This is a genomic window from Streptomyces sp. NPDC104096 (genome assembly GCF_055584385.1).
In genome coordinates this window covers 54,551-111,660 of record NZ_JBVJMD010000019.1, presented here as the reverse complement: position 1 = coordinate 111,660, position 57,110 = coordinate 54,551, and the positions used below count along the sequence as shown (strand labels likewise).

Sequence of the window (57,110 nt, the reverse complement as noted above, 5' to 3'; positions counted from 1 at the left end):
CACCGGTCTCGCCGTTGACCACTGCCGCAGCGGCGGCGGGGGTCTCGCTCCCCGTGAAACTGGCGAACAACTCCGGCCACGACACCGTCTACGCCTACATATCCGGCACCGACAGCAGCGGCTGGCCGGTCTTCGTCTCGGCGAACGGCGCCCTGAACCGACTGCCCAACCCGTCGTCCGCGGTGACCCCCATCGCCGACTACTCCATCGCGCTGGGCGCCTCCGGTTCGGCCGCCACCACCGTCAACCTGACCAATTACGTCATCAGCGGCCGCATCTATTTCTCGGTCGGCAAGAAGCTCCAGTTCTTCGTCAACCCGGGCACCGTGCCCGGTGTGGTGCAGCCCGCCCTGACCAGTGCCGACCCCAACTGGTCGACCAACTGGACGTTCTGCGAGTTCACCTTCAACAGCGCCAACCTCTACGCCAACATCTCCTACGTCGACATGGTCGCGCTGCCCATCTCGATGGCCAGCACCGGCAGCGGAGGCAACCAGTCGGTCAGCCCGCTGCCCGCCGGCGCCCTCGCCTCCATAGCGTCCGGCCTCCAGACGCAGCACGCCTCCGACGGAGCTCCCTGGGACAGGCTGGTGGTCACCGACTCCTCCGGCGCGGTGCTGCGCGTCATGGCGCCCGTGCACTCGCCGGTGGACTTCGGCGGCTACTGGAACGACTACCTCAACCGGGTCTGGAGCCACTACGCCACCACCCCGCTGACCATCAACGGCCAGGGCGGCATCGGCTCCTACACCGGAACCGTCTCCGGCAACGCGATCGTCTTCTCCGGTCTCAACACCAATGGCGTGCCGTTCACCAAGCCCAGCGCCGTCGACATCTTCGGCTGCGCGTCCGGTCCGCTCTACAACTCCGGCGGGGACGCCCGCGGGGCGATCGCCGCCCGGCTCGCCGCCGCGATCAACCGCAGCTCGCTGCTGGTCCCGGGCGGGAACAACAACCCCGACGGCGTGACACCCTCGCAGTACTACACGGACCCGATCACCAACCACTACGCACGGCTGGTCCACAAGTACGCCAGCATCGGCTACGCCTTCCCCTACGACGACGTCGGCCCCACCGGCGCGGCCCCCGTCGACGGGCACATCCAGGACGGGGCGCCCACCTCGTGGAGCATCACGCTGGGCGCGGGCAGCGGTTCCGGAGGAGGCTCGGGCGGCGGCTCGGGCGCCGTCAGCGCCTACAGCACCATCCAGGCCGAGTCCTTCTCGGCGCAGAACGGGACCACCACCGAGAGCTGCTCCGACACCGGCGGCGGCAGCGACGTGGGCTACATCGCGAACGGCGACTGGCTGAAGTTCTCCTCCGTCGACTTCGGTTCGGCCTCCCCGACCCAGTTCAAGGCCCGGCTGGCGTCGGGCGCGGCGGCCGGGGTCAGCGGAGCCGTCCAGGTGCGGCTCGACAGCACCACCGGCACGAAGATCGCCGAGATCAACTTCGCCAACAGCGGCGGCTGGCAGACCTGGCAGACCGTTCCGGCGAACATCGTCGCCTCCGCCACCGGAGTCCACGACGTCTACCTGGTCTTCTCGTCGGGCAGCGGTGCGGACTTCACCAACATCAACTGGTTCACCTTCACCAGCTGACCTCGGGTGCCGGCGGTGGCGCAGCCACCCCGTCGGGGCGGTTGCGCCACCGCCGGCCCGCAGGTCTTCACCGGCGCGTACACACCCCCGCAGAACCGATGGCGACTCGTTCCGGCAGACTCGGGCCGGGATCCAGAGGATGCCGCGCGACAGACCGGTGACTGCTCATACACTCACCGTCACGCGACCGACCGACCGTGACGGGGGACCGGATGGTGCCGAACAGCATCGTCGAACAGGGGGACGCTGCCGCAGCGAGGCCGACGCTGGACAGACTGCTGTCGGTCATGGGCGCCGGTGCGCTGGAGCCGTACACGGCCCGGCACGGCCTGGGGGCCGCGGTCGACGGAGTCATGATGCTCGACCCGTTGGAGCCGGGGCAGCCGCGCGGACAGGTGCTGCTGGCCGTGGGCGTCGATCCGCGGTCGGCCGCCGCGGTCGACGTCGTACGGGATGCCGCCGGATCCGGAGCGGCCGCGGTGGTCTTCGGACAGGGCAGGTCGGGGCGGCCCTCGGCCGCGCTGTGGGCGGCCGCGGAGGAGGCCGGCCTGGCGGTGCTGCTGCGTACGGCGTGGTGCGGCTGGACCGAACTGGTCGGCGCGCTGCGGGCCGGACTCGTCCTGTGCGGAGTGCCCGCCGACCCGACGGTGGCGCCGGGTGACCTGAACGGGCTGGCCGACGCGGTCGCGGTCCTCGTCGGCGGCGCGGTGACGATCGAGGACGTGGAGTCCCGGGTGCTGGCGTACTCGTCCACGAAGGAGGACGTCGACGAGATGCGGCGGCTGACGATCCTCGGCCGTCGGGTGCCGCAGTGGCGCGTGGCCGCCATGTCGGAAGCCGGGTTCTTCCGGGCGTTGTGGGGTTCGGGGGACGTCATCCACCGGCCGGCCCACGGGGACAACCCCGAACGGCTGGTCGTGGCGGTGCGGGCCGGCGGCGAGATCCTGGGCTCGATCTGGGTGGCGGCCGCGGGCGGAGACCTCCCTTCGCACGCCTCCGACACGCTGCGATCGGCGGCGCGGGCGGCCGCCGGGCATCTGCTCCACCACCGGTCGCACCGTACCCACGCCCGACTGGTCGAGGACGCGGCCCGCGCGCTGCTCGACGGACGCGGATCGGCCGACGCGCTGAGCGAACTCACCGGGATCGCGGCGCACGGGCACTGCGCCGTCCTGGCGGTGCGTCCCGGAGACACCGCGAGCAAGGGGGAGGAAGCCGGAAGACTGTGCGCCCTGCTGACGGTGTGCTGCGGCGCGAACGACCTCACACCGGTGGTGATACCGGTCGACCAGGGGGCCCTGGTCCTGGTGGGCGCGCTGCACCAGGACCCGCGGCGGGCCGCCGAACAGGTCGCGCGGCTGGGGAAGTCCCTCGTCCGGCAGGTGGCCGATGCGTTCGGTCCGCAGGCGCGCATCGGTCTGGGCACGGTCGTCGACTCCCTGGCGGACCTGCCCGCGTCCCGCCGGTCGGCGGACCTGGCGCTACGGGCCCTGCTCTCGCCGGGGGAGCACCGTACCGTCGCCCGCGCCGACGAGGTCGCCGAGACGATCGCCCTGGACCAGATGCTGGACAGACTGACGGGATCGGCCCTGGCACCGGAGACACCGGTGGCACGCCTGGTCGCGTACGACGCCGGCCAGGGCGGGGACACCATGGTGCGGACCCTGCGGGCCTACCTCGACCACTTCGGTCATGTACCGGAGACCGCCCGGGCGCTCGGGGTGCACGCGAACAGCCTGCGCCACCGGATCGGCAGGATCACCGAGGTGTCCGGGCTCGACCTGCGCAGCCCGGACGCCCGCCTGCTCGCCCAACTGCAACTGCGCCTACTCGACCGCGGCGGCCGGGAAACCTGAGCGCCCGGTGGTCCGCCACGAAGAACGGACGGTTCCTTCGTGCGCGCGCACAACGGAGGCGGCCCCGGGCTCGGGATTTCGCTCCACGGTGAGAACCACCCGGCGGAACGCCGGAACCTGGGACGAAGACGCCGGCACCGCCGCGACGGGACGCTGGTGGTCCGCCCCACGGCAGCCGGGGGCGGTCAGACCTCGACCCAGGGAGGGTGCGGCGTGAGTGGTCACGACAGGGCCGACCGGCGTGAGCGGATTCTGCGGGCAGCGGTACAGGAGGGACTCCTGGAACCCGAGACGGCCGTGCTGGCGGGGTTCGTCGATCTCGACGGCGTCAACGAGACCGTCGCGTCCCTGCACAGGGCGTTCCCCGACTCCGTGCGGGTCCTGCACGCGTTCGCGGCCAAGGCGAACTGCCTGGTGCCCGTGCTCGAGGAACTGCGCCGCAGCGGCATGGGCTGCGAGGTCGCCAGCGCCGGGGAGCTCGCCCAGGCGCTGGACGCGGGCTTCGACCCCGCTCACATCGTGTTCGACTCCCCGGCCAAGACCCGGCAGGAACTCGCCTGGGCACTGGACCTGGGAGTCGCGGTGAACGCGGACAGCTTCCAGGAACTCTCCCGACTGGACGAGATCCTGGCGACCCGCTCCACCGACTCGCGGCTCGGCGTGCGCATCAACCCCCAGATCGGAGCCGGCTCGATCACCGCCATGAGCACGGCCACCGCGACCTCGAAGTTCGGCATCCCGCTGGCGGACGAGGGCAACCGGCGACGACTGCTCCAGGCGTACCGGGACCGCCCCTGGCTGACCTGGCTGCACACGCACGTCGGCTCGCAGGGCTGCCCCCCGGACCTGATCGCCCGGGGCGTCGCGACGGCGGTCGAGTTCGCCGAGGAGATCAACACCCACCTCGGCCGTCGACAGGTCACCGGCATCGACGTCGGGGGCGGACTGTCCGTCAACTTCGACAGCGACGAGACGACGCCCGGCTTCGACACCTATGTGGACCACCTGCGCGCGCAGGCACCGGCGCTGTTCTCGGGCCGGTACGAGATCGTCACCGAGTTCGGCCGTTCCGTGCTGGCCAAGAACGGGTTCATGGCCGCGTACGTCGAATACACCAAGACCGTCGGCGGGCGTCCCATCGCCATCACCCACGCGGGCGCGCAGGTCGCCACGCGGACGGCGTTCGCCCCCGACGCGTGGCCCCTGCGCGTCGAGGCCCACGATCCCCGCGGCCGGGCCAAGCACGGCCGGCCCGTGCGCCAGGACGTCGCGGGCCCGTGCTGCTTCGCCGGCGATCTGCTGGCACGTGACCGTGCGCTGCCCCTCCTCGGCGTCGGCGACCTCGTCGTCGTCCCGGACACCGGCGCGTACTACTTCTCCACGCCCTTCCACTACAACAGCCTGCCCGAGCCCGCCGTGCACGGTGCCCGCGTCGACGCCGACGGCCGGGTCACCTTCCGGCTGCTCCGTCCCGCACAAGCAGGCCACCCGATCCCGGCCCGGGCCGGCCGGTGACCCCCACCCGCGGAAAGCAGGTGCAATCGCCATGAAAGTACGGTTCGCCCGGTCAGGGTTCCCCAAGGAAAAAGCGACACCCTCGGGCCGGCGGGAGGCCGCCGGACGATGGCTGTCCACCGCGGGAGCGTACGGCGGCCGCGTGACGTGTGACGTCGTGCGGTGGGTCTTACGACGCCGACGCGTCGCGGCCGGCCAGTTCCTCCGGGGCGCGTGCTACGGGGCGGGCACGGCCGTGGTGGGTCTGCTGGCGGTGTGGGTGCAGACGCGCTGACAGCCGTGGCCGTCCCGGCCCCGGCGACGGGCCGGAACCCGTCGTCGGGAAAGACGCTGGATCGACGGGCGCATCCCGTCCTACGGTGGCGCCATGAGCGATCACCCGGAAGCGCCTGTCGAGCCCGTCGAGGCCTATGAACCTCCCTACTACGCGGCTGTCTTCACCACCGTGCGAACCCAGGACCAGAGCGGCTACAGCGAGACCAACGCACGCATGGAGGAGCTGCTGAAGGACATTCCCGGGTACCTGGGGATGGACCACGCGCAGACCCCTGGCGGGCTGGGCATCACGGTCGGGTACTTCCGCGACGCCGACGCCCTCACGGAGTGGCGGCGCAATGCCGAGCACCGCGCGGCGCAGCAGCGCGGGCGGGACCAGTGGTACCGGAGCTACACGCTGCATGTGGCGAAGGTGGAGCGCAGTCACGGGTTCAGGCGCGCCGAGGTGCCGCAGAGCGCGACAGCGGGCTGATCGGTCCCGGCACCTCCGAGGTCGGGCATCCCGTCATGACCGTGGTGCCACCGGGTGTCGCCCGGTGGCACCAAGACAATGGTGATGAGCGTCAGTCGCGCTGCGGAAAGTCCTTGCGCTTGATCTTCGCGCGGCGCCCGTCGGGGTGGTGGAACACGATTCCCTCGGCCAGATGTCCCGGGGCGTATCGGCTCTCGAGTTTGTCGAGGAAGTCCCTCAAGCCCGTGTAATTGCGCGGCACGTCCCGGTAGACCGGGACGTCGAGGTTGAACGGCACGCACAGGTGGTCGTCCAGCGCCAGCGGGTTGCCCTGGATGCGCGGACCCAGCGCCTCGCAGGGGTGTTCGTCGTCCGGCCAGCCGGAGACGTCGGTGTTGCGGGCGGCGGCCAGGATCCACTTGTCGTCGGCCGCGTGCTCGTCCGTGTCGACGTACCAGCCGTCCACGACGCCCTGCTGCTTCTGCGCCCTGCTGGGGTTGCGGCGCTTCTCCACCCGTACCAGCAGGCCGGAACGGACGGTGAGCCGGACGTTCGTGCCGTCCAGCTTCTCGGTCGGAGTCCCCTCGCCCTCGAAGACCCAGGCGCATTCGGCGCGGGGCCGGTCGACGACCCGGAAGCGGTCGTCCCGTTCGAACAGGGTGGGGATCTTCTCCATGACCTGCATACCCTTTCGGACCTGTCGGATGAGTTCTTCCGCGTCGATCACCCCCGCGGCCAGTCCGCCCGCCAGGGAGCGCACCAGATCGGCCACCGACACCTCCGCCTCGACGGCGACGCGCTTGAGGGCCTTCTTCTCCTCGGGCGAGATCCATGCCACCAGTCGGGACCAGCCTTCCGGCGGAGTCCAACGGGCCAGTGCCTGCGGGTTCTTGCGGGGGCGACCTCGCCCTCTTGTTTCGGGCATGGCAAGAAGCTAGAAGGAGACCTGATGTTGTGTCAATTGGCATAACAGAAAATGCGGTTCGCCAACCATGCAACTCTCTTGCTATTGCAAGTAATATGCAACAAGCTGAGCGGGCCCTTACTTCCGCCGAGGACATGGAGCCCGGTCATGCCCCGCCTGATGCCGGACACGAGGCCGCAGCGCGTTCTCGCGGCCTCGAACTTCGTCTACACCGTCGGCAGCGGTCTCTATCTCACCGCCGGGGTCCTGTACTTCACCGAGGCGGTGCACCTTCCGGCGGGCCGGGTGGGGCTCGGGCTCGGTGTCGCCGGTCTTGCCGCGCTGGTCCTGGGCGTCGCGGTCGGTCATCTGGCCGACCGGCACGGAGCGCGCGGCATCTACGCGGCCACCCTGGGTGTCCAGGCGCTGGCCACGGCCGGTTTCGTCCTGGTGGACGGCTTCTGGCCGTTCGTCCTCGCCGTCTGCGCGGCGGCCGCGGCGAAGGCGGCCGGCACGGCCGCCCGCTCCCCGCTGATCAGACACTACGGAGGCGAGCGGCCGCAGGAGTTCAGGGCCTACCTGCGGGCGGTGACCAACGTCGGCATCTCCCTCGGCGCAGTGCTCGCGGGCTGGGTCGTACAGGTGGGCACGCTCACCGCCTACCAGCTCATGGCCATCGGAAACGCGACGGCCTTCGTGGTCTCCGCGGTGATCCTGGTCCTCCTGCCTCCGGTCGCGCCCGTCCCCACGGCCGACGGCCCTCGCCGGACCGCCCTGCGGGACCGCCCCTACCTGCTGCTGACCGTCCTAGACGGCATCATGGCGATCCAGTTCAAGGTGCTCACCGTGGCCATCCCGCTCTGGATCGTCGGCGCCACCACCGCCCCGCACTGGCTCATCTCGGCCACCATGCTCACCGGCACGGTCCTCGTCGTCGCCTTCCAGGTCCGCGCCGGCCGCAACGTCACCTCCCCCGCCGCGGGCGCGCAGGCCTACCGCCGGGCAGGTGTGGCCTTCCTCGTCGCCTGCGTGCTGATCTCGCTGAGCGCGGGCATCCCGGCGTGGGCGGCCGCGGCTCTGCTCCTTGTCGCGGTGGTGATCCACACGGTGGGTGAACTGTGGCACTCCGCCGCGGGCTTCGAGGTCTCCTTCGCTCTCGCCCCGGCCCACGCCACCGGTCAGTACCTGGGCGTGTTCGGCCTCGGCGCAGGCCTTGCCGAGGCTTTCGGCCCGGGTCTGCTCATCGCCCTGTGCATCACCTGGGGCCGCCCCGGATGGTACGTCGTAGGGGCCATGTTCGCGCTGACGGGCCTGGCGGCACCGGCGGTGGTCCGCCGGATCGAGCCGTGCCCTTCGGGCGTGCCTCGTCGACGCGGCGGTCCAGGCCGCTATCCGGCGTGGCCGAGCTCTCCCGGGCGGGCGGTCAGGCGCTCCTTGGCCGCGGGCCACTCGTCGGCGAGGATCGAGAAGTAGACCGTGTCCCGCCAGGTGCCGTCCGGGCGCCGGCGGTGGCGACGCAGTACACCCTCGCGGCGCGCCCCGATACGCGCGATCGCGGCCTGCGAGCGGTGGTTGAGGTGATCGGTCTTCAACTGCACGCGACCCATGCCCAGGTCTTCGAAAGCGTGGGTGAGCAGAAGCAGCTTCGACTCGGTATTGACGGCCGTACGCCAGTACGCGCGCCCGTACCACGTCCAACCGATCTCCAGCCGTTCGTCGGCCACGTCGATGTCCATGTACGTGGTCCAGCCGATGGCCCGGCCGCCGGCGCGGTGGACGACCGCGAAGGGAACGTACGCGCCCTGTTCGGCGGCCTCGAGCAGCGTGGCGAGCTTGCCGCCCAGTTCCGCCTGGGTCCGGGGCGCCGGGCCGCCCTGCCACCGCCACACCTCCTCGTCACCGCCGCCCGCCTCGAAGAGGTCGCCGAGATGGTCCATCGTGAGGGGTTCCAGGCGTACTTGGCGGCCGGTGAGGGTGCGGGGCAGCGGAGTCCGGGCAGGCATGGACCGGACGGTATCGGGGTGTCACGCCAGGAACAACTCGGCTCAGGTCCAGGGCGATTGCGCCCGCACCGGGGCAATGCCGAATGCGATGCCTGCGGTGAACGAAGGACCGAGCGCCGAACTGGCCGGTAGCCGCGCGCGAGCGTCCCATGACCACCGATGACCGAACGGGCTTCCGACAGGGTTCGAGCCCCGTTCCCAGACTTCACCGTTAAGCTCCGGTACCCATCAACGGGCAAGGCACGCACCGACGTTCGGCGTGCATCACCGATCGCCAAGCCGAAATCGGAAATCAGAGATCCGAAATCCGGGAGGACATTCATGGCAGAGCAGGATCCGAAAGGCCGAGCGGGACAGGCGGCGACATCTCATGCGCCGCAGTGGGCCGAGAACGGTCCGCCGATCTGGCAGCCGGCGGTCGAGACCGACCGTGTCCGCTCGGCCGCCGCGGGCCTCGGTGCCTTGAGGCTGGCCCGGAGGGAGCCCGGCAGGACGGGCGAGTCCCTGCGCGGTCTCGGGCTCGCCGTCGGTTCGGCGGCCGGCCTGGTGGTGATGGGCCTGGTCCTGTCCCGGTTCGAGGACTCGGGCTGGACGGGGATCTTCCGTGGGCTGGCCATCGCGCTGCTCGCGGGCGTGCTGGTCGGCCTGATCCGGGCGGTGCGCGGGCTGGTGCGGGCCCGGATGGCGATCTACGTCTACGACCACGGCCTGGTCGGCACGGCCCGGAGCCGCGTCAGGGCGATCCGTTGGGAGCAGGTGACCCAGATCGTCGTCTTCTCCAGCGAGGGCGTGCACATAGCCGCGGGGGACTGGCCGATGATCATTCCGGCCGATGTGGTCGGCGGAGGAGCGGACCGGGCCGAGTTCCTGGACGCCGTCGTCTCACCGCTGGAGCAGCGGGGCGTCGAGGTCCGACGCTTCTGACCGTCCCGTGGGCGCCGACGTCCCCACGGCGCCCACGGGACGCGTCACCGGACGGCTCGACACGAAAGGTGCCGTCGGCGCCGGACCGGCGCCCGGGAACGGCTGACCGAGGAGCCCTTCCGGTGCCCCTTTTCATCCCCGGCGAAGCGGTTACGATCTTCCGGCATCGACGGGGAGGAAGATCGCCATGAGTATGGGGCTCGCAGGGCTGCCGGGCAGAGAGTGGATGGTCAAGGACGCGAAGGGCCGTAAGCACAGCTACGACTCCGAAGAAGAAGCGTTCGAGGAACTGCACGAGTACGGGGAGGGCGCCACTGTGTGGACCCGCGACGTGTACCGGGTCATGTTCGTCACCAAGTCGGTCGAGGGCTGGAAGCAGGTCCCTCACCCGCGCGGCGACTGAACTCGACCGAGTGGGCGATGCGGCGCCAGGTCTTCCGGGCGATGTAGAGAACCCGTCGACGGCTCCGTTCACAGGGTGACGGCGCCGGACCGGGGCCGCATCGACGATCGAGGAGTACACGTGCCGAAGTTCCTGTTGATGGTCGACCACGACGGTGGAGTGTTCGAGCAGCCGATGGACGAGTGGGATCCCGGCGACATCGCGGCGCACTTCGACTACTACGCGGCACTGACCGAGGAGTTGGTCGCCAGTGGGGAGATGGTGCAGTTCACCGGGCTGGCCGATCCGCGGCTGGCCCGCATCGTGCGCTCGGACGGCGCCGCGGCTCCGGTGGTGACGGACGGCCCGTTCCCGGAGTCCAAGGAGGTCCTGGCCGGGTTCAACGTGGTCGACGTGGAGTCCGAGGCGCGTGCCGTGGAGATAGCCGCGAGGATCTCGGCGGTGCCCGGCCCGGGCGGGGTACCGACGCAGCAGCCGGTCGAGGTGCGTCAGGTGATGAACGACACCGCGTTCGACCTGTGACCGAACGGCCTTGCGTCGAGGACCTGTTGCGCTCGCTGGCGCCGCAGGTCCTCGGTCTGCTCGTGCGACGGCTGGGCGACTTCGACGCGTGCGAGGACGCGGTCCAGGAGGCCCTGATCGCCGCGGCCCGGCACTGGCCCGAGCACGGGGTGCCGGAAAGTCCACGCGGCTGGCTGCTGCGGACCGCCACGCACCGCTACACCGACCAGCTGCGCAGCGAGGCGGCACGACGGCGGCGCGAGGAGCGTGTGGCCAGGGAACCGGTACCGGCCGGGGTCCCGGAAGCCGACGACTGCCTGGCGCTGCTGTTCATGTGCTGTCATCCCGCGCTCACCCCCGCCTCGGCGATCGCCCTGACGCTCCGGGCCGTCGGCGGCCTGACGACCGCCCAGATCGCAGCCGCCTACCTGGTGCCCGAGGCGACGATGGCGCAGCGCATCAGCCGGGCCAAGCAGCGCCTGAAGGCGTCGTCGGCGCGGTTCGACGTGCCCGAGCCGGATGCGCCGGACTGGCTGGGGCGGCTGCGGTCCGTGCTGCGGGTGCTGTATCTGCTGTTCAACGAGGGCTACACCGCCTCCGCGGGTACGACGCTGCACCGGGCGGATCTCGCCGGTGAGGCCATCCGGCTGGCCCGGCGGGTGCACCGGCTCCTGCCGGCCGAGGGCGAGGCGGCCGGGCTGCTGGCACTGATGCTGCTGACCGAGGCCCGCCGTCCGGCGCGTACCGGTCCGCACGGCGAACTGGTGCCCCTGGCCGAGCAGGACCGCACCCTGTGGGACCGGCGCCTGATCCAGGAGGGCACCGCGCTGCTGATCGGCACGTTCGCCCACGGGCAACGGCCCGGCGAATACCGGTTGCAGGCCGCCGTCGCGGCCGTCCACGACCGCGCCGCCCACGCCCGGGACACCGACTGGCCGCAGATCCTCGGTCTGTACGAGGTACTGGAGCAGGTGACGGGCAGTCCGCTGGTCACGCTCAACCGTGCGGTCGCCCTCGCGATGGCGGACACACCGGCCACCGCCCTGGCGCTGCTGGACCGGCTCGACGACGGCGGCCGCGGTCCGCTGGCCGGTCATCACCGCGTGCACGCGGTGCGGGCCCATCTGCTGGAGATGGCCGGAGAGTCGGAGACGGCCGCGCACCACTACCGCCTCGCCGCGGCCCTGACCGCCAGCACGCCCGAGCAGCGCTACCTCACGGGCAAGGCCGCCGCGCTGCACCGGCGCGTACGGCCGGCGGCCGGCTGAGTCGACGGGGCGCCGCGCCATCGGTGCGGCGGGCACGGGCCGTTGCGGAGCGGAGGGCCGTTACCCACTTTCGGGTGACGGCCTGCTCGGTCCCGGCCTGGTGCGGAGCGGCGATCGGGTGGTGTTCCCCAACGCTCGCACGGGCTGGTGGCCTGTCGGGGCGTCGAACACGGATGCAGTCGACATACATGGGTGATACATCCAAGAGTTACGGAAATATGGGCAACTTGTAACAGCGGCTGGTTTACAGACCAAAGGCGCAGCATTGCGGACAGAGTGTGTGTGCGGCCGCAAAAGGGGGCCGTTACCTCGTACACCGCGTCGGTGCCGCGGCGGCTCGCAAGGCCGCATCCGCATCGACGCCCGCACCATCAGGGGGACTTCATGTCCGCTTCTGTCTTTGCCACCGCCCGCACTCTCTCCGCTCGCCGTCTGGCCGCCGCCGCGCTGGCGGCCGGCGCCGTGGTGGGCGTGGCGGCGCTGCCGGCGTCCGCGGCCGGAGTGGCCCGGCCGCACCAGCCGCAGGTGAAGATCACGGCCGTCCAGGCCGACTCCCCCGGACGTGACGAGCGTTCCGACCGCTCGCTGAACAAGGAATGGGTCGAGCTGAGCAACACCACGCGCCAGGCCGTCAACCTCGACGGCTGGACCCTGCGCGACAACGTCGGCCGCACCTACACCTTCCACCACTACCGTCTGGGCGGCCGCGACACGGTCCGTATCCACACCGGTCAGGGCCGTGACACCCGCACCGACCTGTACCAGGACCGCCGCTACCACGTCTGGGACAACGACCGCGGCACCATCACCCTGCGCGACAACCGCGGCCGCTTCATCGACGACGAGTCCTGGGGCCGCAACCGCGGTCACGGCGACGACCGCGGTCACGGTGACAACCGGGGTCACGGTGACAACCGGGGTCACGGTGACGACCACCGTCCGGGCGGCAACCGTCACTGATCCCGCACATCATGCCCGGGCGGCTGAACCCGCCACCCGGACACGGTGACGACACGGCGGCGTGCCGGCCCCGCAAGGGTCCGGCACGCCGTCTTCGGTTTCACGGACCCGACGAGCCGCGTCACTTGGTCGGGACTCTCGACGAGGGGCCGGACGCGGCTTCGCGGAGGGGAGCCGCGGTGTCCCGCTCGTCGGCGATGCCGACCGTGCCGTCGGGGAAGCGCTGGACCGAGCGCACGCCGGGCAGCAGGTTCAGCAGCAGACACGGTGTGCCGATGAGGGCCGCGGCCGCCAGCAGCGTCGTACGCATTCCGAGGAACTGGGCGACCGGAGCGGCGGCGGCGTAGCCGGCGGGCATGGCGATCAACGAGATCATCCAGTCCAGCGAGCTGACCCGGGCCAGTATCTCCTCGGGGAAGAGCTGCTGCTGCGTGGTCGCCAGAACCTCGCCGACGAGCGAGGTCATGGCGAAGGCCACGGCCACGCCGAGGGCGACGACGAGGAGCGGCGCCGGGGGCGCGAGCAGCGCCAACGGGAGGATGCCGAGGACCGCGGCCGCGTTCGAGGTGACCAGAGGGCGGCGCGGCCGGTACCGCAGCGCGGCCAGTCCGCCGACGATGGAACCCACCGAACCGGTGAGCATGATGACGCTCCAGGCGGTGGCTCCGCCGTGGCCGTGCTCCATCACGACCGGGCCGAGGACGAAGAAGAACGCTATCGCGAAGTTCCACACGCCCCAGCAGAGCAGATTGGCCAGGTACCAGCGGCGCCGGGCCACCGCCAGCCAGCCGTCGCGCAGGTCCGCGAAGAAGTGCTGCCGTTCCGACCGCCGGGCCTGCCTGTGCAGGTGCATCCGGGAGACCAGTACGAAGCTCAGCAGGAAGCTGACGGCGTTGACGAGGATCGCGGTGCCTGGACCGGAGATCGCCAGCAGCAGCGCGGCGAGGGCCGGGCCGAGCACCTTGGTGGTGCTGTCGGTCAGGCCGAGCAGGGCGTTCGCCGGTTGGAGCTGCTCGGCGCCGACGATCTCGGGCAGGACGGCCCTCGACGCCGGGGTGAAGAAGGCGAAGGCCATGCCGGCGATCGTGTACGTGACGGCGAACTGCCACACCGTCACCTGGTGCAGGAAGATCATCACGGCCAGCAGGCCGTAGCAGAGCGCCTGGACGGCGTCGGTCGCCAGCAGCACCAGCTTGCGCGACAGCCGGTCCGCCCAGACACCGCCCACCGGCAGCATCGCCACCTGACCGACCGCATGGCAGGTCAGCACCGTGCCGACATCCAGGGCGCTGCCACCCGAGCGCAGAACGGCGAAGACCACGGTCACAGGTATCAGGGCATTGCCCATCGCGGAGACGCTGCGCGCGGTCCACAGGACTCGGTAGGGGCGCTCCCGCAGCGGGCGCAACGACTTGGGCATGGGCATGGGCATGGGCAGCCTTGCTTTCCGAGTGACGGGGTGTACGGAACGACCACGGGCTCGCGGTCCTCGAACCGGCTCCGGCCCGCAAGGACGCCCTTCGGCCCGCAAGGACGCCCTTCGGCCCCGCACTTCGGTCACGGCCTTCGGGAACCGCTCGGGCGAGAGGCGTCAGGCGGTGGTGCGGAACCGCCGCCGGTAGGCCGCGGGCGTGGTGCCGGTCTGCTTGCGCAGCGCGCGGTGGAGCGTCTCCACCGAGCCGAGTCCACACGCGGCGGCGACCCGGTCCAGAGGCTGGTCGGTGCCTTCCAACAGCCGACGGGCCGCTTCCACCCGTACGGCCTCGACGTAGGCGCCCGGGGTGGTCCCGGTCTCCTGGCGGAAGACCCGCGCGAAGTGGCGCTCGCTCAGACACATCCGGGCCGCGAGGGCGGCGGCGGACAGGTCGCCGTCCAGGTGGTCGACGATGAACATCCGCAGATCGTCGATCGCGCGACGGGTCGCGGGCGGCCGGCTCAGCGGGACCGAGAACTGGCTCTGCCCGCCCTGGCGTTTGAGGTACATGACCAGTTGCCGCGCCACCGCCAGAGCGACCTCCTCGCCCAGGTCCTCGGCGACCAGCGCCAGGGCCAGGTCCATGCAGGAGCTGATCCCGGCGCCGGTCCACACGTTGCCGCAGCGCACGAAGATCGGGTCGGGGTCGACGGCGACCTCGGGATGGTCCGCCGCCAACTGCGCCGCGGCCGACCAGTGGGTCGTCGCCGTCCTGCCGTCGAGCAGCCCGGCGGCGGCCAGCAGGTGCGCGCCCACACACACCGACACGACCCGTCGGGCCAGCGGTGCGACCCGGGCGACCCACGCCACGACGTCGCCGTCCACGCGGGCGACCTGGCCGTCGGGGCCCGCATCGACCGCCCCGGGGACCAGCAGCGTGTCCAGTACGCCGTCCACCTCGTCGAAGGCCAGGTCCGCGACCAGCCGCAGCCCCGCCGACGTGAGCACCTCACCGCGCTCCTGCCCCGCGAGCTCGACCCGGTAGCCCGCGGCGCCCCCGGTCTCCCGATCGGCCACGGCGAAGACCTCGGCCGGGCCGGTGACGTCGAGGAGGTCGACGCCGGGGAAGACCGCGACGACGACGCGGCGGGTGGTGGACATGGCTCCATCCTGACCCGCGTGACTCGGCGGCGGCAATGACGCTCTGCTGCCAGAAACGGACATGACGGTCCGGCGGGGCAGGGCGCGCCGGGTCGGCTGCCTCGCCCGCCTCCGCTGCTTCGCCGGGCGGCGACGGCGATTCACCCGGTGCCTGCCGCCTCCTGGGCGGCCATGACCTCGTCGCCGTACTCGAAGGCCCAGGCGCCGACGGCGTCGATGGGCCTGGCAAGATGCGGCCCGGCCATCGGGAAGCGGACGGCGGTACGCGCGCCTTCCGTCAGGGGCGAGGTTCGCCGTGGAAGACCTGGCCGGTGTGCCAGGCGAGGTGTTCGGCCGCGACAGGGAGCGCGCCCGGTTGCGGCCCGATGAGCGGGCGGCCGGAAAGCGCGATGACGTGCTGGTGTGCCGCGTGGCCATGGCCGACGAACCGCTGGGAGACGAGGACGCGGTGACTGCCGTCGACCCCGAGGACGCCTTTGTCGAAGAGCTTGTGGTGCAGCGAGCACAGGCACAGCCCGTTGTCGACGTCGTCCGGTCCGCCGAACGCCCACCAGTGCACGTGCGCGGCCTCCAGACCGACCGGCACCGTGCCGATCCGGCCGTCGTAGCCGCAGAACGCGCAACGGTATTCGTACGCGGTGAGCACCGCCTCCCGCATACGCCGGTTCCGCTGCCTCCGTACCGCCGAGAGCCGCTCGGCCTGTGCGGGTTCCAGGTCCAGCCCGACCGCTTCGCACAACTCGCCGTGAAGGGACGGCGGAAAGTGCAGATCGAGCAGCAATCGGGCCATCCGCGCCAGCAGTCGAGGTTCGCACCGCAGTGCGGTCCTGAGTTCCGGAGCCAGCCGGCCCGTGGCCCCTGTCGCGCGGAGATCTCCCACTCCGCTCCCAGGGCTGCCGTGCCCGTGGTCGGTGCGCACCTCCCACACGCCGTCGCTGACGAGATGGTGGAACGGGTAGGCCGGGGTCGTCCTGTTGGGCGGGCCGTACTCGGTCAGCAGCCGCTGCAGATCCCGCTCGATCGAGCTGTACCGCAACCGGCTGTCGGCATCCTCCTGGAACCTCCCGAGGGCATAAAGCAGCAGCAGCGGCTTGTGCGGAGCGCGCGTCCCGCTCCTGGTCCACTGCCTGAGCTTCGCGGTGCGCTCCAGCCAGTCCATGACAGATGATCGTAGATCTGCCGGTGAGCTCTGTTCAGCGGGACCGGTAGATCCCCTCGAGGTCGTCCTGGGCCCATGCCGCGTATTCCTCGAAGCCCGTGTTGCCGATGCTCAGGTCGGCGTGGACGTCCTGGACCCCGGCGGGGGTCGTGTCGAGTGTCTTCCCCGGGTTCCCTCAGCGCCGCCACCACGTCCTGCCATGCCCGCTCGTCGTGGTAGTCGGTCCTGAGGACCAGGGCGTCGAACTCACCACGGCCGGTGACGGCGGGCAGTTCTCCCACGGGGTCCTTCTCCTCGACGACGATCGGTGGGTCGTGTCCGACCGTCTCGTGGCGCGGCCAGGGTGTGTCCGGTGAAGGGTGACAGGTGGACTTTCCAACGGCGCTGTGTCGCGGCCGCGTTGTTGGTTAGGGTGGCGAGCGGAGACCGTTTGCGGTGCCCTTGGCCAGAGTGAGCGACAGTGGGGGAAGGTCGCGCCAGTGAGGATCCGGAACGCCAGTCGCCGATCACGGCACAGCACCGCGGGCCCGCCGGACCTGGTGGGCGGGTGAGCGGCCGGTCGGAGCCCGTGGTGCCGCCGAAGTTGCGCGGGTGGCTCGGGCTGGCCGCGGCCCTCGCCGCGCTGGTGGTCGTCGTGCTCGGGGTCCGGTACGCCGGTGAGAGCGAGCCCGGCACGCTGGACGCGCGGATCGGGTCGGCGCTGTACGAGGTCGGGCCGCGGTGGCGGCAGGTCGCTCTCGCCCTGGACTTTCTGGGGGAGCCCGGGGGATCGGTGATGCTGGTCGGTGCCCTCGTGACGGGCTGCCTGCTGCTTCGACGTCCTCGCGCGGCGGTGCTCGTCGTCGGCGGGGCCGGGGCGGCCGTGGTGACGGCGACGCTGCTCAAGTCCGTGGTGGGACGCACCATCCACGGCGAGCACCTGTCCTACCCGAGCGGCCACACCGCCTTCGCCACCGCGCTCGCGCTCGTCGTGGCGCTGACCGCGACCGGCCGGCCCGGCCTCGGCAGGACGGCGGGCATGTCGCTCGTGCTCGCCGCCGCGCTGGTCGCCGGTGCGGCCATGGGCTGGGCGCAGGTCACCCTGGGCGCGCACTACCCGACCGACGCCCTCGGCGGCTGGTGCACCGCGCTGGCGGTGGTCCCGGCGACCGCGTGGCTCGTCGACCTGACAGCCGACCGGATGCCCGGCCGGACGTCCGGTCGCGGCGTGGACCGACCGGCGGACCGCCCGTCCGATCGGTCAACCGATCGGTCAACTGATCGGACAGCCGATCCGACGGCTGACCGGACAGCCGACGCCGTTCACCGGGAGCACCGCTGACGTCACGTCACGCCAAGCGGCGGAACACGGGCTTCACCGGTCGGCCGGCCAGCCAGGGGGTCGGGTCGGCGGCGTCCAGCGCCTTGCGGTAGACCGCGCAGGCCTGGGCCACCACCTCGACCGTGCGGTCGATGTCGGCGTCGTCCAGCGCGCTGCTCACCACGAACGACGGGGCCAGCACCCCGCCCGCGAGGAGCCGGCGCAGGAACAGGGTGCGGTACTCCTGCGACGGCAGGCCGTTCTCGTCGAGGGTGGCGAAGACCAGGTTGCTGGCCCGCCCCCGCACGACGATGTGGTCGCCGACGCCCGCGTCGGCCGCGGCCGCGCGCACCCCGGCGGCCAGCCGCTCGCCGAGGGCGTGCAGCCGCGCGGTGATGCCCTCTTCGGTATAGGTGGCCAGCACGGCCATCGCGGCCGCCAGGGAATGCGTCTCCGCACCGTGCGTGGTGGACAGCAGGAACACCCGGTCGCCGGGGTGACGCAGCCCGCCCCGCTCCATCAGCTCGCGGCGCCCGGCCAGCGCGGAGACCGCGAATCCGTTGCCCAGCGCCTTGCCGAACGTGGAGAGGTCGGGGACGACTCCGTACAGGCCCTGGGCGCCCGCCTCGGACCAGCGCAGACCGGTGATCATCTCGTCGAAGACCAGGACACAGCCGTGTCGGTCGGCCAGCTCGCGCAGGCCGGCGAGATAGCCGGGCGGCGGCTCGCACTGGGCGGCCGGTTCGAGGATCAGACAGGCGACCTCGTCCTGGTGGCGGGTGAGCAGTTCCTCCGTGGCGGCGAGGTCCCCGTAAGGGAACGTCACGGTCAGCTCGTTGGTCGCCGACGGAACGCCGGCGGACATCGGTGTGGTGCCGATGAACCAGTCGTCGACGGAGAAGAACGGATGGTCGGCGCAGATCGCCACCCGTGGACGCCCGGTGGCGGCGCGGGCGAGGCGCACCGCCGCGGTCGTGGCGTCGGAGCCGTTCTTGGCGAACTTCACCATCTCGGCGGTCGGCACCGTGGCCAGGAAACGTTCCGCGGCCTCTACCTCCACGATGGACGGCCGTACGAAGTTGCTGCCGCGGTCGAGTTCGCGCCGTACCGCCTCGTTCACGCGCGGGTGGGCGTGGCCGAGGCTGACCGACCGCAGGCCGGAGCCGTACTCGATGTAGCGGTTGCCGTCGACGTCCCACACGTGGGCACCGCTGCCGTGGCTGATGACCGGGGCCAGGTGCTCGGGGTACTGGTCGTCGCCCTTGGCGTAGGTGTGCGCGCCCCCGGGGATCAGGGCGTGCAGCCGCTCGTTGGCTGTCCGCGACAGGGGCAGTTGGAGCTCTTCGGTGTCCACGGGTACCTCAACTTTCTGTGTGCTTCAGGACTTCGGCGAGGCTCGGCGCCTCCCGGTCCCGTTGGGACATCGAGGTGACCGGCAGCGGCCAGGCGATGGCGAGCTCCGGGTCGTCGAAGGCGATCGTCACGTCCTCGGACGGATCGTGCGGGCGGTCGATCCGGTACGAGGTGTCGGCGGTGTCGGTCAGCGCCTGGAAGCCGTGCGCGCACCCCGCCGGGATGTACAGGGTCACCTGCGTCTCGCCGGACAACTCGAAGGTGGCCACGTTGCGGTACGTCGGCGAGTCCGTCCGCAGGTCCACGACGACGTCGAAGATCCTCCCGTACGAGCACCGCACCAGCTTGGCCTCGCCCGCGCCGGAACGCAGGTGCAGCCCGCGCAGCACGCCCCGGACCGAACGGGACACGCTGTCCTGGATGAAGGCGTCGGGGTCGAGGCCCACCGAGCGGACCACGTCGGCGTCGAAGGTGCGGCAGAAGAAGCCGCGTTCGTCGGCGTACGGTGTCGGCTCGAAGAGGAACGCACCGGTGATCGCCGGGACTTCGGTCGCTCTCATGAGGTCTCCCGCAGGGCGTGGGCGTTGTCGGCCGCCGGGAACAGGGCCGTTGTCAGAGCGGTGAACTGGCGGTCGAGGTGCCGGACGGCGTCCTCGTTGCGCTCGGCGAGGATCCGCCGCGTGTCCGCCGAGTTCTTCTCCAGCTCCCGGAACTGTTCGAGCAGCCGGTCGGCGTCGACCTCGCGGGCCGGGTGGCAGTAAGCGCCCAGCCCCATACCGGCCATGAGCGCGTCGCTCTTCGCCGCGTAGCTGAGCGCGAGCGTCGGTGTGCCGGCCTTCAGCGCGCAGATCAGGTTGTGGTAGCGGGTCGCCACCACACTGTCGGCGGCCGCCATCTCCTTCATCACGTCGGCCAGCGAGGCCGGCTCGGCGACGGTGACCAGCGGTGAGTCCACCGCGTCGAGGATCGCGGACACCACCGTCGCGTCGACGTCGTCACCGGTGATCAGCCGGACCTGCCTGCCCTCCTCGACCAGGGTCCGGACGAACCGGGTCGTGCCGTCGAGGTAGCGCCGGTGGATCTCCTCGGCCCGGGCACGGTCGTCGTCGCTGCCGTGGAAGGCCATGACACCGACGCAGACCGGGCCCGGCGGGTCCGAGGGCGCGCCCGCGGGCGGCGCGGGCAGGGAGAACGCGAGGTCCGGGTGGACCTCGTCGCGCGCGGTGTCCACGCCCATCGCCCGCATCGCGTCGCGGGACGGGGCGTCCCGGTACGACCGGTACGCGGCCAGCCGCGCCGACCAGCGCACCAGGGTCCGGGTCGCCCGGTTGCCGATCGGAGCGGCGCCGACGCCGACCAGCGCCACCTTGGCGCCGGACAGCCGGCCGGACGCGCAGAGCAGGAACAGCGCGTACGGGAAGCCCCACGGCCGCAGCGGCAGCGTGGCCTCCAGGACACCCATGCCCGGGACGATCACCACGTCGTGCCCGCGCACCCAGGCGGCGGTGCGGAAGACGTCGACGAGCTTGCCGAGGCCCTTCCCCGCGACCGCGCCGACCCGTGACGCGGTCCGGTACTCCCCGCGGTACCAGTGCAGCCGCGTCGCGGGTATCCCGTACCGGGCCGTGACGGCCTCGGGCCCGCCGCACAGCGCGTCCACGGCCGCCTCCGGGTGCCTGTCCCGGAGGTACCCGAGGACGGCCTCGAGGGACCCGTCGTTGCCGAGGTTGCCGGAGCCGAGCAGGCCGAACACCCCGACCCGCACCGGCCTTTCGTCCGCGGGTGTCATGACTGCCTGCCCTCCCGGCCGGCGACCAGGGCGTCGACGGAGACGGCGAGCCGTTCCTGGGCGACCGGGGCGCGGTCCTCGACCCGCTCGCCGGCGCCCGGCCGGACCCGGCTGGTCATCCACGCGGCGAGGTGGCGGAAGCACGCGCGCCGGTCGGCCGGGGACAGCGGCGCCCGCCGGATCGCCGAGGCGAAGCCCCAGACGTACTCGGCGAGCAGCCGGGGCGTCGGGTGCAGCGCGCCCGCCCGGCGCGGGTCCAGGTTGACGCACCGGGAGCGCTTGCTGGGGTTGGCCCGCTCGGCGCGGGTGGGGTGGTCGCGGCGGAAGTACAGCACCTCCGGCACCTGGTGGAAGGGCCCGTGCAGAGTGATCTCGGCGACGTAGGTGCGGTCCGCGTGGTGGTAGCTGTCCATCGGTTTCACGCGGCGCAGCACGTCGGTCCGCATCACCCCGTAGAAGTCGTCGCCGCCGGGTTCGAACAGCAGACTGCGGAAGCGCTCCGGGGCGTGCGGCGAGTCGGTGGCGAGACCGTACTCGTAGGGGACCTTCACGCGGGCGTCGCCGTCGATGACCGCCTGACCGGTGTGCGCGAGGATCATCTCCGGGCGCTCGTCCAGCGCCTCCACGCAGACCCGCAGCAGGTCGCGGCCGTACAGGTCGTCGTGCGAGGCCCACTTGAACAGCTCGCCCCGGGACTCGGCGAGCACCAGGTTGTGGTTGGGCGTCGCGCCGATGTTGCGGGGCAGCCGCAGGTAGCGGATGCGGGAGTCCTTCGCCGCGTACCGGCGGCAGATGTCCTCGGTCCCGTCGGTCGAGGCGTTGTCGGAGACGACCAGCTCGAAGTCCTCGTAGGTCTGGCCGAGCAGGGCGTCGAACGACTCGGCCAGGTACTCCTCGCCGTTGTACACGGGCAGCCCGATGCTCAGCCGGGGATGGGCGGTCATGTCGTCCTCACTTCGCGGATCGGGTCTTGACGTTGCTCGCGCAGGGCGGAGCGCAACTGCAGCCACCACACGGCGGAGCTGGTGAGGGTCGCGGCGGCGACGCCCCAGGACGAGCCGACCGTGCCGGCCAGGACCGCCCCGCCGAGGCCGCCGCCGGCGTAGCAGACGGACGCGAACATCTGGCAGCGCAGGCTGCGCCGGGCCGCGCCGAGCGCGCGCAGTCCGGCCGCCGCGCCGGTGCCGAGGCTGGCGCCCGCGACACCGAGCGTGGCCGGCACGATGAGCTGGGCGGCGGAGTGCCAGACGTCGCCGAGGACGAGCTCGCCGAGCCGGTCCGGCATCAGCAGCAGAGCCGCGCCCCAGAGCACGCACGCGCCGGCCTGCCCGGCGCCGAGGAGGAGGCAGAACTTCCCCAGCCGGTGCGGGGCCCGCTTCAGCACCCGGGCCGCCTCGGCGACGGTGACCAGCGACAGTCCCATCAGCACGGCGAGGAACGGGCCGAGCAGCAGTTCGGCGCCCCGGACCGCACCCACCGAGCCGACCCCGACGATCACGCCGAGGCCGTACGCCCGCAGCTGGTACGCGCCGCTGAGGCCGACGTTCTCGACCAGGTACCGGTAGCCGAGGTCGCGCTGCTCGCGCATCCACCCGGGCGCCCCGGTCGTCCGGGGCCGGATGCCGGACTGGAGCCAGCCGTACGCCGCGGCCACCGCGGCGGAGCCGCCCCAGGCGAACACGAAGGCGGCCACGCTGCCCACATGGGCCGCCACCACCATGGCCGGGACGAGCGCGACGCCCCACACGACGTCGTTGACGAACGCCTTCCGCCCGGCGCCGGCGGCGAAGAAGGAGTACCGCCAGGCGTCCTGGAGCAGCAGCGCGGGCAGCACGACGCCGAGGACGGCGAACGCCGGTCCGACGCTGCCGCCGATGCCGAGACCGGCCACCAGGCACACCGCGCCGAGGGCGGTGCCGACGCCGAGGGCGGTACCCGTCGAGCGGGCCACCGCCCCCCGCCAGGACGCCTCCGGCACACCGCTGAAGCGCACCACGAGCGGGTCGGTGGCCAGCCCGCGTGACACGTTGAGCACGACGCCGTAGGTCACCCAGGCCAGGCTGAACACACCGAAGGCGGTGGGTCCCAGCGAGCGGGCCACATAGATCCCCACCACGAAGTTGGACGCGCTGGAGGCCGCCTGGTCGGCCAGCCCCCAGGACAGCCGGCCGAACATGGCCCGCTTGGCGGTCCCCCCGGCGCGTTCGGCCGGTGCCTCCGGCGCCGTCGTCATCTCCCCCTCGGTGGTCATCGGCGTCACGCCTTGATCAGTTCGGCGCCGTGCAGCGCGTCGGCCGCCGCGGCGACGGTGTCGAACGGCAGCCCGGAGCGCTCGGCGACGTCCAGCAGCGTGTGCTCGCCGTCGGCGAGGCTGAGCACCCACAGCATGGCCATCTGCGCCTGCTTCGCGTCGCTGCGGCCGCCCAGCGAGTCGTACAGCCCCCGGCGGCCCAACTGCGGCTCGCCGTACGGGCTGAGGTTGACGTACCGCCGGTTGCGGTCCAGGACGGCGAACGCCTCGCGGCAGACGGCGAGGGTGTCCGCCATCGCCTCCGGGGAGACGAAGTCCGGGTCGTCCGCCGAGGTGTGGTACTCGGGGTACCCGGCGTACGGGGTCCGGCTGAGCGAGCCCACACCGAGATCGAACCCGGGGGAGCAGTACTGCCGCTCGTCGTAGCCGTACGGGGTGAACTCGTCGATCCGGTGCGGGCGTTCGGAGTCGGTCAGTACGTGCCGCAGCACCCGGTCGATCTCCGCGTCGCCGCGCCTGCTCTGCTTGTACGTCAGGTCGCCCCGGTCCCCGGCGCAGGCCAGCACCAGCCCGTGCCTGACCCGGTCGATCCGCTCCACGTTGCGGGCGAGCCAGGTGATCGCCCCGATGGTGCCGGGCGCGAAGATGAACCGGTAGGTGTAGTACGGCGTCTGCTCCGCCAGCGCCCGCGCGAGATACGTCGCCACCGCGATGCCGGCCAGGTTGTCGTTGGCCAGCGACGGGTGGCAGACATGGCAGGAGACGATCACCTCGTCCGCCACCTGGCCGGGGACCACATGCTCGGCGTAGGTGAGGTGGCCGTCGGCGAGCGTGGAGTCGACGCACACCTCGTACTCGCCGTCCGGCATCGCGTCCAGGGTCTCCTGGGCCAGGCAGAACCCCCACTCCGGCTTGTAGTAACTGGTGCGGTACGGCACCCAGGACGGGTGCTCCGGCAGGGTGTGCAGGTGTGCGCGCAGCTCGGACAGCGGCACGGTCGCCGACACCGGCACGCTGTAGCCGAGCACGTGCAGGCTGGACGCGGCGAGGTCGACGATCCGCCTGCCCGTGCCGTCGGCGATGTACGCGTCCCGGATGTTCCACTCCTGGGGCACCGTCCAGTCGAGCACCTGCGTACCCGTCGGCACCTCGTGCACCGTGAGCGGGATGTACTCGCCGACGATGTCCAGGGTGGCGCGCACCCCGTCGCCGGTGATGCTCCGGCACAGCGGGTACATCCGCCGCACCAGTTCGTGCATCTCCTCGCCGGCACCTCTTTTTGCACGAGTGGTCACCGGCGCCACCGCAGGGTGTCGTCGACGGCGCCCGCGTCGGAGGCCGCGCGCAGCACGGCGAGCCGGGTGAAGCGCTGCTCGAAGTTCTCCCGGGTCAGCCCGTGCTCGCGGTAGGCGTCGGCGAGTTCGAGCGCGCCCCGCTTCACCGTCCATTCGCAGTCGAAGCCGGGGATCGCCGTACGGAACCGGGAGAAGTCCACCCGGTAGGACCGCGGGTCGGCGCCGTTCTCCCCGGTGATCACCACCTTCGCGCCGGACACCGCCTCGGCGACCTGCTCGGCGATCTCGGCGACCGTGACGTTGTTGGTCTCGCTGCCGATGTTGAACGCCCGGTCGTGCACCGCCTCGCGCGGCGCGTCCAGCGCGGCCGTGAAGGCCCGCGCGATGTCGGCGGCGTGCACCAGCGGGCGCCAGGGGGTGCCGTCGGACAGGACGAGCACCTCGCCGGAGAGCAGGGCGTGGCCCACCAGGTTGTTCAGCACGATGTCGGCGCGCAGCCGGGGCGAGAAGCCGAAGGCGGTGGCGTTGCGCATGTACACCGGGGTGAAGTCGCCGTCGGCGAGCTCGTGCAGGTCGTCCTCCACCCGCACCTTGGACTCCGCGTACGGTGTCACCGGCCGCAACGGCGCGTCCTCGGCCACGAGTTCGTCGCCGCCCGCGGCTCCGTAGACCGAGCACGTCGACGCGTACAGGAAGCGCCGCACCCCGGCCTCGCGGGCCAGCCGGGCCAGCTTCACGGACGCGTGGTGGTTGATGTCGTAGGTGAGGTCGGGCGCCAGCGAGCCCAGCGGGTCGTTGGACAGCGCGGCCAGGTGGATCACGGCGTCCACCCCCGCCACGTGCTCGGCCGTGACATCGCGCAGGTCGACGCGCGTCCCCGGCGGGTCGGCGGGCGTCGGGCCGAGCACGCAGTCGGCGAACAGGCCGGAGTCCAGTCCGACGACCTCGTGCCCGGCGGCCGTGAGGACCGGGGCCATGACGGTGCCCAGATAGCCCTGGTGCCCGGTCAGCAGTACGCGCAAGGTTCATTCCCCCAGGTCGAGAGTGAGTTTGGTGACCGCGAACGCCTCGGCGTAGCGCGCGTTGCATTCGATACCGCGGATCCGGGCCAGCCCCAGGAAGGCCTCCCGGTCGTACCAGGGCCGGTGCTGCTGCGAGGGATAGTGCTCCTGGAGCAGCCGCACCTTCTGTTCGGCGATCTCCGGCGACAGCGGCTGGTAAACCACCGGACGGCCGAGATCGCCGTCCCACTTGACGATCTCGTAGCCGAGCACGAGATGGTCGCGGAACGCCGTGGTCATGAGCTTGGCCAGGCCGCGGTGGTCCTGGTGCGCGTCCTCGGTGCGCGGGGCGAGCACGAGATCCGGCTCGGTCTGCCCGCGCAGTTCCTCGACCGCGCCCTTGGCCTCGTCCCAGTGCGCGGGCAGCCGGCCGTCCGGCAGCTTGTGCACGGTCAGCCGCAGATCGGCGCCCGGGCAGAAGGCGGCGAGCGCGGACCGCTCCTCCTGCTCCCGTTCGCCGCCACCGCCGGAGAGCACCAGCGCGTCGACGCGGATGCCCGGCCGCGCCAGGCACAGCGCCAGCAGTGTTCCGCCGGCGCCGATGGCGATGTCGTCGCAGTGCGCGCCCACCGCGACGATGCTGCCGAGGCGCTCGGCCCCGAGCCGGATCACGCGGTCCCCGCCTTGACGCCGGCCCGGCTCCCGGGCACGAACGCCTCCGTGCCGCCGTGTTCCCAGACGGCCCACGGGCGGTCGCCGCGGGCGTAGGCCTCGTCGAGCGCGGCCCGCTCCTTCACGGTGTCGGTCGGCTTCCAGAAGCCGCGGTGCTGGTGCGCCACCAGCCGTCCCTGCTTGGCCAGTTGGGCACAGCCGTCGGCGACCAGGTCCCCGTTCTCCGGGATGTGGTCGAAGACCTCCTGGCGCAGCACGAAGTAACCGCCGTTCTCCCACAGCGGCATGTCGCTGACCGCGGTGATGCCTCCCACCAGGCCGTCCTCGCCCAGGTCCACGCAGTGGAAGGAGGACTGCGGCGGCACCACCATCATCGACGCCCCGGCGTCGCGCCGGGCGAAGTTGTCGATCATCCTCGGCAGCGGGGCGTCGGTGAGCACGTCGGCGTAGTTGGCGAGGAACATCTCGTCGCCGTCCAGGTGGTGGCGCACCCGGCGCAGCCGCTCGCCGATCGGCGACTCGATGCCGGTCTGCGCGAAGGTGATCGTCCAGTCGGCGATGTCGGTGGACAGCAGCTCGGTCCTCCCGCCGCGCAGCACGAAGTCGTTGGACGTCGTCTCCTCGTAGTTGAGGAAGAAGTCCTTGATGTGGTGGGCGCCGTAGCCGAGGCAGAGGATGAACTCCGTGTGCCCGAAGTGCGCGTAGTAGCGCATGACATGCCAGATCAGCGGGCGCGGCCCGACCATCGCCATCGGCTTGGGCACGTCGTCGGAGGTGCCGTTGCGCATCCGCATCCCGTAACCGCCGCAGAACAGTACGACCTTCATGCCTCGACCTCGACAATGCTCAGTTCCGGTATGGGGAAGACCAGTCGGCCGCCCCACTCGTGCACGAAGGACAACTGCTCGGTCAGCTCGGCCCGCAGGTTCCACGGCAGGACGAGGACGTAGTCCGGCCTGTCGGCGGCGATCCGCTCGGGCGCCAGGATCGGGATGCGGGTGCCCGGGGTGAACCTGCCGTGCTTGTAGGGGTTGCGGTCGACCGTGTACGCGAGCAGGTCGGGCCGGATGCCGCAGTGGTTGAGCAGGGTGTTGCCCTTGCCGGGGGCGCCGTAGCCGACGACCCTCTCGCCGCGCTCGGCCGCGTCGATGAGGAACCGCAGCAGGTCCCGGCGCACCTTGGCCACCCGGGCGGAGAACTCGGTGTACCCGGACAGGTCCTGGAGCCCGGCGGCCTTCTCCCGGTCCAGCACCTCGGCCACCCGCGCGGACGGCTCGCCGGCCGCCTCGGCCGGGCGGGCCCACAGCCGGATGGAGCCGCCGTGCGTGGGCAGCAACTCGACGTCCACGAGGGCGAGTCCGCCGCTCGCCAGGGCCCGGATCGCGGAGGCGACCGTGTAGTACTGGAAGTGCTCGTGGTAGATCGTGTCGTACTGGTTCTCCTCGATCAGGGTCAGCAGGTGCTGCACCTCGATGGAGACCCAGCCGTCGTCGGCGACCAGGGCGCGCAGCCCCTGGGTGAAGCCGACCACGTCGGGGATGTGCGCGTACACGTTGTTGGCCACGACCAGGTCCGCCGGGCCGTGTTCGGCGCGGACGGCCGAGCCGGTGTCCGGGGACAGGAACTCCGTGAGCGTGGGCACACCGGAGTCCCGTGCCGTCGCGCCGACGTTCACCGAGGGCTCGATGCCCAGGCAGCGGATCCCGCGGTCCACCACGTGCTTCAGCAGATAGCCGTCGTTGCTGGCGACCTCGACCACGAAGGCGTCGGTGCCCAGCCCCAGCCGCTCGACGGCGCCGTCGACGAACGTCCGCGCGTGCTCCACCCAGGAGGTCGAGAAGGAGGAGAAGTACGCGTACTCGCTGAAGGTCTCCTCCGGTGTGATCAGCGGCGGGATCTGCGCGAGCCAGCAGTCGGTGCAGACGCGCAGGTGCAGCGGGTACGCGGGCTCGGGCCGGTCCAGTCGGTCCGCGGCGAGAAAGCTCTCGCACGGCGGGGTCGCCCCCAGATCGACGACGCTCGCGAGTGACCCCGCGCCGCAGAGTCGGCAACGTGTCATCAACTTCCCCCATCCCGCTCGCCCGGGTGTACCCCGGGCGAGCCTGTTCTTTCCCCTACCGGCGGCGGGTTGTCCCCGCCGCCGGACCGTCCCGCGATCGCGGAGCGGTACCCCTCCAGCAGGCGCTCCAGCCCGACGGCCGGGCTGAAGTCCTTCTCGTAACGGCGCCGGGCCGCCTGCCCCGTCTCCCGGTTGAGCTCCGGATCGGTCGTGATCCGGCGCAGACAGGACGCGAGCGAACCGGCGTCGCCCGGCAGGTGCCGCAGCCCGGTCACCCCGTCCTCGACGAGTTCCACGAAGGCGCCGTGCCCGGCGGCGACCGCCGGGACCCCCGCCGCCATCGCCTCCACGACCACCAGGCCGAACGCCTCCAGCCAGGTGGAGGGGGCCACCACGGCGACCGACCGCGCGATGGCCTGCCGGCACTGCGCCTGGTCGTACAGGCCGACGTAGTGCACGTCCTCCCGGCCCGCCGCCCAGGCGGTCACCTCCCGCTCCAGCGGTCCCGTGCCCGCGACCACGAGCGGCACCCCGACCCCGCCGGCGGCGGCGATCTCGTCCCACGCGGCCATGAGCAGCCGTACGCCCTTGGCCTCCGCGAGCCGCCCGAGGTACAGCAGATGCTCACCGGCGCCGCTGCGCACGACGCCCGGCTCGGGCACGAAGTTGTGCTTCACCGCCAGCCGCCCGGCCGGCATCCCGGCTCCCACCAGGACCTCGCGCTGCGCCTCGGAGATGCAGAAGAACCGCTCCACACCGGTCCACCACCGCCGCCGGTTGACCGACAGGCTGACCGCGAGCGGCACGGTCGCCAGCCGGGAGTCCCGGTAGCAGCCGTGCCGGACGGCGGGCAGCGGTGTGGCTCCGACGCACTCGGTGCACGGCCGGCCGTCCCGCTGGAGTGTGCCGGGCGGGCAGACCTGGGTGTAGTTGTGCAGCGTGGCCACGGCGGGCACGCTCGCGTCGGCGCAGGCGGCCAGCACCGCGGGCGACAGCAGCGGGAAGACGTTGTGGACGTGCACCACGTCCGGCCGCTCGGCGCGCAGCTTCGCGGCGAGCTCCTTGCGGACCGCCGGGTTCCAGGGCACCAGCAGCGGCAGTGCGGCCTTGGACGGCAGGGACCGGGCGGCGATGGTGTCGCTGCGCCGCTCGAACAGCTCGACCCGGTGGCCGCCCTCGCGCAGCAGCGTCACCTCCTGGTCGACCACCTTGTTCTCGCCGCTCGGCTGCGCCGAGGCGTAGCGGTTGTGCACCACGAGGACGTGCATCTCAGCTCGCCTCCGATCTCTGGGCCCAGCGCGGGACGCGTCGGCGGGGGACTTCGGGCGTGGAGCGGGAAGTGGCCGCGGCGGGCGTCGCCAGCAGCGAGGCGGCCACGGTCAGGTGCAGCAGATACGGCGAGGCGTCGCCCAGTCCGGCCTCGGTGTAGGACGCGATCGCGCAGTAGCTGATCAGGAAGATGGCGCAGGCCCTGGCCAGGGACGGCGGCCGCAGCAGTGCGACGCCGCCCAGCACCAGGACGACCGCCGCCACCAGGACGACGCCGATCAGTCCCTGCTCGTTGTAGACGGCCAGCCAGCTGTTGTCGATCGGCAGCCCGTCGAACGACTTGTCGCCCAGGCCGGCGCCGAACAGGAACCGCGTGGTCGTGCGGGGCTCGATCAGCAGGGCGTGCCAGACCTTGGCCCGGCCGGTGAGGCTGGAGAAGTTCTCCTGGCTCTGTCCGCGCAGGAACCACGTCTGCAACGCGGAGGCGAAGCCCACCGCGGCCACCGTGCCGATCAGCACCGCCCGGGTGAAGAACCGGCGGGCGGCGCCGCTGGTCAGGATGAGCGAGCCGATCGCCAGCGCGAGTCCGACGAGCAGGCCGAGCGTGGCCGTGCGGGTGTGGGTCAGGGCGAGCAGGACGAGCGACGGCACGATCACCACGGCCGCGCTGGTCCGGTCGGTCTGCCGGCCCAGCAGGAGCAGCACGGTGAGCCCGATGATCACCGCCGCGTACTGTCCGATCTGCGGCGGGGTGAGCGGCCACAGGGCGCCGACCAGCCGTCCGCCGTAGAGGTCGGGCAGAGCCGCGCCCGGTGAGGCGATCAGGCCGGCGGCCACCGTCCCGAGCACCGCCAGATACATCCGGATGTGGTGCCGGACGAACGTCGTGCCGCCGTCCCACCAGCGGCTGAGCAGCCACAGCGTGCCGACGAAGAGAGCCAGCCGGAAGCAGCGGAACAGCGCTCCGAACCCCGACTCCAGGTTCGCGCTGGAGATCACGCTCAGCAGCAGCAACAGGGTGAGCAGGAACACGAAGGCGCTGGGCCGGATGCGCACCCGGGGGTTGACCGCGAGGGCCAGCGCGAACGCCGTGACCAGCGCGCCCATGGTGACCATCTGGATGAGGGAGCGGGGCAGCGGGACGATGGTCTTCGCCCCGGCGGAGCCGAGCGTGTTGAGGATCAGCAGTCCCCAGACGGTTCCGACGATCTTCGGCGTGCGGCCCGCGGTCTTCGGTATGCGGTCCGCGCTGTTCGGCGTGTGGTCCGCGCGCATCTCAACCACCTTCCTGGGCGCGGAAGGTGCTGCCCGCGTCCTGCCGGTACGGCGCGGCCTGCCACTGCCGGGAGTCGAGGATCCGGCTCGGGTCGTGGGCGACGAAGCTCCACGGTCCGACGTAGACGTTGTCGTGCCAGCGGTTGTGCTGCGTGCGGGTGATCGCCTCGGCCACCCGCTCGCCCTGGTACGGCGACCAGTCCGGATACGTGCCGTAGTTGGCCAGCACCGCCATGCGGTCGCACTTGACCGTGCAGTCGACGACGGACTTGTCCAGCACGAAGCGGTTGTCGTGGATGTCCACCCGCTGGGTCTTCCACCGGCAGTCGGCGTACAGCGGCGCCGTGTCGATCGCCGGCTGTGCGCAGCGCTTCATGTCGTTCACCAGCAACGTGCAGTCACCGGAGGAGGTGTTGGCCGGGCTGTTGCAGAACCGGTCGGCGTTCTCCCACAGGGTGATCCCGGACCAGTTGTTCTCCAGCACGTTGCGATACACGTCGATCTTGTCCGTGCGGGCGTGGACCCGTGGTTCGCCGCCGGACTCGGACAGGTAGACGGTCGCGAACGGGAAGGTGTCGCCGCGCTCGGCGTACTTGCGGCCCTCGACCCAGTTGTTGCGCCGGATCGTGTTCCCCCGGACGACCGCGTTGTAGCTGGTCTCGTAGATCAGCGCGGCACCGTCGTTGGCTTCGAGCACGTTGTCCTCGATGAGGAAGTCGTTGTTGTTGGTGTCCGCCCACAACCCGGTTCCGCGGTTGTCGTGCACCCAGTTGCCGCGTACGTCGGCGCCGTCGACGGCCCAGAACTTCACGCCCCCGGTGCAGCCGCAGCCCTCCTGCTTGCGCTCCCAGTCGTCGGTGTTGTTGCCCGTGATCTCGTTGCCCTCCAGGACCAGCCCGCTGATCCGGCCGCTGCCCTTGTACGCGTTCATGCCGTACTGGCCGTTGGCGCGCAGACAGCTGGCGCGGACCTGCTGGCGGGTACCGGCCATCAGCCCGGCGCCGGAGTTGTTCCGGATCATCGCGTGCTCGATCACCCACCCGTCGGCCGAGTCGTGGTTGACCACGCCCTCGTTCTGCGGGGCGACGAAACCCTGCACGGTCAGATAGCGGATGGTGACGTCCGGGGCGGTACCGGCGAACGCGTACTGGTTGGTCCTGCGGCCGTCGAGGACCGCGCCCGGCGCGCCGAGGTAGACGTCCCCCTTCTTGGGGACGACCTGGGCGTAGCGGTCCCGGTCGAGCCTGTGCTTGCCGGGCCGCAGCCAGAACGTGGTGTTCGGGGGGCTGCTCCTGGTCTTCGCGGCCAGGTCGCCGGTCACCGCGGGGTCGACCGTCACCGCGCCCGCCGGCGCCGTCGCCGGCCCGGCCGCGGGCTCGGCGCACACCCGGGCCACGGCCGCGGTCGGCGCGGCGGTCGGCTTCGGCAGCGCGTCCGGCGTGCTCTTGCAGCCGGTCGCCGTCGGCAGGGCCAGCGCCAGCAGTGCAGCCGGCAGCGCCCAGCGCCGCCAGTTGATCCCCAAGCGTCCTTCCCCCCTAGCCGTGGAACCTGAGTACGGTGGTGAACTCCCGCGTGCCGTCGACGAAACCGGTGCCGAGCAGCGTGGTGGCGGGCTCCTTGCGTCCGAAGCCGGGGGAGTACCAGCCCAGCGGCGGTCCGCTCTCGCCGCGGTGCGCCTGCCAGCTCAGCTCCCCTGGCAGGTCGAGCTGAGCGGAGCGGTCCTCGCCGTCCCGGGTCCAGGTCAGCCGGGCCCGGTTTCCCACCAGGTCCGCGGCGACCGCCGGACCGAGGTGGAACGCCAGGCGCACGGCGGTCCGGCGGTCGCCGCGCACCTCGTCGACCACCTTCAACTCCTGGCTCGCGGCCGTCAGTTCCACCTGCCGGCGGTGCACGGAGTGCTGGTAGCCGTCGTGTTCGGCGCACCAGCGGGCCGTCCCCCCGTCGGCGGCACCGGACGGGTCCGCGGCCAGGACGCGGCTGCGGGCGTGCCGGGTCCACAGGAACGGGCCGCCGGAGACGGACTGGTCGGCGCCGTCCAGCTCCAGGGTGTTGTGGCCGAGGGTGGAGCGGAAGTACCGCCGCCACTCGGGCTGCCCGTGGTAGCAGTACGTCCCCGGGTCGGCGAGCACGTCGACCCCGTCGTGCCGGACCTCCACGGACAGGGCGTCCGCGTGGGCGTGCGCGGCGATGGAGAGGAACCCGTGCGGACCACCGTCGCAGCGCACCCAGAGCTGCTCCGGACCACGCAGGATGGTCATGCCCGCGTCGGAGAAATGGGCCGGTCGGCTCGCCGGGCGGGTCACCGCCGGTGCGGTTCCGTCCTTCGCGTACGGCCGGACGAGCGCGGCCAGCAGCGGGGTGCGCACATCGGTGCCGGTCACCTCCGGCCACCAGTCGAGCCGGCCGAACACGGCGTCCCCGGTGGCCAGCAGCGAGCCCCAGCGGTCGGTGCCCGCGCCGTCCACGACCAGCCCGTGTCCGTCGTCCGCGTCGCCCTGGCGCGGCGGCCGCAGCCGGTTGTCCACGACGGCCGCGAGCGCGTCCGTCATCCGCAGCAGCACCAGCCGGACCGACGCGGGGACCTGCACGCCCGCGGTGTCCGCCTCGGCCAGCGCGGCCAGCCCGAGCTCCAGCACCAGTCCGTGGTACTCGGTGGCCAGCTCGCGGTTGAGGCCGGAGCCGAAGGTGTTGGCCCGCAGATTCCGATCCAGTGACCGCAGCGCGTCGGCCCGCCAGCGCGCCGAGTCGGGGAACCAGTCGAACGCGCAGGCCGCGGCGAACTGCCCGGCGGTCTCGGCGACGACGTGGTTGTTCGCCGAGGACCCCCGGCTGGGGAAGGCGGCCAGCCAGCGCTGGTGGTGCCAGATCTGGCGCAGCGCCACCGGGTTGTCCTCGAACAGCGCGGCCGCGCCCGGCCAGCCGTCGAGCAGTCGGCGGATCCACACCCAGGACAGCAGCCGGATGCCCAGCTCGATGCCGCTGGTCCAGTGCACCCCGCGCAGCGGCGCGTTGGCCGCCCACCACGACCGCAGGTGCGCGGCCACCCGCTCGGCGTACCGCTCGTCCTCGGTGACCGCGTAGGCGGCGGCGAGCACGGTGAGGTAGTGGTGCCGGGACAGCTCCCAGATCTGCTTGATGTCCCCGACCGCGTCCTCGTCGCGGTACGGCACGTCGAAGGCGTAGCCCCATGGAGCCCGGCGCCCGGTCTTCGGGTCGTACCACCAGTTCGGGTCGGCCAGGTCCTCGCGTGCCACGCCGAAGTACTCGACGTGCCCGTCCAGCAGCCGGTCCGCCTCGGCGACCAGACGCTTCGCGGCGTCCGGCGGCACCGCGGCGAGCGTCCCGGCGGGCAGCACCGCGGTGAACCGGGCGCCGGTCACGCTCGGGGCGACCGGCCGCGCCGACCGCCAGCGGCGTCTTCGCACCGTGTCGCCGACCCGGCCGCCGACCTCCCGCGGTCCCATCCGGGACAGCCGCCGCAGGTACCAGCCCGCACTCCCCGAGATCACAGTCATCGGGCACTCGCCAACGTCACCGGCGCGCCGCCGGCCAGACCGGCCTGCACGGCGAGGGTGGCCGCGGTGGTGGCGACCAGCGACTCCAGCGGCACCGGCATCGGACCGCCGGTCCGCACGGCCTTGACGAACGCGGCCAGTTCGGCGGACTGGCCCTTGTCCCGGGCCTTGGGCAGCCGTGAACTGACCCACCGCTTACGGCCGGCCTTGCCGTCGAAATACAGCGAGGCGCGGACGAAGTCGTCGAGCCGCAGCACCTTGCCGTCCGCGACCAGGTCCAGCGTCTCCTTGGGGAAGCCGGGCGCGCCGGTGGTGACGTAGCTGATGGTGGCGGTGGACCCGTCCGGGTAGCGCAGTACGACCTGGAGGTCGTCGTTGCCGGGCGCGGCGACCGCGTACACCGAGACCGGATCGGCGTCGAGCAGCCAGCTCGCCGTGTCGATGAAGTGTCCGCCCTCGCCGGCGAACCGCGAGCCCTCGGTGCCCTGTCGGAGGTACCAGCTGCCGTGGTCCAGGCGGCCCGCGTTGACCAGGTAGCGCAGGTTCGCCGGACCGGTCCGGGTGCCGAAGCGCGTTCGGGCCTCCTGCAACAGCGGCGCGAACCGGCGGTTGAAGCCCACCTGGATCCGGTCGTTGCCGGACTCCTCCACCGCGGCCAGCACGCCCGCCAGTTCGTCCTCGGTGAGCGCCAGCGGCTTCTCCACGAACACCGTCTTGCCGGCCAGCAGCGCCTTGCGGGTCAGGTCGGCGTGCGAGCTGTGCCGGGTGACCACGAACACCGCGTCGACGGACTTGTCGCCGAGCACGGCGTCGAGATCGGTGGTCGCCTCGGCGAAGCCGAACTTGCGCTGCGCGTTGGCCGCGGACAGCGCCGTCGTGGTCACCACCGTGGACAGCTCGACGCCGTCGCGCTGGGCCAGGTGCGGCAGCAGCATCGACGTGGCGTAGTTGCCCGCGCCGACGAACGCGAGACGCACCGGCGACCTGACGGCCCGGGCCGCCGTGGGCACTTGGGCGCCGGTCCGCTTGACCTCGGGCACGGTCACCGCCGGGGCCTCGGCCTCCACCGCCTGCTCGGGGTAGCGGAACAGCACGGCCACGGCCTTCAGTTCGCCGTCCTTCAGGCTCCGGTACGTCTCGACGGCGTCGTCGAAGTCGGCGACGTGGGAGACCAGGGGCTCCACGTCGACGCGGCCGCGGGCGACGAGGTCGAGGAAGCACGCCAGGTTGCGGCGCTCGGTCCAGCGCACATAGCCGATCGGGTAGTCCCGCCCCTCCAGCTCGTACGCCGGGTCGTAGCGCCCGGGGCCGTAACTGCGGGAGAACCGTACGTCGAGCTCCTTCTCGTAGTACGCGTTCCACGGCAGGTCGAGGCGGCACTTGCCGATGTCGACGACCCGGCCGCGGTCCCGGCTCAGCCGCGCCGCCAGCTCCACGGGCTGGTTGCCGGCGCCGCCCGCGGCCAGGTACACCTGGTCCACGCCATGACCGTCGGTGAGTTCGGCGACGGCCGCCTCGACGGCAGCGGAGGCGGGGTCGCCGCAGGCCGCCGCGCCCAGCCGCTCGGCGAGCTCGCAGCGCGCCGGGTCGGGGTCGACGCCGACGACGCGGACCCCCGAGGCGGTCAGCAGCTGCACCACCAGCTGCCCGATCAGCCCGAGGCCGATGACCAGCGCCACCTCGCCGAGCCGCGACTCGCCCTGGCGGACGCCCTGCAACGCGATCGACCCGACGGTGCCGAAGGCCGCGTGCCGCGGCGCGAGGCCGTCCGGTACCGGCGCGTAGAGGTTCTTCGGCACCCAGTTCAACTCGGCGTGCAGCGCGTGCTCGTTGCCGGCGCAGGCCACCAGATCGCCGACCTTCACGTCGTCGATCCCGGCGCCGACCTGCTCGACCACCCCGCACAGCGAGTAGCCGAGCGGGGTGTAGGAGTCCAGCTTGCCCATCACCTTGCGGTAGGTGGCGGGCACCCCGTTGGTGGCCACGCTCTGCACGACCTTGGCCACCTGGTCCGGCCGGGACCGGGCCTTGCCCAGCATCGACATGCCGGCCTCGGACACCTTCATCAGCTCGGTGCCGGTGGAGATCAGCGAGAAGGCGGTCCGCACCAGCACACCGTCGGGCTTGCACCCGGGGACCGGCACGTCGAGCAGCGCGAGCTCGCCGCTCTTGTAGTTCTGTACGACCTGTTTCACCGAAGTCCTCTTGTCTCTACTGTCTCTACGCCGTCACGGGAGAGTCCTGGCCGGCCTTGGAGGTCGCGCCGCGATACCAGTACTCGAGGGTCAGCACGTGCCACAGATGCTTGGAGAAGTCCCGCTGCCCGGCGGCGTCCTCGGCGACCATGCGCGCCAGGGCGTCCCGGCGCAGCAGCCCGGAGCGGACCAGTTCGCCGTCGTTCACCACCTCGCGCACCAGCGGTGCCAGGTCCCGGCTCATCCAGGCCCGCAGCGGGGCGCTGAACAGGCCCTTCGGCCGGTACACGATCTCCCGCGGCAGGATGGAGGTGGCCGCCTCCTTGAGGACGGCTTTGCTCTGCCGTTTGACGATCTTGCGGTCACCGGGCACCGCGAACGCGGCCTTGACCACCTCGACGTCCACGTACGGCACCCGCACCTCGGTCGACGCGGCCATGCTCGACCGGTCCGTGTAGGCGAGGTTGAGGCCCGGCAGGAACATCCGGGCGTCGCCCAGGCACATGCGGTTGACGAAGTCGTCGAGGTCGTTGTCCTCGTACACGTCCGCGTGCTCGGTCAGCACGTCCTCGACCGTCCCGGCCAGATCCGGATCGATCAGGGCGAGCAGCTCGTCCCGGTCGTACATGGTGTAGCTGCGCCGGAACGCGGTCTCCTCCGGCAGATCGGCGAAGGACAGGAACCGCTTCGCGAAGCGCACCGACCGGTAGCCCCGGCGGGCCGAGGCGACCGGCAGCCGGTCCACGGCCGCGGACAGACCGTGCCGCAGGGGCCGCGGTACCCGCTGGTAGCGCAGCGCGATCAGGTTGGCCAGGTGCTTGCGGTAGCCGGCGAACAGCTCGTCGGCACCCATGCCCGAGAGCAGCACCTTGACCCCGGCCTCCCGGGCGGCCGAGCAGATCAGGAACGTGTTGATCGCGGCGGGGTCGCCGATCGGCTCGTCCAGGTGGTGCGTCATCCGCGGCAGCAGGTCGAGCACGTCCGGGGCGATCTCGATCTCGTGCAGGTCGACGCCGAACTTCGCGGCCACCTGCCGGGCATAGCGCAGATCGTCCGGCATCGCCTCGAACTTGGCGTCCTCGGCGCGGAACCCGATGGTGTAGGCGGAGATCCCGGGCCGGTCGCGGGCCGCCAGCGCGGTCAGATAGCTGGAGTCGAGACCGCCGGAGAGGAAGGTCGCCACGGGCACGTCGGAGAGCAGGTGGCGCCGGGTCGACTCCTCCACGACGGCGGCGATGTCCGGCAGTTCGCCGCTGCGGGCCCGCTCCCGGCCCTCGGCGGCGACGTCCCGGAGGTTCCAGTACCGGCCGCGGTCCACCCGGCCGTCGGGCCGGATGCGCATCCAGGTCCCCGGCGGCAGCTTCTCCGCCTCGCGGAACGCGCACCGCGAGTCCGGCACCCAGTAGTACAGCAGCGACGCCACCAGCGCGGCGTGGTCCACCTCCAGCGTGCCGCCGGTCACGGCGGCCAGCGCCTTGAGCTCGGAGGCGAACACCAGACCCTGGCCGCGCCGCAGCAGGAACAGCGGCTTGATGCCCAACTGGTCCCGGGCGAGCACCAGTTCACCGGTCCGCTCGTCGAAGATCCCGAACGCGAACATGCCGCGCAGCCGGGGCAGACAGTCCGTGCCCCAGCGCCGCCAGGCCTCCAGCAGCACCTCGGTGTCGGAGGTGCCGCGGAAGCGCACCCCGGCGGCCTCCAACTCGGCCCGCAGCTCCGGCGCGTTGTACAGCTCGCCGTTGTACGTCAGGACGAGGCCGCCCGAACTCATCGGCTGGGCGCCGGTCTCGGACAGGTCGATGATGGCCAGCCGGCGGTGCCCGAGGTGCACCTCGCCGTCACCGGCGGGGTGGCTGTAGCGGCCCGCCCCGTCCGGACCGCGGTGGGCCAGGGTCTCGGTGAGCCGGTCGGCCACGGCCTTCCCGTCCGGCCATCGATAAGTGCCTGCGATGCCACACATGTACTACCGCGCCTCCTGGTCGCTGTCCGGGAACCGTGTCGCCCGCATCGGCAGTGGCTCGGCCCGCCGCCGGTCCTCCCCGACTGCCTGAACGGCGTGGGAGGCACCCCCACCGTTCTGCCGGGCCGCCCGCTCGCTCCGGCCGCGTACCGCGGTGTGCGGTCCGTCCCACAGCGTGCCGTCGGTCCGGTCACGGGGATCGGGGTCGACCATCACCACACCGATCACCGCGATGCGCTGGTCCGCGAGCTGTCTGGCCACGGTGTGCAGCCATGCGGTGCTGCCGTGCCCGGCGCGTACGACGAGCACGGTCCGGGTGCCGAGGTACCGGAGGTCGGTCCACGCCGTACCGGGCGCCACCGAGCCGACGCCGATCCTGCGGTCCTGGTGCGGCACGGTCGCGACGCTCTCGCCGCCGACCACGGTCGGGTCTCCCGGCTTCCGGCGGCGCTTGGCGAGCTGCGAGCCGGGCAGTCCGTCGACGACCACCACCGGGCCGTCCGCCGCCAGCGCCCCGGCGAGGCTCAGGACGAGCCGACTCGTACCGCGCGCACAGCCCAGTTCGAGCAGCGACACCGGTTCCGCCGAGCCGCGCGCGGTACGGGCCAGTGAGGTGACGAGCCGTTCGCGGGCCACCCGGACCCGGCGGCGCCGCCACGGCCGGACCGACCGGCGGGGCAGCTCCGCCATGACCGAGGCGCCGAGGTTCGAGGCGATCTCCCGGCGCAGCACGGGTCGGTCCGCCACCACCGAGCCGACCGCGGCCAGCGCGAGCCCGAGGACGAGCCCGAGGACCAGCCCGATCCCGGCGTCGGTGGCGGCGGTCTTCGGCAGGGAGCGCGCCACCACGCGCGGGTCGTCCACGATCTGGGTGCGGGCGACGAGCTGGGGCGTGCCGATGCTCGCCTCGGAGGCGCGCTGGCCGAAGTCGCTGATCCGCGAGGTGAGTTCGGCGCGGCGGGCGAAGAGCGACTCCAGGTCCGCCGACGCCTTCGGCCCGCTCTGCGGCGTTCCGTCCCCGATCGCCTTGTTGACCTGCGCCAGTTCGTCCTGGAGTCGGTCACGCTGGTCGAGCAGGGCCTTGGACTCGGCGCTCGCGGCTTCCCGTATCCGCCGCACATGGTCCGCGACGAACGCGTCGGCCAGCGCCTTGGCGCGGGCCACCGCCTCCTTCTCGGTGTCACCGGTCACGGTGATCTGCAGCAGGTTGTTGGTCAGACCGAGACCGACGTAGTCCTGCATGAAGTCCTCCGGTTTCTCGGAGGACTCGAGGGTGCGCAGGGCCGCGTCGGCGATCCGCGTGGTCTGCAGCAGCGCGACATCGGTGCGGATCAGCGTGCCGGGGTCGTTCGGCTGGTCCTCCTGATGCGCGACCAGCACCTTGGTCACCGCGGTCGGCGGCGGCGGCTTCAGCACCGCCACCGACCCGCCCGCGAGCAGCCCCACCAGCCCCACGGCGCACCAGAAGCGGCGCCGCCTGCGCACCGCCACCACCAGCGCCTGCACATCCAGCAGCGGAGCGGCGGCCGACGACTCCTCGGTCGTACTCGTCGTCACGCTGAACCCCCCTTCCCCTCGTGACCGACCGCGAGCACCGCCGGAGCGGCCTGTCGAGGACGGTCGGCGGACCGCGTCGCAAGGGCCCGGACCGGGCCGGCGAGGACGATGCCGACGACCTCGTGCCCGGCGTCCGTACATGCCTCGGCGAGGCCGGCGAGCTCCACCGCCGTCCAGTCGCCCGCGCTGAGCACGACCACGGCACCGGACTCCTCGCCACGGTCCGGCACCATCGGGTGGGACACCGATACCTCCACCACCCGCAGCAGCGGATCGTTCCCGGCCTCGCCGGCGAGCTGCCCGGCGGCCCGCAGAGCGGTCTCGTCACCGTCCGGGACGACGACCAGCAGCCGCCGGGCGCCCGGCAGTCGGTCCCGGAGCCGGGCACACACCCGCCGGTAGCGGACCTGTCTGCTGGCCTCGTCGCCGGACGCCTGCGGGGCCGGTACGTCCCAGCGGACGTCGACGCCCAGCAGCCGCCGGAACCGGGCCCGCGGGCCACGGCCCCGCGGCCGGTGCGCGGGCCGCTCACCCGGTACGTCGACGGTGCCCAGCAGCGCCGAGCCCAGCGCCGCGGCGATCTCCGGCTGGGTGCGCAGCCGACGGCTCATCCGGGCCGCGGTGAGATGGCCGATGACCCCGAGCAGGAAGAACAGCAGCGCTCCGGCGACGATCAGCTGGATCCTGGTCGGCGGTGCCTCGCCGGTCGGCCGGGCCGCCGGTCCCATGACGACCATGTTGGCCTTGTTGGTGGCCGGGTCGGCCTGGTCCAGCTTGTTCATGGCCTCCTGAAGCGTGGTGCGCAGCTTCTCGAGCTCGGTGCGCACCTGCACGCTCTCGACGGTCCGCCCCGGATCGGCCGCGTCGGCCAGCTCGGTGATCCGACGGCTGGTCTGCGTCACCGTCTGCTGGAGCGCCTCGCGCTGCGCCGCCGCCTCCGGGTCGTTGTTGTCGTCCACCACGCGCGCGGCGAAGGTCACGAACTGCTGGGCCACCTGGTCGGAGAGCTGCTGCGCGCGCTCCGGGGTGTCGGCCGTGCCCGAGATCTTGATGATGTTCCCGTCGGCGGTCTTGGCGCTCACCTGATCCCGCAGCTCGGCCTTGCCGACCCCGCTCCAGCGGAGCGTGGCGGCCGCCTGGTCGACCACCGTCGAACTGGTCGCGATCTGCTCCTGGGTGAGCAGCTCGCGCTCCTCCCAGGCACCCGGCAGCAGTACCGACGCCGAGGTGGTGTAGCGCGGTGGAAAGAGCATGGACGTGCCGTACCCGGCGAGCGCGCCCACCACGGCGAGGACGGTGAGGAGCCGCCAGCGCCGACGGATGATCCGCCCGATCGCCACCAGGCGTATCGTGTCATCGTTCAACGGTGCGGCCTCCGCCCTGTGCACGGTCCGTCTCGCCCGACGCCGCCGGGGCGTCGTCACCGCAGGCGGCGGCGTAGGCGGCGAGCAGCGACGCCTGCGAGTTGCGCCAGGACAGCGGCCCGCTGATCCGCTCCTGGCCGATCTTGCCCATCAGGGCCCGCTTCTCCGGGTCGTCCAGCAGCAGCGCGATGAGCCGCGCGAACTCGGCCTCGTCGTCGGCGGGCGCGTAGACGGCGGCGTCACCGGCGGAGACGCGCGCCTCCTTGAGGTCGAAGGAGACGAGCGGCCGGCCCATCACCATGTACTCCAGGACCTTGTTCATGGTCGACACGTCGTTGAGCGGATTGTGCGGGTCGGGGGAGAGGCACACGTCCGCGGTGGACAGGTAGCGCACCAGATCGGCGTCCGGGATGCGCCCGGTGAACTGCACCTGCTCCGACAGCCCGAGCTGCCGGGACAGCGCCACCATCGCGTCGAAGGTGTCGCCGCCGCCGACGAACACCGCGTGCCAGTCGCTCCGTCCGACCTCGTCGCGCAGCTTCGCCAGCGCCCGCAAGGCGTAGTCGACACCGTCCTGCGGGCCCATCACCCCGAGATAGCACAGCAGATGGGGCTTGCCGCGCTTCAACTCCGGCTCCGGCGGTACGGGGTGGAAGCGGTCGATGTCGGGCGCGCTGCGCACCACGAAGACGTCCTCCGGCCGCCGCCCGCCACGGCTCACGGCGACGTCCTTGTAGCTCTCGTTCGTGGCGATCACGACGTCCGCGGCCCGGTACGTCATCCGCTCCAGCGCGCACACCCCGCGGTAGAGCAGGTCCTTGCCGCGCCCGAACCGGGAGAGGTACAGCTCGGGCACCAGGTCGTGCTGGTCGAAGACGAACCGCGCGCCGCGCCGCTTCAGCCACCGCGCGGGCAGGAACAGCAGGTCGGGCGGGTTGCAGGCGTGCACGACGTCGACCGGACCGATCTTCCGGGCCAGCCGCAGCGTGTGCCACAGCGCCGATCCGTACTCCCGCAGGTAGCCGGCCGGTCCTCCGGTGGCCGCGCGCAACGGGTAGCGGTGGATCCGCACCCCGTCGATCTCTGCGTAGACCTCCGTGTCCCGCTTGCTGCCCTGCGGACAGATGACGTGCACCGTCCAGCCCGCGTCGCGCAGCGTCGTGCACTCCTGCCACACCCGCCGGTCGAACGGCACCGACAGGTTCTCCACCAGGATCAGCGCGCGCCGGTCTTGCCGGTCGCCGCTGGTAGCTCTACCAAGCAAGGCCCATGTATCCCGGTTCGGCCCGGCGCGCGTCGGCGTCGGGAAGGCGGATGAGGTCGACTATCAGCGGGCCGTCGCCCCCGTGGGGGAGTGCCGACAGCACGGCCGGGTCCTTCGTCCCGACCAGGCACACCTCGGCGTGGTCGAGGACCTCCTCGACGGAGTCCGCGAGCAGTTGCGCGAGGTGCGGCAGCCGGTTCTCGATGTACTCGCGGTTGGCGCCCAGCAGCCGGGAGAGGCTCACGTTGGCGTCGTGGATCCGCAGGTCGTAACCCTTGCCGAAGAGCCGCTCCGCCAGCTCGACGAGCGGGCTCTCGCGCAGGTCGTCGGTGCCGGGCTTGAACGACAGCCCGAACAGGCCCACCTTGCGCCTGCCGGTGCGCTCGACCATCTCCACCGCGCGCTGGAGATGGTCGGCGTTGGAGGGCAGCACATGCGACAGGATCGGCACCGAGATGTCCGCCCGCTGCGCCGCGTGGACCAGGCTGCGCAGGTCCTTGGGCAGGCAGGACCCGCCGAAGGCGAAGCCGGGCCGCAGATAGGCGGGGCTGATGTTCAGCTTGCGGTCGGCGAGGAACACGTCCATCACCTGGTGCGAGTCCACCCCGAGCGCCTGGCACACCGCGCCCAGCTCGTTGGCGAAGCCGATCTTGAGGCCGTGGAACGCGTTGTCCGCGTACTTGATCGCCTCGGCCGTCGGGATCGGCACCCGGAACACCTCGCCGGGCAGACCCTCGTACAGTGCCGCGACCACGTCGCCGCTCGCCGTGTCGAGTTCGCCGATGACGGTCTTGGGCGGGTCGAAGAAGTCCCGCACGCTGGTGCCCTCGCGCAGGAACTCGGGGTTGACCGCGACCCCGACGTCCACCCCGGCCGTGCCGCCGACGGACTTCTCCAGGATCGGCACCAGCAGGTTCAGACAGGTGCCCGGGAGCATGGTGCTGCGGAACACCACCGTATGCCGCCCGCCCCGCTCGGCCAGCGCGCTGCCGATCTGCTCGGTCACCCGCTCCAAGTACGTCGTGCACAGGCTTCCGTTGGGCTCCGAGGGCGTGCCCACGCAGATCAGCGACACCTCGCTGCCGGCGATCGCCTCACGGACGTCGGTGGTCGCGCGTAACGCCCCGCCGCGCACGACGTCGGCGACGAGTTCGCCGATCCCCTCCTCGACCACCGGGGCTTTTCCGTCGTTGACCAGGTCGACCTTCACCTGGTTGACGTCCACCCCGATGACCTCGTGGCCCTGGCCGGCCAGGCACGCGGCCGACACACAGCCCACGTAGCCGAGCCCGAAAACGCTGATCCTCATGACCCGTTCCTCCCCCCGGGCAGGCCGTCTCGGCCTGCGGTCCGTACGCCGGCAGTCCGGCGTCCCCCGCCCATCAGTAGGCCCCCTGCCCGTAGAGCACCGCACGCAGCGTCTTCCACAAGATCACCGTGTCCAGGGCGAGCGACCAGTCCTCCACGTACCGCAGGTCCAGCCGGACCGCTTCCTCCCAGGAGAGGTCACTGCGTCCGCTGATCTGCCACAGGCCGGTGAGTCCGGGCTTGACCAGCAACCGCCGCCGGATGTCCGGGCCGTAGGCCGCGGACTCCTCCGGCAGCGGCGGCCGCGGACCGACGAGCGACATCGATCCGGCGAGCACGTTGAACAGCTGCGGGAGCTCGTCGATCGAGTACCGGCGCAGCACCGCCCCCACCCGCGTCACCCGGGGGTCGCGGCGGAGTTTGAACAGCAGGCCGGCGCCCTCGTTGCGGTCGGCCAGCGCGGCCCGTGCCGCGTCGGCGCCGACGACCATCGTGCGGAACTTGAGAATGGTGAACTCGCGGCCGTTCTTGCCGACCCGGCGCTGGCGGTAGAACGCCCCGCCCCGGCTGTCCGCCAGCACGAGCAGGCCGACGAACAGCATCAGCGGAGCGAACAGCAGTATCAGGAGCGCCGCGCCCAGCCGGTCGACGATCAACTTGACCGTCCGGCGGCCCCCGGTGAAGGTCGGCATGCTCACCCGCAGCAGCGGGATCCCGAGCACCGCGTCGACGTGCAGCCGTGGGCCGGCCACCTCCATCAGCACGGGGGCCACGACCATCTCGGCGTCGCTGCCCTCGAGGTTCCAGGCCAGCCGCTGCAACCGGTCCGGCGACCAGTGCGGGTCCGGGGTGACCGCGACGACCCGGTAGCCGTCGCGGTGGACATGGTTCGCGACGTCCGTCAGTTGACCGACGACCGGCACCCCGTCCAGCAGGTCGCCTTCGGGTCCGAGACCGTCCGTCGTGCACACCGCCTCCACCCGCCAGCCGAGGTGCGGGAACTTTCGGGTGCGGGTGATCAGGTCGCGCACGGTGGCCAGGCTCCCGGCGGCGAGCACCGGTCTCAGGCATCTGCCTTCCTTGCGCTGCTTGTGCAGCCAGATACGCAGCAGATACCGCGTGACCATGGTGACGAGCGCGATCGCGGGGATCGCGACGAAGATCCAGAGCTTGATGTTGCGCGAGGTGAGGGCGATCCCGCCGAGCGCCAGTACGACGGTCGCCGCGAACAGGGAACGTCCCAACCGGCGGAACTCCTCGGCACCCTGCCCGAGCACGGCCGGAGCCCACGACCGGCTCACCGCCAGCGTCCCCAGCACCAGTAACTCGGTGCCGAACGCGAGAATCCCCCACTTCTCATGCCAGTTGGCCGCGTCCCGGGCCCCGAAGAATTCGCCTATCGCCGCCACCACGAAGGCGGTGGCCACCATGTCGCTGGTGATCACGGTACGGCGGTACCGCTGTTCCCAGTCGGTCGCCGGTTGGTCGATCACTCCGGTCGTCAGACGCCCGTGTTCAGACGGAAACGGGCGTACGAGTCCCCCTTGCCGCACAGAACCCCCCAGGTTCCAGTGGGTCGACGTGTTCGCCTAGCACTGTTCCTCTCTGTGGGAGGCCCCCGCCTCCCGTGCCGCGCTGTTCCTCCCCGCGGAAGACCCCGCCCCCCGCGCATGACATTTCGGCTACTGCAGAGCTATGTGAACAACCCACCCTGGCGACAGCGCACTTGCGTGTCCTGCCAGGCACTCGAGGCACATGGAAGTCCGTCGAAGACCTTGGTGCTCCCCACGACCAAGGCTCCCCCCGGACCCCAAGAACCGATCACCCCCACGTCCGGCGCCGGAGACGAAACCGCTCTCTATCCCGTAACGCCGGACCTATGGACCATTGTTGGTCGCCTCGCCTTCGAACAGGTGAAGCACGGTCAATCTAGACCATCGGGGCCAGTCTGAAGAGAGGGATGTGTGGAATTTGTGCTCAAGATTTGGGACCGGATCCGTCAACCGATGACCGCATACGGGTCCTTTGCGCCAACCCCCACTCCGCCGGCCCGCCCGGCGTCCGGGTGCGGCGTCGATGCGGCGGCGAGCGGTGAGCCCGGGCGGGGCTTGTGCGGCGGCTGGTTCGCCGAGCCCTGCCCCTGAAGTGAGTCCGGGGCGTGGCACCGGCAGTGCCACGCCCCATGATCGAGAACAAGCCGGACCTGCCGACGGGCCAACTGCCGAGGCCGGCAAAGTCGGTTTGGCCGGAATGGCCCGGTCGGCTAGCCGATGCGCGTTCCCGCGCCGCTGACGCGGACCCGGGGGTCGCCCGCACGCAGCGTCACCGTGAGCTCGCCCGGGCGGCCCAGGTCCGTGCCTTGGTGCAGGGTGAGGACGGCGTCCTCGGGAGCAAGGCCGAGCTCACGGACGTACGCACCGAACGCGGCCGCCGCGGCGCCCGTCGCCGGGTCCTCGACGACACCGCCGACGGGGAACGGATCACGTACCTGGAAGACGGTGGCCGACTCCCGCCAGACCAACTGGACCGTGGTCAGGTCCAGACGGTGCATCAGGGCTTCGAGGCGCGCGAAGTCGTAGGCCAGATCGGCCAGTCGGGCGCGCGTCGCGGCCGCGAGAACGAGATGGCGGGCGCCCGCGAACGCGATGCGGGGCGGGAAGGCCGGGTCGAGATCGGTGGCCGGCCAGTCGAGCGCGGCGAGCGCCTCGTCGAGGTCGGCCTCGGCGATGTCGTCGATGTGCGGCTCGACACTGGTGAGCGTGGCCCGGAGCGCACCGTCCTCCTGGGTCACCTCCACCGGCACGGTTCCGGCCCGTGTCGTGAACACCAGCTCGCCGGGCCCGGTCTGCTCGGCGAGCGCGATGGCGGACGCGACGGTGGCATGCCCGCAGAACGGCACCTCGGCCTTCGGGCTGAAGTAACGGATGCCGTACGCCCGCCCCTCCCGGCCGTCGGCGCCCTCGGCGGCCGGGGTGAGGAACGCGGACTCCGAGTATCCGAGGTCGGCGGCGATGGCCAGCATGCCGCTGTCGTCCAGGGCGGTGGCGTCCAGGACGACACCCGCAGGGTTCCCGCCCGCGGGGTCGCTGGAGAAGGCGGTGTAGCGCAGGACTTCGGGACGCGGCGGATTCGTCATGATCGTGACGATACCGGGCGCCGCTTCTGTCTGTACCTCTCAGCCCCGGCCGATCCGCTCGGCGGCGAACCGGGCGCCCTGCTCGACACTGCCGTTGACGTGGTAGGTCAGGTGCGCGGCGCCGTTGCGGCCGTTGCCGCAGACCGGGTCGCCGGTGTTGCAGAACTCCTTGGCCCTGGGGCCGAACACGTCGCTTGCCGAGGAGATGGTGCGGCCCGACAGCCGTAGAGGGTTGCCGAAGACGACGACCGCCTTGACGCGTCCGGCGAGCTTCGCGGGGATGGTGCGGCCGGTGCCCAGCCGGGTGGGGATCCCCAGGGCGATGTCGGTGACACTGCCGCCCTGGGAGTAACCGCCCAGCACGAAGGACGTGTCGGCACAGTTGGCCGCGGTGGAGACGACACGGTCGGTCATGTCGGTGGCGCCGGGCCCGGCACTCGTCTGCGAGAAGTTCGCCGCATAGTCGACGGCGTACGACGACACGGTCTTCCCCGGCAGGGCACTCTTGATGTTCTTCACGAGCGGGGTCCCCGTGATGCCGAGACCCGGGGCTTCCCCGGTGCCGCGGGCGAAGACGACCTCGACATCCGGGCAGGGGGCCGCGGACGCGAGGGAGGGCAGCAGGGACAGGCCGGCCGCGCTGAGCGCGCCGACGCCTGCGAGGGACACGAGAGTGAGACGACGCCGTGACGCATGACGGGACATGGGGGGTTCCTCTTTCTCGAGCGGTGGTACGAGCGCCCGGGACGGGATCCGTTCGCCGAGCGCAACAGCACCGTAGGAAGCGCCGCGCCCCGCACGTATCGGTGGAATCACCAGTCGACCACCGGCGTACCTCTGTTAGATGGGCAGTCAGCAATGCCGTGGAACCAGGCCCGTGCCGGTCGGCCGCTCGCTAGCATCGGCACAGAAGGACCACAGAGAACGGTGGTGCGCGTGGGGCATAAGGCAACTGGCACGGATCCCGACCAGCGGGACGCTTCCCCCGCGCGAGACGCACAACTGCCGCCAGGGCACGAGGAGATGACGCTCGGCATCCGGCTGTTGCGCGACGGTCCCGTCTCGGACGCACACCACCTCCTGCTCCTCGCCGCCGGCGCCCTGCGGACGACCGACGTGGCCCGCTCGCGCGAGGCGTCCGTCCACGCCTGCCTGGCAGCCTGGTCGGCAGGCGACCGCGACGGCTACCTCACCGCCCTCGACGCGCTGTGCCCTCCGGCCGCTCCCACCGACGGCGAACCTCCCGCAGCACACGGCGCCGATCCGGTCGACGCCTTCTGGCGCGCCTACCGCGACGGCATGCACAGCGTCCTGCACGGCGACTTCGAACGCGCCAACGCGCTGCTCCGTCCCATCCTGGACGTGCTGAGGGCGCAGCAGGAGACCTCGCGGTTGCTGTCCGCGGGCACGATCGCGCTCATGCTGGGCGACCTCGCCGCGGCACGGCAGGTCCTCGGCCTCGCGCTGGCCACCGCCCGCTGCGAGGCGACGCCGGCGTTCCTTCCCCGGGTCCTGGAACACCTCGCCTACGCCGAACTGCGCGAGGGCAGGTACCACCAGGCCCGCGTGCACGCGCAGGCCGGTCTGGAGGCGGCGGACGGGCACCGGCAAGGCAATGTGACGGCCGGGCTGTCCGCGGTCCTCGCCCTGGCCGCCTCCATCGCGGGCGACCCGGGCGAGGTGGCCACGCACGCGCAGTCGGCCCTGCACATCGCCCACGCCCATGGACTCGGCCAGACCAGAACGCTCGCCGAGTGGGCCCGGGCCCGCGCCGACCTGGGCCACGGCAACGCCGAACACGCCGCCGCGCGACTGGCCCCACTCGTCCACGAGGGGCCGCGGCAGGGCCACTTCGGTCTGTGGATGATGGTGGTCCCCTGCTACGTCGAGGCCACGGTCCTGGCCGGCCACGACGCGGACGCGGACGTGGAGCACCTGATCGACCAATACGCTCAGTGGGCCTCGCGCGGTGCGGATCCCCAGGCCCCGGCCGTCGTGCTGCGCTGCCGGGCCCTGGTGGCGGACGGCGAGCGCAGCGAGGACCTCTTCACCGCGGCCCTGGGCCGGCACGAGAAGGTCGACAGCCCCTACGAGCACGCCCGCACCCATCTCGCGTACGGCATGTGGCTGCGGCGCCGACGCCGGTTCGTGGAAGCGCGCGCCCAACTGCGCCGTGCCGTCATGGGGTTCGACCAATGCGGTGCCGACGTATGGACGAAGCAGGCCGACGCCGAGCTCAGGGCGGCCGGTGAGACCCCCACCGCCGTGCCCGCCCCCCGGTCCGGGACGGGACCGCTGGCGCAGCTCACCCCGCAGCAGCAGCGCATCGCCCACTCGGTGGCCCAGGGCGCCACCAACCGTGAAGTGGCACGTCAGCTGTCGATCAGCACCCGTACCGTCGAGTACCACCTGCGCAACATCTTCACCCACCTCGGAGTGCGCTCCCGGGTGGCCCTCGCCCGCCGCCTGGAACCCGAGCCGCCCCTGCCCGCACCGGCGCACAGCACCGGACGGGGCGGAATTGAGGTGCGGCCTGCGCGCCCGGCCCCATAGCCTCGGTGCCATGACCGACGACCGTGCCTTCGTGCCCGAGGACTTCGTCGTCCCCGCGGACCTGACCACTCCGCAGTTTCGGCTGGAGCCGCTGGGCCCCCGGCACAACGCCGCCGACCACGCGGCCTGGACGGGCAGCATCGAGCACATCCGGGCGACCCCGGGCTTCCGGGGCTGGGGCTGGCCCCCGGTGGACGGGATGACCCTGGAGGCGAACCTCGCCGACCTGGAACGTCACGCGGACGACTTCGCCCGGCGCCGCGGATTCACCTACAGCGTCGTCGAGCCGGCCGGCGGCGAGGTGATCGGCTGCGTCTACATCTACCCCTCCCGCAGCGACGACCACGACACCGACGTCCGCTCCTGGGTCCGCGCCGACAAGGCCGAGCTGGACGCGCCCCTGTACGCGGCCGTCACGACCTGGCTGACCACGAACTGGCCCCTCGGAAAACTCAATTACCAGCCCCGCTGACCACCGTGTCGTAGGGATGGGACCGCTGTCGCCAGGAGTGCCAGCGCCTCCTTCGCGTTGTGCTCCGCGATCCCCCGCATGACCGCCCGGTCGGGGAAGTCGCCGTCGAGGAGACGCAGTGGACCGGCCACCAGGGACAGACGCATCGCGAGCAGGTAGAGGTCGAGCCGTCGCGGATCGAGACCGGGCCGGGCCAGCGCGGGGTACCGCTCGCCGAAGCGGAGCCGGAGGAAGACGTGCTCCCATTCGACGTCGAAGAACATCAGACCCTCGATGTCGATCAGGACGGGGTGCCCCCCGGCGTCGACCAGGACGTGGTCGGGTCCGAGTTCTCCGTGGACCAGCCCGTATTCCGTGCGTGGGCTCACCCGGTCGGCCAGTTCGTGCAGACGGTCGCGCAACGCGGCGTCGGCTGCCGCGATGCGGCCGTCGCGCTCCGCCGCCTCCGCAAGGTCGCGCAGGGCGCGGTCGAGGACCTGCTGCTCGCAGGCGACCTCGGGCACCGATCCGTCGCGCTCCAGCAGGTCCAACCGGCCGTAGCGCGGCCCTTGGTGACGGTGCATCACTTCGAGCATCCCGGCGAGGTCGTCCAGGGTTCTCGAGGCGCGCGCGGGATCGGCCGTGAAGAGTGCTTCGAGCGTGCCGCCGGAGACGTCCTCGACCACGGCGACGTCCGCCGGACGACGGCGCCGGCTGTCGTCCGCCAGGAGTACCCGCGGAACCCGTACCCCGAGGCTGTCCAAGGCGCGCTGCGCGGCCAGGAAGGGGACCAGTCCGGAGGCCGGCGCGAACGGGTCCGCCGGGTCCGCCCCGTGCGCTCCCGGCCAGAAGTTCTCCCCTTCGGCCCAGCTGTAGACGATCACGGCGGCTGTGCGGATTCCGTCGAGGTGGACCCGGTACACCCCTTTCTTGCTTCCCCCGCGCAGCCGGTCCACCGCGACCACGCGGCATCCCGCTCCCAGTGCGTCCCGCACGAGCCCCGACAGGTCTTCGACGTCCGCGAATTGCCGCATCCGCAGAACCTAATGAAACCGGTGCCGAGCTTGCCACCGGATACTTTCCGTGCCCTCCTGGAACGGCGGCGGCACTGATCGATTCCCCCACGGCAGCAGAGCCTGGACGCCTCGCCAGGCGCACGCGCCTGCCGAGTCGGGACCACGCAGTCAAGCCCCCAGGTCTAAAACTGCCGATCATCGTTGACACCTGGGTCTCTGATCACTAGGAGATCCACATGTCGAAGACACCCCCGCTCGATCGCGAGGCCAAGCGACGCCTGGCCGTCATACGCCATGTCGAAGAGGTCACCGGCAACGTCGCCCGAAGGCCCCGGGCACGGCTGACCGGGGCGGTCGAGCCGGGTGACCGGCCGTCGCCCGGCGGCTGCCGGCGAGGCGGAGGGGTGGGCGGGCCCGCCCACCCCGGTGGTCACCCGGTGGTCAGCCGCAGGCGACGATCTCGTTCACGATCCACGCCCCGAGTTCCTCGGTCATGGAGGTGTGTCCTTCGTTGCGGCCGGCGCACAGCATGGCGTCGAGCGCGGTGTGCTCGGGTGTGATCGGGCGGTAGAGCGCCTTCTGGTCGCCGATGTCACCGGCGTCGACGGCGCTGATGCTGGGGATGAAGCAGGACGTGCCGATGACGTCCGGGTCCAGGGAGTTGCCGAGCAGCGTCATGAGGGCCGCGGCCAGGCCGAAGCTGCCGGTGTCGCCCGCGGGGGACGGCACGGCGAACAGGCCGCCGGGAGCTCCGTCGATCTCGGGCAGCCCGCTGGTACGGACCGACGTCGTCGCGTCGTCCGTCATCTGCAGACGCGCGACGACCTGGTCACCCTGTGCCTGGGTCTTGAGCCAGGTGTCGTGCAGCGTCTCACCGTCGCACCGCACCGCGGTCGCGGCGGACTTGATGCCGTTGCCGGTACCGGTGTCCACACCGTTGGCGACACCGATCTTGCGGACGCCGCGCGGCCATCCTCCGAGCTCGTCGAGCTTCTTGAGGAACGCCACGCGCTCCGGCGCCTGCGTCGGGGTGGCACCGACCTTTTCGATGTGCCAGCGCGCCATCTGCCGTGCGGCCGGGCTGTTCAGCAGCCCGGAGAGCTGGCGCAGGACGGGACCCACGCCGGGGGAGTCACCCCACTTGTCCGTCGCGTAGTGGGTGAAGGCCTGGAGGGCGACGGGGAACCAGGCGCCCTGGTGGGGTGTGTCGTACGAGAAGTACAGGGACGTCTCGTGGTCGGGCATGGAGGGGTCCTGCTCCATCCTTGCCAGCGCGTAGCGGGTGACCAGTCCGCCCATGCTGAATCCGCCCACGGTCAGCTTCGCCCGGCCCACGCGCTCGGCGACGGCCCGGCGGATACAGTCGATCGCGGTTTCGGCGTTGTCCGTGATCGACGCCGTGCGGTCGTCGTAGCCGAGAATGATCACGTCGCGGCCGGTCGCGTGTAGTTCGGAGATGAAACGGTACTCGCCGTTCTCCTCAAGGCCGTGCCAGAGCTGGTCGAGGTCGCTCGACCCGCCGGAGAAGCCGTCGGAGAGGATGACGGGCCTGACGAGCTGCCTGCGGTTCAGCGGGCTGTAGTAGACCCAGGCCGTTCCGCCGGCGAGGGACCACACGTCGTGCGGCTCGGGTGCGGGGGGAAACGAGGAGCGGGCCATGGGGGAGACCTGGCCCCAGACGTCGACGACAGGGATCGACATGTTCGGTTGACTCCTTGCGTCTGTCGCGGACCGACCGGAGTGCCCGGTCAAGGTCCGCGTGGCGCCGCGAGATCGGCGCCACGCGCAGCATAGTCACGACGGGTATGCCGATGGCCACTCAAAGTAGCCGTACGGGTCGGCCGATCCCCGCGGCGACCGTCCCGGCGGCGACCGTCCCGCCGCGCGCAGCCTCGAGCGATACGCCTCCCGGTCCGCTCACTTCCCGGCCGTGCCGGGCTTCCCGCCGATGGACTCCTGATAGATGTCCGCGTAGGTGCGCGAGTCCTTGACCAGGTCGTCGCAGAAGGCGGCGACGTCGCTGCCGATGAGGTCCAGGACTCCCCTGCCGTCCGCGACGCCCTCCTCGAAGAAATCGACGATCCCCGGGAGGAGGGTCCCGTCGGACAGCTCGACCGGCCCGACCTTGAAGAAATACTTCTGCATCTCCTGGTAGACGATCTGATAGTCCGGCGGGAGCGCCTTGACCCGCGCCATGTGTGCTCGCCAGTGCTTCTTGCCTTCGATGATGTCCTGGATGCCCACATCAGCCTCCCAGCCGGCCCAATTTCCTTGCGACGTTCCGGTTCAGTTGCTCGCGCCACCGGTCGCGATAGGTCCGAGCCCCTTCGCCACCGGCCAGTGCCGCGCAGAAGCCCCCGATGTCGTCGCCCAGCACCTCTTGAGCGCGCTGTCCGTCCGCCGCCGCTTCTTCGAGCAGTCCCAGGGCGCCGTCGAGGATCGGCATCAGGTTGCGTCCCGTGAAGCTCCCATAGGGGAAGAGGTGAACCTTGATCTGCTCCCATGCCGCCCGGTGGTCGGTCGGCAGTGCCTCGCCCCGGGCTTCGAACGCCTTCCATTCCCTGGTGAGGTCGCTGCCGGTCACGGTCTCCCAGAAACTCATCTCCCGCCCTCCTTGAGCTTGCCGATCCGCGAGGAGAGGTACTCCCATTTCGCCCAGAACTTCCGGAGATCGTCGCGGCCCGCGTCGTTGAGCGCGTAGAACTTGCGCGGCGGCCCCACCCCGGACGGGCGTCTTGTCACCTGGACGAGTCCGTTCTTCTCCAGGCGCACCAGGATGGTGTACACGGTCCCCTCGACGACGTCGGTGAAGCCGAGTTCGTTCAGTCGGCGCGTGATGGCGTACCCGTACGTCTCCTCGGTGTCGATGATTTCGAGCACGCAGCCCTCGAGCGTCCCCTTCAGCATCTCCGTCAGGTCGTCCATCGCCGGCCTCCTCTTCGACCCGGGTCAGTACTCCGTAGCACCGAGTACTGCTACACGGTATCACCGAGTAGCGGTTGGGTGTAGGCGCGGTTGAGGCCGTCGGCGATCGGTTGGACAGTGAGAATCATGAATCGGCACCGGCGCCCGGCGCGAAAGGCCCCATGGATCGCGGGCGGCGCGACGCTGCTCGTCGTGGGCGGCTACGGGATCTGGGCACTGGTGTCGTCCGGCGGCGGAACCCCTCACCCGACGCCGTCGCGCTCCGGCATCCTGTCCCTGCCGTCGATGAGCCCCATACCCACCCGGAAGCCCGAGCCGACTTCCTCGGCCTCACCGACCCGCACGCCGACAGGCACGACGACGCCCCGGCCGACACCGACGAACCGGCAACCGGTCCCACCGGGCTTCCCACCGGCACCGACCGGGACCGGGCACGTCCCGCCGGTCGTTCCACCGGCGCCGACCGGAACCGCCCCGGTCCCCCTGGTCGTTCCACCGGCGCCGACCGGGACCCGCCCTGTCCCGGCGGTTGTCCCCCCGGCACCGACCGCCACCCGTTCCGCCCCGCCGGTCGTTCCACCGGCGCCGACCGCTACCGGCCCGGTCCCACTGGCCGTTCCACCGGCACCGAGCGTCGTCGGACCCGTCCCGCTGGTGATTCCACCGGCGCCGACCGCTACGGGCCCGGTCCCGCTGGTCGTTCCGCCCGCACCGACCGCCACCGGGCCGGTCCCGCTGGTCGTTCCGCCGGCGCCGACCGCTACGGGCCCGGTCCCACTGGTCGTTCCGTCGGCGCCGACTCGCACCGCCCCTGTTCCGCTGGTCGTTCCGCCCGCGCCGACCGGCACCGGGCCGGTTCCGCTGGTCGTTCCGCCCGCACCGACCGCCACCGGGCCGATTCCGCTCCGGACCACGGCCGTCCCGTCTGCTGCTCCGTCTGCCGTCCCGACTGTCGGGCACACGCCGACCGCGACGCCGTATCAGAGCGCGGCGCCCACCGAGGTGCCCACGGCAACGTCGGTCTCACCCCGGCCGTCGTCGACGACACGGCCGAGGCCGTCCACCATCGCACCGACTCCTTCCCGGCCGCCCGCACCCACCCCCACCCGAACAGTCGAACCAGCCCCCACCGCCAACCTCACCCGAACGGCCGCACCGACGGCACCAGTGACACCGAGGCCGTCGGCCGCTGCCGGAGCAGTGACGACGACCTGGGTCACGACCTCGGCGGCGATGGACGCCGCTCGACGGATGGCCGCTGCCGGAGCCGTAGGCGACCCGGTGTGCTCGCTGGCGGCCGTCGGACGGCCCAACCCGTGGCTGGTGCCGCACGGCGGTCGGATCGAGATCGGCCACTACGGCCGCTACTGGTGCCTGATCTGGTAGGGGCGACTGTCATACGGGGCGGTCCGCCGCGGCTGTGGAGTGGAGTGCAGGGGAGGCGAAGGGGGTGAAGTGCGCAGGGGCGTGGTCGATGGGCAGGCCGGGGCGCCAGGCGGTGAGGATCTGCGCGCTGCACTCGAACAGGCCGTCGGGCAGCCGGTCCAGGGGGTACCAGGCCCAGTCGCCGACGCGCTCGTCCGGCTGCGTGTCCGGTTGCCCCTGCCAGGTGTGCACCAGGGCGCCCACGGTGACCCGTACGACGTCGTCGACGTGGTCGACCAGCGTCCCCAGAAGGCTGACGTCGTCAGGGCGGGCGACCAGACCGGTCTCCTCGGCGAGTTCGCGGACCGCCGTCGCTTCGAAGGACTCCCCGGCCTCGACGGTGCCGCCGGGCAGTTCGAAGGTGCCGCGCCGGTGGCGACCCAGCAGCACTCCCCGCTCGCCGAGCAGGACCACACCGACACCGACGGCCGCGTGCGGTACCGGGGGCCGGGTGGTGCGGGGGCGGCTGGAGAGGCGTGCGGGCGGCAGGTGGGAGCGGGTGAGCGGGTGCTGTCCGTGGACGGTGCGGGCCTGGGTGTCGATGTCCTCGGCGGTCACGGTGTCTCCTCTGCGGGTGGTGCGATCCGGCTTCGTGGGTGGTGCGATCCGGTTCAGGTGCGGGTGACGAGGTAGGCAGGGCCTTCGCCGCGCCGGGCGCGTTCGACCGCGTCGAGGCGGGTGAACGCACCTGGCGCCATCAACTGCCGCCACACGTCGAGGTCGTGGACGGCCCACATGTCGTGCTCCACGGGATCGAGGCGAATCCGTCGGAGCTGCTCGACGGTGAGGCGCCCTCCGTCGAAGATGAAGCCGACCTTGTTCAGGGGCAGCCGGGGTCCGGCGTGCAGGAAGTGCGTCAAGAGCAACCTCGGTGTCTCCAGCGCCAGTTCGAGCCCGGTCTCCTCGACGGTCTCACGACGGGCGGTCTGGAGCGGGTCCTCCGACCGGGTGTCGAGATTGCCGCCCGGGAACTGCCAGTGCCTGGATCCGTACACCGAGCGCAGTTGTACGGGCCGGTCCTGCTCGTCGCGTACGTACAGGCAGCCGTACACCGTGTGGTGGGGCACGGTCTGCACGTACCGCGACGGTGGCATCGGCATGGGGCGGCCGGGCCGCGCAGGCCGGTGGTCGAACGCGAAGGCCAGCGGTCCCAGCGCTTCCCGCTCCGGCGGGTAGATGCCGCGGAGGGCGACGAGCAGTTCCTCGCGCGGAGCGTCGGGATCGACGCATGAGGGATCCTCCGTGTCGAGGAGATCCTCGAACGAGGCGTACCGGGTGACCCGCCGCACGGCGACATCGAGTTCCCGGTCGCTGTCCCGGTCGTGGAAGACGATCGTGTCCCCGGCTTCGACGGCGGCCTTCTCCGGGGTGGCGACGCGCACCTCGACGGTCTTCCGCCCCGACTCCACCTGCCCGTAGTAGCGCCCCAGCAGGTGGAAGTGATGCTGCCGCGGGGTGGCGGGCCAGGCGGCCCCGGCGGGCTCGGCGCCCGGAGCACCGGATGGCCCGGCCGGTACGGCGACGGCCGCGGGGCTGTCCTGCGTGGCCGTGTTCCGGAGCGGACCACGCAGGACCATGAAGGCCAGCCCCTCGGTGTCGTGGCGCTCGGCGGTGGACCAGCGGTTCCGCAGTGCCGCGAGTTCGTGCTCGCCGAGCGCGATGCCGTGCCGGCGGGCCGGGGTCTCGGCGGCGAGCGGTGTGATGACCACGAGAGTGCCCCCGGGGCGCAGGCGGTGGCCCAGTGCGTGCAGGGTGCGATCGCGGGAGGTGAGGAACGGAGC

49 protein-coding genes and 3 pseudogenes (2 of these 52 running past the window's edge) are annotated in these 57,110 nt (G+C 71.8%); 14 read left to right on the top strand and 38 right to left on the bottom strand.

Annotated features, from left to right (window positions below; translation table 11 throughout):
- The 4 genes from ACZ60B_RS20975 to ACZ60B_RS20960 all read left to right on the top strand — a co-directional run.
- A protein-coding gene (locus ACZ60B_RS20975) for a beta-1,3-glucanase family protein (protein WP_469389028.1) crosses the window boundary here: on the top strand, positions 1 to 1,601 show its 3' portion. The gene continues 70 nt to the left of window position 1, outside the view; 1,601 of the gene's 1,671 nt are visible here — the last part of the coding sequence; its start codon lies off the left edge, out of view; its stop codon occupies positions 1,599 to 1,601.
- 212 nt (positions 1,602 to 1,813) lie between these two features.
- Entirely contained in the window at positions 1,814 to 3,457 is a 1,644-nt protein-coding gene (locus ACZ60B_RS20970; RefSeq protein WP_469389026.1) for a PucR family transcriptional regulator, read from the top strand.
- 213 nt (positions 3,458 to 3,670) lie between these two features.
- Positions 3,671 to 4,972 carry a type III PLP-dependent enzyme domain-containing protein gene (locus ACZ60B_RS20965; RefSeq protein ID WP_469389024.1) on the top strand — a complete coding sequence of 434 codons (1,302 nt, stop codon included), beginning with the start codon at positions 3,671 to 3,673 and terminating at the stop codon, positions 4,970 to 4,972.
- A gap of 367 nt (positions 4,973 to 5,339) precedes the next feature.
- Complete coding sequence (locus ACZ60B_RS20960; protein WP_469389022.1) at positions 5,340 to 5,720, top strand: antibiotic biosynthesis monooxygenase family protein; 381 nt, start codon at positions 5,340 to 5,342, stop codon at positions 5,718 to 5,720.
- A 91-nt stretch (positions 5,721 to 5,811) separates the two neighbouring features.
- On the opposite strand, the gene ACZ60B_RS20955 is transcribed toward ACZ60B_RS20960, so the two are convergent.
- A complete protein-coding gene (locus tag ACZ60B_RS20955; protein ID WP_469389020.1) occupies positions 5,812 to 6,624 on the bottom strand; it encodes a hypothetical protein in 813 nt (270 codons plus the stop codon).
- 147 nt (positions 6,625 to 6,771) lie between these two features.
- Between ACZ60B_RS20955 and ACZ60B_RS20950 the strand changes: the two genes are divergently transcribed.
- Positions 6,772 to 8,076 (top strand): MFS transporter, encoded by a 1,305-nt coding sequence (locus tag ACZ60B_RS20950; protein ID WP_469389018.1) that lies wholly within the window; start codon positions 6,772 to 6,774, stop codon positions 8,074 to 8,076.
- Here the strand turns inward: ACZ60B_RS20950 and ACZ60B_RS20945 are convergent.
- Complete coding sequence (locus tag ACZ60B_RS20945; protein ID WP_469389017.1) at positions 7,992 to 8,606, bottom strand: GNAT family N-acetyltransferase; 615 nt, start codon at positions 8,604 to 8,606, stop codon at positions 7,992 to 7,994. The two genes, ACZ60B_RS20950 and ACZ60B_RS20945, sit on opposite strands and share 85 nt — an antisense overlap.
- Before the next feature lie 321 nt (positions 8,607 to 8,927).
- Between ACZ60B_RS20945 and ACZ60B_RS20940 the strand changes: the two genes are divergently transcribed.
- The 5 genes from ACZ60B_RS20940 (at position 8,928) to ACZ60B_RS20920 (ending at position 12,662) form a co-directional block, all read left to right on the top strand.
- Positions 8,928 to 9,530, top strand: a complete 603-nt coding sequence (locus tag ACZ60B_RS20940) for a hypothetical protein (protein WP_469389015.1) — start codon at positions 8,928 to 8,930, stop codon at positions 9,528 to 9,530.
- A gap of 187 nt (positions 9,531 to 9,717) precedes the next feature.
- Positions 9,718 to 9,933 (top strand): hypothetical protein, encoded by a 216-nt coding sequence (locus tag ACZ60B_RS20935; protein ID WP_469389013.1) that lies wholly within the window; start codon positions 9,718 to 9,720, stop codon positions 9,931 to 9,933.
- Between the two features lie 120 nt (positions 9,934 to 10,053).
- Entirely contained in the window at positions 10,054 to 10,455 is a 402-nt protein-coding gene (locus ACZ60B_RS20930; protein ID WP_469389011.1) for a YciI family protein, read from the top strand.
- Complete coding sequence (locus tag ACZ60B_RS20925; protein ID WP_469389009.1) at positions 10,452 to 11,702, top strand: RNA polymerase sigma factor; 1,251 nt, start codon at positions 10,452 to 10,454, stop codon at positions 11,700 to 11,702. The genes ACZ60B_RS20930 and ACZ60B_RS20925 overlap by 4 nt, the downstream gene beginning before the upstream one ends.
- Before the next feature lie 384 nt (positions 11,703 to 12,086).
- Entirely contained in the window at positions 12,087 to 12,662 is a 576-nt protein-coding gene (locus ACZ60B_RS20920; protein ID WP_469389007.1) for a lamin tail domain-containing protein, read from the top strand.
- Positions 12,663 to 12,783: 121 nt separating this feature from the next.
- Here the strand turns inward: ACZ60B_RS20920 and ACZ60B_RS20915 are convergent, their stop codons facing one another.
- From ACZ60B_RS20915 to ACZ60B_RS20895, 5 genes and pseudogenes are all read right to left on the bottom strand, one after another.
- Entirely contained in the window at positions 12,784 to 14,094 is a 1,311-nt protein-coding gene (locus ACZ60B_RS20915) for an MFS transporter (protein ID WP_469389005.1), read from the bottom strand.
- A gap of 159 nt (positions 14,095 to 14,253) precedes the next feature.
- Positions 14,254 to 15,237 carry a GlxA family transcriptional regulator gene (locus ACZ60B_RS20910; protein ID WP_469389003.1) on the bottom strand — a complete coding sequence of 328 codons (984 nt, stop codon included), beginning with the start codon at positions 15,235 to 15,237 and terminating at the stop codon, positions 14,254 to 14,256.
- A gap of 277 nt (positions 15,238 to 15,514) precedes the next feature.
- On the bottom strand, positions 15,515 to 16,396 hold the full coding sequence (locus ACZ60B_RS20905; protein WP_469389001.1) for a phosphorothioated DNA-binding restriction endonuclease: 882 nt from the start codon (positions 16,394 to 16,396) through the stop codon (positions 15,515 to 15,517).
- Between the two features lie 34 nt (positions 16,397 to 16,430).
- Positions 16,431 to 16,511, bottom strand: a complete 81-nt coding sequence (locus tag ACZ60B_RS20900; protein ID WP_469389085.1) for a hypothetical protein — start codon at positions 16,509 to 16,511, stop codon at positions 16,431 to 16,433.
- Positions 16,512 to 16,571: 60 nt separating this feature from the next.
- Positions 16,572 to 16,677: pseudogene (locus tag ACZ60B_RS20895) on the bottom strand (DUF6924 domain-containing protein); the annotation flags it as partial.
- Between the two features lie 266 nt (positions 16,678 to 16,943).
- Here ACZ60B_RS20895 and ACZ60B_RS20890 point away from each other — a divergent pair.
- On the top strand, positions 16,944 to 17,717 hold the full coding sequence (locus tag ACZ60B_RS20890) for a phosphatase PAP2 family protein (RefSeq protein ID WP_469388999.1): 774 nt from the start codon (positions 16,944 to 16,946) through the stop codon (positions 17,715 to 17,717).
- A gap of 7 nt (positions 17,718 to 17,724) precedes the next feature.
- Here the strand turns inward: ACZ60B_RS20890 and ACZ60B_RS20885 are convergent, their stop codons facing one another.
- The 23 genes and pseudogenes from ACZ60B_RS20885 to ACZ60B_RS20775 all read right to left on the bottom strand — a co-directional run bounded on the left by ACZ60B_RS20885 (position 17,725) and on the right by ACZ60B_RS20775 (position 47,628).
- Entirely contained in the window at positions 17,725 to 19,050 is a 1,326-nt protein-coding gene (locus tag ACZ60B_RS20885; RefSeq protein ID WP_469388997.1) for a glutamate-1-semialdehyde 2,1-aminomutase, read from the bottom strand.
- 7 nt (positions 19,051 to 19,057) lie between these two features.
- Positions 19,058 to 19,609 carry a dTDP-4-dehydrorhamnose 3,5-epimerase gene (gene rfbC / locus ACZ60B_RS20880; protein WP_469388995.1) on the bottom strand — a complete coding sequence of 184 codons (552 nt, stop codon included), beginning with the start codon at positions 19,607 to 19,609 and terminating at the stop codon, positions 19,058 to 19,060.
- Positions 19,606 to 20,838, bottom strand: a complete 1,233-nt coding sequence (locus ACZ60B_RS20875; protein ID WP_469388993.1) for a polysaccharide pyruvyl transferase family protein — start codon at positions 20,836 to 20,838, stop codon at positions 19,606 to 19,608. The genes rfbC and ACZ60B_RS20875 overlap by 4 nt, the downstream gene beginning before the upstream one ends.
- A complete protein-coding gene (locus ACZ60B_RS20870; protein ID WP_469388991.1) occupies positions 20,835 to 21,782 on the bottom strand; it encodes a glycosyltransferase family 2 protein in 948 nt (315 codons plus the stop codon). The genes ACZ60B_RS20875 and ACZ60B_RS20870 overlap by 4 nt, the downstream gene beginning before the upstream one ends.
- Entirely contained in the window at positions 21,779 to 23,089 is a 1,311-nt protein-coding gene (locus ACZ60B_RS20865; RefSeq protein ID WP_469388989.1) for a hypothetical protein, read from the bottom strand. The genes ACZ60B_RS20870 and ACZ60B_RS20865 overlap by 4 nt, the downstream gene beginning before the upstream one ends.
- Positions 23,090 to 23,094: 5 nt before the next feature.
- Positions 23,095 to 24,348, bottom strand: coding sequence for a DUF4910 domain-containing protein (locus ACZ60B_RS20860; RefSeq protein WP_469388987.1), 1,254 nt, complete (start codon positions 24,346 to 24,348; stop codon positions 23,095 to 23,097).
- A 32-nt stretch (positions 24,349 to 24,380) separates the two neighbouring features.
- Positions 24,381 to 25,406 carry an NAD-dependent epimerase/dehydratase family protein gene (locus ACZ60B_RS20855; protein ID WP_469388985.1) on the bottom strand — a complete coding sequence of 342 codons (1,026 nt, stop codon included), beginning with the start codon at positions 25,404 to 25,406 and terminating at the stop codon, positions 24,381 to 24,383.
- A 3-nt stretch (positions 25,407 to 25,409) separates the two neighbouring features.
- On the bottom strand, positions 25,410 to 26,057 hold the full coding sequence (locus ACZ60B_RS20850; protein WP_469388983.1) for a PIG-L deacetylase family protein: 648 nt from the start codon (positions 26,055 to 26,057) through the stop codon (positions 25,410 to 25,412).
- Positions 26,054 to 26,884, bottom strand: coding sequence for a glycosyltransferase family protein (locus ACZ60B_RS20845; protein WP_469388981.1), 831 nt, complete (start codon positions 26,882 to 26,884; stop codon positions 26,054 to 26,056). The genes ACZ60B_RS20850 and ACZ60B_RS20845 overlap by 4 nt, the downstream gene beginning before the upstream one ends.
- The gene (locus tag ACZ60B_RS20840) at positions 26,881 to 28,116 is read right to left on the bottom strand and encodes a class I SAM-dependent methyltransferase (RefSeq protein ID WP_469388979.1); all 1,236 of its coding nucleotides are present in this window, start codon (positions 28,114 to 28,116) and stop codon (positions 26,881 to 26,883) included. Before ACZ60B_RS20840 ends, ACZ60B_RS20845 begins: the two co-directional genes overlap by 4 nt.
- Complete coding sequence (locus ACZ60B_RS20835) at positions 28,116 to 29,384, bottom strand: glycosyltransferase (RefSeq protein WP_469388977.1); 1,269 nt, start codon at positions 29,382 to 29,384, stop codon at positions 28,116 to 28,118. The genes ACZ60B_RS20840 and ACZ60B_RS20835 overlap by 1 nt, the downstream gene beginning before the upstream one ends.
- 1 nt (position 29,385) lies before the next feature.
- Positions 29,386 to 30,660: an O-antigen ligase domain-containing protein gene (locus ACZ60B_RS20830; protein WP_469388975.1), complete on the bottom strand. Its 1,275-nt coding sequence runs from the start codon at positions 30,658 to 30,660 to the stop codon at positions 29,386 to 29,388.
- Position 30,661: 1 nt separating this feature from the next.
- The gene (locus ACZ60B_RS20825) at positions 30,662 to 32,182 is read right to left on the bottom strand and encodes a right-handed parallel beta-helix repeat-containing protein (protein WP_469388973.1); all 1,521 of its coding nucleotides are present in this window, start codon (positions 32,180 to 32,182) and stop codon (positions 30,662 to 30,664) included.
- Positions 32,183 to 32,195: 13 nt separating this feature from the next.
- Positions 32,196 to 34,175 carry a heparinase II/III family protein gene (locus tag ACZ60B_RS20820; RefSeq protein WP_469388972.1) on the bottom strand — a complete coding sequence of 660 codons (1,980 nt, stop codon included), beginning with the start codon at positions 34,173 to 34,175 and terminating at the stop codon, positions 32,196 to 32,198.
- Positions 34,172 to 36,370: a bi-domain-containing oxidoreductase gene (locus ACZ60B_RS20815; protein WP_469388970.1), complete on the bottom strand. Its 2,199-nt coding sequence runs from the start codon at positions 36,368 to 36,370 to the stop codon at positions 34,172 to 34,174. The genes ACZ60B_RS20820 and ACZ60B_RS20815 overlap by 4 nt, the downstream gene beginning before the upstream one ends.
- Before the next feature lie 25 nt (positions 36,371 to 36,395).
- A complete protein-coding gene (asnB, locus tag ACZ60B_RS20810) occupies positions 36,396 to 38,330 on the bottom strand; it encodes an asparagine synthase (glutamine-hydrolyzing) (protein ID WP_469388968.1) in 1,935 nt (644 codons plus the stop codon).
- A gap of 3 nt (positions 38,331 to 38,333) precedes the next feature.
- Positions 38,334 to 39,887, bottom strand: a complete 1,554-nt coding sequence (locus ACZ60B_RS20805) for a Wzz/FepE/Etk N-terminal domain-containing protein (protein ID WP_469388966.1) — start codon at positions 39,885 to 39,887, stop codon at positions 38,334 to 38,336.
- A complete protein-coding gene (locus tag ACZ60B_RS20800; RefSeq protein ID WP_469388963.1) occupies positions 39,884 to 41,251 on the bottom strand; it encodes a Wzz/FepE/Etk N-terminal domain-containing protein in 1,368 nt (455 codons plus the stop codon). The genes ACZ60B_RS20805 and ACZ60B_RS20800 overlap by 4 nt, the downstream gene beginning before the upstream one ends.
- Positions 41,248 to 42,515, bottom strand: a pseudogene (locus ACZ60B_RS20795) (glycosyltransferase family 4 protein). The gene ACZ60B_RS20800 and the pseudogene ACZ60B_RS20795 overlap by 4 nt, the downstream one beginning before the upstream one ends.
- Complete coding sequence (locus tag ACZ60B_RS20790) at positions 42,505 to 43,824, bottom strand: nucleotide sugar dehydrogenase (protein ID WP_469388961.1); 1,320 nt, start codon at positions 43,822 to 43,824, stop codon at positions 42,505 to 42,507. Before ACZ60B_RS20790 ends, ACZ60B_RS20795 begins: the two are co-directional and overlap by 11 nt.
- Before the next feature lie 73 nt (positions 43,825 to 43,897).
- Positions 43,898 to 45,376, bottom strand: a complete 1,479-nt coding sequence (locus ACZ60B_RS20785; RefSeq protein WP_469388959.1) for a sugar transferase — start codon at positions 45,374 to 45,376, stop codon at positions 43,898 to 43,900.
- Positions 45,377 to 46,086: 710 nt separating this feature from the next.
- The gene (locus tag ACZ60B_RS20780) at positions 46,087 to 46,959 is read right to left on the bottom strand and encodes a PhzF family phenazine biosynthesis protein (protein WP_469388957.1); all 873 of its coding nucleotides are present in this window, start codon (positions 46,957 to 46,959) and stop codon (positions 46,087 to 46,089) included.
- Positions 46,960 to 46,998: 39 nt separating this feature from the next.
- Positions 46,999 to 47,628, bottom strand: a complete 630-nt coding sequence (locus ACZ60B_RS20775) for a cutinase family protein (RefSeq protein ID WP_469388955.1) — start codon at positions 47,626 to 47,628, stop codon at positions 46,999 to 47,001.
- A 354-nt stretch (positions 47,629 to 47,982) separates the two neighbouring features.
- Between ACZ60B_RS20775 and ACZ60B_RS20770 the strand changes: the two genes are divergently transcribed.
- Both ACZ60B_RS20770 and ACZ60B_RS20765 read left to right on the top strand, forming a co-directional pair.
- On the top strand, positions 47,983 to 49,512 hold the full coding sequence (locus tag ACZ60B_RS20770) for a helix-turn-helix transcriptional regulator (protein WP_469388953.1): 1,530 nt from the start codon (positions 47,983 to 47,985) through the stop codon (positions 49,510 to 49,512).
- A gap of 10 nt (positions 49,513 to 49,522) precedes the next feature.
- The gene (locus ACZ60B_RS20765; RefSeq protein ID WP_469388951.1) at positions 49,523 to 49,984 is read left to right on the top strand and encodes a GNAT family N-acetyltransferase; all 462 of its coding nucleotides are present in this window, start codon (positions 49,523 to 49,525) and stop codon (positions 49,982 to 49,984) included.
- On the opposite strand, the gene ACZ60B_RS20760 is transcribed toward ACZ60B_RS20765, so the two are convergent.
- The 6 genes from ACZ60B_RS20760 to ACZ60B_RS20735 all read right to left on the bottom strand — a co-directional run bounded on the left by ACZ60B_RS20760 (position 49,969) and on the right by ACZ60B_RS20735 (position 55,010).
- Positions 49,969 to 50,997 (bottom strand): phosphotransferase, encoded by a 1,029-nt coding sequence (locus ACZ60B_RS20760; RefSeq protein ID WP_469388949.1) that lies wholly within the window; start codon positions 50,995 to 50,997, stop codon positions 49,969 to 49,971. The two genes, ACZ60B_RS20765 and ACZ60B_RS20760, sit on opposite strands and share 16 nt — an antisense overlap.
- 423 nt (positions 50,998 to 51,420) lie before the next feature.
- Positions 51,421 to 52,680, bottom strand: coding sequence for an esterase/lipase family protein (locus ACZ60B_RS20755; protein ID WP_469388947.1), 1,260 nt, complete (start codon positions 52,678 to 52,680; stop codon positions 51,421 to 51,423).
- Positions 52,681 to 52,896: 216 nt separating this feature from the next.
- A complete protein-coding gene (locus ACZ60B_RS20750) occupies positions 52,897 to 53,223 on the bottom strand; it encodes a DUF1048 domain-containing protein (RefSeq protein ID WP_469388945.1) in 327 nt (108 codons plus the stop codon).
- A gap of 1 nt (position 53,224) precedes the next feature.
- Complete coding sequence (locus ACZ60B_RS20745) at positions 53,225 to 53,581, bottom strand: DUF1048 domain-containing protein (protein ID WP_469388943.1); 357 nt, start codon at positions 53,579 to 53,581, stop codon at positions 53,225 to 53,227.
- Entirely contained in the window at positions 53,578 to 53,904 is a 327-nt protein-coding gene (locus ACZ60B_RS20740; RefSeq protein WP_469388941.1) for a PadR family transcriptional regulator, read from the bottom strand. Before ACZ60B_RS20740 ends, ACZ60B_RS20745 begins: the two co-directional genes overlap by 4 nt.
- A gap of 980 nt (positions 53,905 to 54,884) precedes the next feature.
- Positions 54,885 to 55,010: a hypothetical protein gene (locus ACZ60B_RS20735; protein ID WP_469388939.1), complete on the bottom strand. Its 126-nt coding sequence runs from the start codon at positions 55,008 to 55,010 to the stop codon at positions 54,885 to 54,887.
- A gap of 94 nt (positions 55,011 to 55,104) precedes the next feature.
- Here ACZ60B_RS20735 and ACZ60B_RS20730 point away from each other — a divergent pair, with 94 nt between their 5' ends.
- A complete protein-coding gene (locus ACZ60B_RS20730; protein WP_469388937.1) occupies positions 55,105 to 55,290 on the top strand; it encodes a hypothetical protein in 186 nt (61 codons plus the stop codon).
- A 9-nt stretch (positions 55,291 to 55,299) separates the two neighbouring features.
- Here the strand turns inward: ACZ60B_RS20730 and ACZ60B_RS20725 are convergent.
- Together ACZ60B_RS20725 and ACZ60B_RS20720 are read right to left on the bottom strand one after the other, a co-directional pair.
- A pseudogene (locus ACZ60B_RS20725) lies at positions 55,300 to 55,812 on the bottom strand (NUDIX domain-containing protein); the annotation flags it as partial.
- A 128-nt stretch (positions 55,813 to 55,940) separates the two neighbouring features.
- Positions 55,941 to 57,110: the 3' portion of a methyltransferase domain-containing protein gene (locus ACZ60B_RS20720; RefSeq protein ID WP_469388936.1), read on the bottom strand. 336 nt of this gene lie beyond the right edge of the window; only the last 1,170 of its 1,506 coding nucleotides appear in the window; the start codon falls outside the window, past its right edge; the stop codon is at positions 55,941 to 55,943.

Bases quoted from the DNA above. Each gene is read 5' to 3' on its own strand.
- ACZ60B_RS20945 (WP_469389017.1), bottom strand. From the start codon at position 8,606: ATGCCTGCCCGGACTCCGCTGCCCCGCACCCTCACCGGCCGCCAAGTA.
- ACZ60B_RS20740 (WP_469388941.1), bottom strand. From the start codon at position 53,904: ATGGACGACCTGACGGAGATGCTGAAGGGGACGCTCGAGGGCTGCGTG.
- ACZ60B_RS20865 (WP_469388989.1), bottom strand. From the start codon at position 23,089: ATGACCACCGAGGGGGAGATGACGACGGCGCCGGAGGCACCGGCCGAA.
- ACZ60B_RS20830 (WP_469388975.1), bottom strand. From the start codon at position 30,660: ATGCGCGCGGACCACACGCCGAACAGCGCGGACCGCATACCGAAGACC.
- ACZ60B_RS20910 (WP_469389003.1), bottom strand. From the start codon at position 15,237: ATGTCCACCACCCGCCGCGTCGTCGTCGCGGTCTTCCCCGGCGTCGAC.
- ACZ60B_RS20860 (WP_469388987.1), bottom strand. From the start codon at position 24,348: ATGCACGAACTGGTGCGGCGGATGTACCCGCTGTGCCGGAGCATCACC.
- ACZ60B_RS20870 (WP_469388991.1), bottom strand. From the start codon at position 21,782: ATGACCGCCCATCCCCGGCTGAGCATCGGGCTGCCCGTGTACAACGGC.
- ACZ60B_RS20875 (WP_469388993.1), bottom strand. From the start codon at position 20,838: ATGACACCCGCGGACGAAAGGCCGGTGCGGGTCGGGGTGTTCGGCCTG.
- ACZ60B_RS20970 (WP_469389026.1), top strand. From the start codon at position 1,814: ATGGTGCCGAACAGCATCGTCGAACAGGGGGACGCTGCCGCAGCGAGG.
- ACZ60B_RS20760 (WP_469388949.1), bottom strand. From the start codon at position 50,997: ATGCGGCAATTCGCGGACGTCGAAGACCTGTCGGGGCTCGTGCGGGAC.
- ACZ60B_RS20950 (WP_469389018.1), top strand. From the start codon at position 6,772: ATGCCCCGCCTGATGCCGGACACGAGGCCGCAGCGCGTTCTCGCGGCC.
- asnB (WP_469388968.1), bottom strand. From the start codon at position 38,330: ATGTGTGGCATCGCAGGCACTTATCGATGGCCGGACGGGAAGGCCGTG.
- ACZ60B_RS20920 (WP_469389007.1), top strand. From the start codon at position 12,087: ATGTCCGCTTCTGTCTTTGCCACCGCCCGCACTCTCTCCGCTCGCCGT.
- ACZ60B_RS20755 (WP_469388947.1), bottom strand. From the start codon at position 52,680: ATGTCGATCCCTGTCGTCGACGTCTGGGGCCAGGTCTCCCCCATGGCC.
- ACZ60B_RS20745 (WP_469388943.1), bottom strand. From the start codon at position 53,581: ATGAGTTTCTGGGAGACCGTGACCGGCAGCGACCTCACCAGGGAATGG.
- ACZ60B_RS20790 (WP_469388961.1), bottom strand. From the start codon at position 43,824: ATGAGGATCAGCGTTTTCGGGCTCGGCTACGTGGGCTGTGTGTCGGCC.
- ACZ60B_RS20770 (WP_469388953.1), top strand. From the start codon at position 47,983: ATGACGCTCGGCATCCGGCTGTTGCGCGACGGTCCCGTCTCGGACGCA.
- ACZ60B_RS20835 (WP_469388977.1), bottom strand. From the start codon at position 29,384: ATGCACGTCCTCGTGGTGCACAACCGCTACGCCTCGGCGCAGCCGAGC.
- ACZ60B_RS20935 (WP_469389013.1), top strand. From the start codon at position 9,718: ATGAGTATGGGGCTCGCAGGGCTGCCGGGCAGAGAGTGGATGGTCAAG.
- ACZ60B_RS20960 (WP_469389022.1), top strand. From the start codon at position 5,340: ATGAGCGATCACCCGGAAGCGCCTGTCGAGCCCGTCGAGGCCTATGAA.
- ACZ60B_RS20820 (WP_469388972.1), bottom strand. From the start codon at position 34,175: ATGACTGTGATCTCGGGGAGTGCGGGCTGGTACCTGCGGCGGCTGTCC.
- ACZ60B_RS20840 (WP_469388979.1), bottom strand. From the start codon at position 28,116: ATGACACGTTGCCGACTCTGCGGCGCGGGGTCACTCGCGAGCGTCGTC.
- ACZ60B_RS20955 (WP_469389020.1), bottom strand. From the start codon at position 6,624: ATGCCCGAAACAAGAGGGCGAGGTCGCCCCCGCAAGAACCCGCAGGCA.
- ACZ60B_RS20765 (WP_469388951.1), top strand. From the start codon at position 49,523: ATGACCGACGACCGTGCCTTCGTGCCCGAGGACTTCGTCGTCCCCGCG.
- ACZ60B_RS20940 (WP_469389015.1), top strand. From the start codon at position 8,928: ATGGCAGAGCAGGATCCGAAAGGCCGAGCGGGACAGGCGGCGACATCT.
- ACZ60B_RS20905 (WP_469389001.1), bottom strand. From the start codon at position 16,396: ATGGACTGGCTGGAGCGCACCGCGAAGCTCAGGCAGTGGACCAGGAGC.
- ACZ60B_RS20780 (WP_469388957.1), bottom strand. From the start codon at position 46,959: ATGACGAATCCGCCGCGTCCCGAAGTCCTGCGCTACACCGCCTTCTCC.
- ACZ60B_RS20845 (WP_469388981.1), bottom strand. From the start codon at position 26,884: ATGAAGGTCGTACTGTTCTGCGGCGGTTACGGGATGCGGATGCGCAAC.
- rfbC (WP_469388995.1), bottom strand. From the start codon at position 19,609: ATGAGAGCGACCGAAGTCCCGGCGATCACCGGTGCGTTCCTCTTCGAG.
- ACZ60B_RS20915 (WP_469389005.1), bottom strand. From the start codon at position 14,094: ATGCCCATGCCCATGCCCAAGTCGTTGCGCCCGCTGCGGGAGCGCCCC.